General features: G+C 74.8%; 54 protein-coding genes (1 of these 54 running past the window's edge). 42 read left to right on the forward strand and 12 right to left on the reverse strand.

Annotated features, from left to right (window positions below; translation table 11 throughout):
* A partial coding sequence (locus MHY85_RS00005; RefSeq protein ID WP_239191497.1) for a hypothetical protein occupies nt 1–181 on the forward strand: 181 nt, incomplete at its 5' end.
* Between the two features lie 302 nt (nt 182–483).
* Here MHY85_RS00005 and MHY85_RS00010 read toward each other — a convergent pair.
* A complete protein-coding gene (locus MHY85_RS00010) occupies nt 484–822 on the reverse strand; it encodes a hypothetical protein (RefSeq protein WP_239191500.1) in 339 nt (112 codons plus the stop codon).
* Nucleotides 823–886: 64 nt separating this feature from the next.
* Between MHY85_RS00010 and MHY85_RS21685 the strand changes: the two genes are divergently transcribed.
* From MHY85_RS21685 to MHY85_RS00030, 3 genes are all read left to right on the forward strand, one after another.
* Complete coding sequence (locus tag MHY85_RS21685) at nt 887–1741, forward strand: DUF664 domain-containing protein (RefSeq protein ID WP_308191280.1); 855 nt, start codon at nt 887–889, stop codon at nt 1739–1741.
* A gap of 128 nt (nt 1742–1869) precedes the next feature.
* Entirely contained in the window at nt 1870–2565 is a 696-nt protein-coding gene (locus MHY85_RS00025) for an HAD family phosphatase (RefSeq protein WP_239191503.1), read from the forward strand.
* A gap of 67 nt (nt 2566–2632) precedes the next feature.
* Nucleotides 2633–3595, forward strand: coding sequence for an arginase family protein (locus tag MHY85_RS00030; protein ID WP_239191506.1), 963 nt, complete (start codon nt 2633–2635; stop codon nt 3593–3595).
* Between the two features lie 3 nt (nt 3596–3598).
* Here MHY85_RS00030 and MHY85_RS00035 read toward each other — a convergent pair whose 3' ends face one another.
* Complete coding sequence (locus tag MHY85_RS00035; protein ID WP_374232456.1) at nt 3599–4513, reverse strand: RecB family exonuclease; 915 nt, start codon at nt 4511–4513, stop codon at nt 3599–3601.
* A gap of 129 nt (nt 4514–4642) precedes the next feature.
* Between MHY85_RS00035 and MHY85_RS00040 the strand changes: the two genes are divergently transcribed.
* The 16 genes from MHY85_RS00040 (at nt 4643) to pcp (ending at nt 20704) form a co-directional block, all read left to right on the forward strand.
* Nucleotides 4643–5758, forward strand: a complete 1116-nt coding sequence (locus MHY85_RS00040; protein WP_239191510.1) for a site-2 protease family protein — start codon at nt 4643–4645, stop codon at nt 5756–5758.
* A gap of 11 nt (nt 5759–5769) precedes the next feature.
* The gene (locus MHY85_RS00045) at nt 5770–6894 is read left to right on the forward strand and encodes a tRNA (adenine-N1)-methyltransferase (RefSeq protein WP_239191513.1); all 1125 of its coding nucleotides are present in this window, start codon (nt 5770–5772) and stop codon (nt 6892–6894) included.
* 179 nt (nt 6895–7073) lie between these two features.
* Entirely contained in the window at nt 7074–8702 is a 1629-nt protein-coding gene (arc, locus tag MHY85_RS00050) for a proteasome ATPase (protein WP_239191516.1), read from the forward strand.
* 153 nt (nt 8703–8855) lie between these two features.
* Nucleotides 8856–9542, forward strand: a complete 687-nt coding sequence (locus MHY85_RS00055; protein ID WP_239191519.1) for a DUF4956 domain-containing protein — start codon at nt 8856–8858, stop codon at nt 9540–9542.
* Complete coding sequence (locus MHY85_RS00060; protein WP_239191522.1) at nt 9539–10324, forward strand: polyphosphate polymerase domain-containing protein; 786 nt, start codon at nt 9539–9541, stop codon at nt 10322–10324. The genes MHY85_RS00055 and MHY85_RS00060 overlap by 4 nt, the downstream gene beginning before the upstream one ends.
* Nucleotides 10325–10375: 51 nt before the next feature.
* A complete protein-coding gene (locus MHY85_RS00065; protein WP_239191525.1) occupies nt 10376–12238 on the forward strand; it encodes a carbohydrate-binding domain-containing protein in 1863 nt (620 codons plus the stop codon).
* An 86-nt stretch (nt 12239–12324) separates the two neighbouring features.
* On the forward strand, nt 12325–13959 hold the full coding sequence (gene dop / locus MHY85_RS00070; protein ID WP_308191282.1) for a depupylase/deamidase Dop: 1635 nt from the start codon (nt 12325–12327) through the stop codon (nt 13957–13959).
* Nucleotides 13960–14081: 122 nt separating this feature from the next.
* Nucleotides 14082–14276, forward strand: a complete 195-nt coding sequence (locus MHY85_RS00075) for a ubiquitin-like protein Pup (protein ID WP_146837158.1) — start codon at nt 14082–14084, stop codon at nt 14274–14276.
* 3 nt (nt 14277–14279) lie between these two features.
* On the forward strand, nt 14280–15146 hold the full coding sequence (gene prcB / locus MHY85_RS00080) for a proteasome subunit beta (RefSeq protein WP_374232462.1): 867 nt from the start codon (nt 14280–14282) through the stop codon (nt 15144–15146).
* Nucleotides 15143–15868, forward strand: a complete 726-nt coding sequence (prcA, locus tag MHY85_RS00085; protein WP_158371785.1) for a proteasome subunit alpha — start codon at nt 15143–15145, stop codon at nt 15866–15868. The genes prcB and prcA overlap by 4 nt, the downstream gene beginning before the upstream one ends.
* A gap of 11 nt (nt 15869–15879) precedes the next feature.
* Nucleotides 15880–17241: a Pup--protein ligase gene (gene pafA, locus MHY85_RS00090; protein WP_239191527.1), complete on the forward strand. Its 1362-nt coding sequence runs from the start codon at nt 15880–15882 to the stop codon at nt 17239–17241.
* A 127-nt stretch (nt 17242–17368) separates the two neighbouring features.
* Nucleotides 17369–18277 (forward strand): FKBP-type peptidyl-prolyl cis-trans isomerase, encoded by a 909-nt coding sequence (locus MHY85_RS00095; RefSeq protein ID WP_239191529.1) that lies wholly within the window; start codon nt 17369–17371, stop codon nt 18275–18277.
* A gap of 2 nt (nt 18278–18279) precedes the next feature.
* On the forward strand, nt 18280–19050 hold the full coding sequence (gene hisF / locus MHY85_RS00100; RefSeq protein WP_239191537.1) for an imidazole glycerol phosphate synthase subunit HisF: 771 nt from the start codon (nt 18280–18282) through the stop codon (nt 19048–19050).
* Between the two features lie 64 nt (nt 19051–19114).
* Nucleotides 19115–19330, forward strand: coding sequence for a hypothetical protein (locus MHY85_RS00105; protein WP_239191539.1), 216 nt, complete (start codon nt 19115–19117; stop codon nt 19328–19330).
* A gap of 37 nt (nt 19331–19367) precedes the next feature.
* Nucleotides 19368–19997: a dephospho-CoA kinase gene (coaE, locus tag MHY85_RS00110; RefSeq protein ID WP_239191542.1), complete on the forward strand. Its 630-nt coding sequence runs from the start codon at nt 19368–19370 to the stop codon at nt 19995–19997.
* Nucleotides 19994–20704 carry a pyroglutamyl-peptidase I gene (pcp, locus tag MHY85_RS00115; protein ID WP_239191546.1) on the forward strand — a complete coding sequence of 237 codons (711 nt, stop codon included), beginning with the start codon at nt 19994–19996 and terminating at the stop codon, nt 20702–20704. The genes coaE and pcp overlap by 4 nt, the downstream gene beginning before the upstream one ends.
* Nucleotides 20705–20844: 140 nt before the next feature.
* Here the strand turns inward: pcp and MHY85_RS00120 are convergent, their stop codons facing one another.
* Entirely contained in the window at nt 20845–22464 is a 1620-nt protein-coding gene (locus MHY85_RS00120) for an HNH endonuclease signature motif containing protein (RefSeq protein ID WP_239191549.1), read from the reverse strand.
* 217 nt (nt 22465–22681) lie between these two features.
* On the opposite strand from MHY85_RS00120, the gene uvrB reads away from it, so the two are divergent.
* The 4 genes from uvrB to MHY85_RS00140 all read left to right on the forward strand — a co-directional run bounded on the left by uvrB (nt 22682) and on the right by MHY85_RS00140 (nt 27605).
* Nucleotides 22682–24787, forward strand: a complete 2106-nt coding sequence (gene uvrB / locus MHY85_RS00125) for an excinuclease ABC subunit UvrB (protein ID WP_239191550.1) — start codon at nt 22682–22684, stop codon at nt 24785–24787.
* Between the two features lie 47 nt (nt 24788–24834).
* Nucleotides 24835–25281, forward strand: a complete 447-nt coding sequence (locus MHY85_RS00130) for a VOC family protein (protein WP_239191551.1) — start codon at nt 24835–24837, stop codon at nt 25279–25281.
* 235 nt (nt 25282–25516) lie between these two features.
* Nucleotides 25517–26566: a TerC family protein gene (locus MHY85_RS00135; RefSeq protein ID WP_239191552.1), complete on the forward strand. Its 1050-nt coding sequence runs from the start codon at nt 25517–25519 to the stop codon at nt 26564–26566.
* A 7-nt stretch (nt 26567–26573) separates the two neighbouring features.
* Nucleotides 26574–27605: a TerC/Alx family metal homeostasis membrane protein gene (locus MHY85_RS00140; RefSeq protein ID WP_239191557.1), complete on the forward strand. Its 1032-nt coding sequence runs from the start codon at nt 26574–26576 to the stop codon at nt 27603–27605.
* Nucleotides 27606–27630: 25 nt separating this feature from the next.
* Here MHY85_RS00140 and MHY85_RS00145 read toward each other — a convergent pair whose 3' ends face one another.
* Nucleotides 27631–27921 carry a YciI family protein gene (locus tag MHY85_RS00145; protein ID WP_239191560.1) on the reverse strand — a complete coding sequence of 97 codons (291 nt, stop codon included), beginning with the start codon at nt 27919–27921 and terminating at the stop codon, nt 27631–27633.
* A gap of 111 nt (nt 27922–28032) precedes the next feature.
* On the opposite strand from MHY85_RS00145, the gene MHY85_RS00150 reads away from it, so the two are divergent.
* Entirely contained in the window at nt 28033–29205 is a 1173-nt protein-coding gene (locus tag MHY85_RS00150) for an acyl-CoA dehydrogenase family protein (protein ID WP_239191563.1), read from the forward strand.
* Between the two features lie 69 nt (nt 29206–29274).
* Here MHY85_RS00150 and MHY85_RS00155 read toward each other — a convergent pair whose 3' ends face one another.
* The 3 genes from MHY85_RS00155 to MHY85_RS00165 all read right to left on the reverse strand — a co-directional run bounded on the left by MHY85_RS00155 (nt 29275) and on the right by MHY85_RS00165 (nt 33574).
* Nucleotides 29275–30675 (reverse strand): DUF4190 domain-containing protein, encoded by a 1401-nt coding sequence (locus MHY85_RS00155; protein ID WP_239191565.1) that lies wholly within the window; start codon nt 30673–30675, stop codon nt 29275–29277.
* 161 nt (nt 30676–30836) lie between these two features.
* Entirely contained in the window at nt 30837–31703 is an 867-nt protein-coding gene (locus tag MHY85_RS00160; protein WP_239191567.1) for an MBL fold metallo-hydrolase, read from the reverse strand.
* On the reverse strand, nt 31700–33574 hold the full coding sequence (locus MHY85_RS00165; protein WP_239191569.1) for a glycoside hydrolase family 15 protein: 1875 nt from the start codon (nt 33572–33574) through the stop codon (nt 31700–31702). The genes MHY85_RS00160 and MHY85_RS00165 overlap by 4 nt, the downstream gene beginning before the upstream one ends.
* 72 nt (nt 33575–33646) lie before the next feature.
* Here MHY85_RS00165 and uvrA point away from each other — a divergent pair, with 72 nt between their 5' ends.
* Complete coding sequence (gene uvrA, locus MHY85_RS00170; RefSeq protein ID WP_374232472.1) at nt 33647–36541, forward strand: excinuclease ABC subunit UvrA; 2895 nt, start codon at nt 33647–33649, stop codon at nt 36539–36541.
* A gap of 15 nt (nt 36542–36556) precedes the next feature.
* On the opposite strand, the gene MHY85_RS00175 is transcribed toward uvrA, so the two are convergent.
* Nucleotides 36557–37078 carry an OsmC family protein gene (locus MHY85_RS00175; RefSeq protein ID WP_239191571.1) on the reverse strand — a complete coding sequence of 174 codons (522 nt, stop codon included), beginning with the start codon at nt 37076–37078 and terminating at the stop codon, nt 36557–36559.
* A 56-nt stretch (nt 37079–37134) separates the two neighbouring features.
* On the opposite strand from MHY85_RS00175, the gene uvrC reads away from it, so the two are divergent.
* From uvrC to MHY85_RS00220, 9 genes are all read left to right on the forward strand, one after another.
* On the forward strand, nt 37135–39240 hold the full coding sequence (gene uvrC / locus MHY85_RS00180; protein WP_239191574.1) for an excinuclease ABC subunit UvrC: 2106 nt from the start codon (nt 37135–37137) through the stop codon (nt 39238–39240).
* A complete protein-coding gene (gene rapZ / locus MHY85_RS00185; protein ID WP_239191577.1) occupies nt 39237–40184 on the forward strand; it encodes an RNase adapter RapZ in 948 nt (315 codons plus the stop codon). The genes uvrC and rapZ overlap by 4 nt, the downstream gene beginning before the upstream one ends.
* A complete protein-coding gene (gene yvcK / locus MHY85_RS00190) occupies nt 40181–41161 on the forward strand; it encodes a uridine diphosphate-N-acetylglucosamine-binding protein YvcK (protein WP_239191580.1) in 981 nt (326 codons plus the stop codon). The genes rapZ and yvcK overlap by 4 nt, the downstream gene beginning before the upstream one ends.
* A 4-nt stretch (nt 41162–41165) precedes the next feature.
* Entirely contained in the window at nt 41166–42146 is a 981-nt protein-coding gene (gene whiA / locus MHY85_RS00195) for a DNA-binding protein WhiA (RefSeq protein ID WP_239191593.1), read from the forward strand.
* A gap of 232 nt (nt 42147–42378) precedes the next feature.
* The gene (gap, locus tag MHY85_RS00200) at nt 42379–43383 is read left to right on the forward strand and encodes a type I glyceraldehyde-3-phosphate dehydrogenase (protein WP_154729056.1); all 1005 of its coding nucleotides are present in this window, start codon (nt 42379–42381) and stop codon (nt 43381–43383) included.
* Nucleotides 43384–43519: 136 nt separating this feature from the next.
* Nucleotides 43520–44710 carry a phosphoglycerate kinase gene (gene pgk / locus MHY85_RS00205; RefSeq protein WP_239191595.1) on the forward strand — a complete coding sequence of 397 codons (1191 nt, stop codon included), beginning with the start codon at nt 43520–43522 and terminating at the stop codon, nt 44708–44710.
* A 5-nt stretch (nt 44711–44715) separates the two neighbouring features.
* A complete protein-coding gene (gene tpiA, locus MHY85_RS00210) occupies nt 44716–45504 on the forward strand; it encodes a triose-phosphate isomerase (protein ID WP_239191605.1) in 789 nt (262 codons plus the stop codon).
* 143 nt (nt 45505–45647) lie between these two features.
* On the forward strand, nt 45648–45890 hold the full coding sequence (secG, locus tag MHY85_RS00215; RefSeq protein WP_146837079.1) for a preprotein translocase subunit SecG: 243 nt from the start codon (nt 45648–45650) through the stop codon (nt 45888–45890).
* 13 nt (nt 45891–45903) lie between these two features.
* Entirely contained in the window at nt 45904–46260 is a 357-nt protein-coding gene (locus MHY85_RS00220; protein ID WP_239191607.1) for an RNA polymerase-binding protein RbpA, read from the forward strand.
* 369 nt (nt 46261–46629) lie between these two features.
* Here MHY85_RS00220 and pgl read toward each other — a convergent pair whose 3' ends face one another.
* The 4 genes from pgl to tal are packed head-to-tail and all read right to left on the reverse strand — an operon-like array spanning nt 46630 to nt 50997.
* Complete coding sequence (gene pgl, locus MHY85_RS00225; protein WP_239191609.1) at nt 46630–47427, reverse strand: 6-phosphogluconolactonase; 798 nt, start codon at nt 47425–47427, stop codon at nt 46630–46632.
* Nucleotides 47424–48344: a glucose-6-phosphate dehydrogenase assembly protein OpcA gene (locus MHY85_RS00230; protein ID WP_239191611.1), complete on the reverse strand. Its 921-nt coding sequence runs from the start codon at nt 48342–48344 to the stop codon at nt 47424–47426. The genes pgl and MHY85_RS00230 overlap by 4 nt, the downstream gene beginning before the upstream one ends.
* The gene (zwf, locus tag MHY85_RS00235; RefSeq protein ID WP_154729050.1) at nt 48341–49882 is read right to left on the reverse strand and encodes a glucose-6-phosphate dehydrogenase; all 1542 of its coding nucleotides are present in this window, start codon (nt 49880–49882) and stop codon (nt 48341–48343) included. Before zwf ends, MHY85_RS00230 begins: the two co-directional genes overlap by 4 nt.
* Nucleotides 49879–50997 carry a transaldolase gene (tal, locus tag MHY85_RS00240; protein WP_239191613.1) on the reverse strand — a complete coding sequence of 373 codons (1119 nt, stop codon included), beginning with the start codon at nt 50995–50997 and terminating at the stop codon, nt 49879–49881. Before tal ends, zwf begins: the two co-directional genes overlap by 4 nt.
* 330 nt (nt 50998–51327) lie before the next feature.
* Between tal and MHY85_RS00245 the strand changes: the two genes are divergently transcribed.
* The 7 genes from MHY85_RS00245 to MHY85_RS00275 form a co-directional block, all read left to right on the forward strand.
* Nucleotides 51328–52281 carry a heme o synthase gene (locus MHY85_RS00245; RefSeq protein WP_239191616.1) on the forward strand — a complete coding sequence of 318 codons (954 nt, stop codon included), beginning with the start codon at nt 51328–51330 and terminating at the stop codon, nt 52279–52281.
* A 31-nt stretch (nt 52282–52312) separates the two neighbouring features.
* The gene (gene xerD / locus MHY85_RS00250; RefSeq protein WP_239191638.1) at nt 52313–53323 is read left to right on the forward strand and encodes a site-specific tyrosine recombinase XerD; all 1011 of its coding nucleotides are present in this window, start codon (nt 52313–52315) and stop codon (nt 53321–53323) included.
* 29 nt (nt 53324–53352) lie between these two features.
* Nucleotides 53353–54219 (forward strand): ParA family protein, encoded by an 867-nt coding sequence (locus MHY85_RS00255; protein WP_158371711.1) that lies wholly within the window; start codon nt 53353–53355, stop codon nt 54217–54219.
* Nucleotides 54203–55171 (forward strand): ScpA family protein, encoded by a 969-nt coding sequence (locus MHY85_RS00260; protein ID WP_374232487.1) that lies wholly within the window; start codon nt 54203–54205, stop codon nt 55169–55171. Before MHY85_RS00255 ends, MHY85_RS00260 begins: the two co-directional genes overlap by 17 nt.
* The gene (gene scpB / locus MHY85_RS00265) at nt 55168–55839 is read left to right on the forward strand and encodes an SMC-Scp complex subunit ScpB (protein ID WP_239191642.1); all 672 of its coding nucleotides are present in this window, start codon (nt 55168–55170) and stop codon (nt 55837–55839) included. The genes MHY85_RS00260 and scpB overlap by 4 nt, the downstream gene beginning before the upstream one ends.
* Nucleotides 55840–56348: 509 nt before the next feature.
* Nucleotides 56349–57083 carry a pseudouridine synthase gene (locus MHY85_RS00270; protein ID WP_239191645.1) on the forward strand — a complete coding sequence of 245 codons (735 nt, stop codon included), beginning with the start codon at nt 56349–56351 and terminating at the stop codon, nt 57081–57083.
* A protein-coding gene (locus MHY85_RS00275) for a prephenate dehydrogenase (protein ID WP_239191647.1) crosses the window boundary here: on the forward strand, nt 57080–57671 show its 5' portion. 536 nt of this gene lie beyond the right edge of the window; 592 of the gene's 1128 nt are visible here — the first part of the coding sequence; the start codon lies at nt 57080–57082; the stop codon falls past the right edge of the window. The genes MHY85_RS00270 and MHY85_RS00275 overlap by 4 nt, the downstream gene beginning before the upstream one ends.

Consider the following 57671-nt stretch of genomic DNA (forward strand, 5'->3'; position numbering starts at 1 on the left):
GGAGGTGCCGGACGTCATCGCCCCCAGGGTCGCCCGCGGCGCGCACGGCCGCACCCGGGGCGCCGTGGGCACGGATCCCGGCGACGCGGCCCCGGCGACGTCGCGCAGGGGCGTCCGGCGGTGGCGTGACGCGCCGACGCGACCCGTCGGCGACGCCGCGTGGCGTGACGCGTCGGCGTGACCGGCCGGCACCACCGGCCGGCGACACCGCTTGGCGTGACGCGTCGGCGACACCGCTTGGCGTGACGCGTCTGCGTGACCGCCCGGCACGACCGGCCGGCGTGACCGCCCGGCACGACCGGCCGGCGTGACCGGCCGGCACGACCGGCCGGCGTGGCCGCCCGGCACGCCCGGTCGGCGTGACCGCCCGACGTGACCCTCCGGAGTGGCCGGCCTACGTGACCTCGCCGACGTGGCCGCCCGACGCGGCCCCCGTCGGCGTCACCCCGTCGGGCTCACCCCGCTGGGCTCACCCCGCTGGGGTCACGCCGCGGCCGCCCGGCCCGTCGTCGCCCCGGCGGCGCGGGCGTCGGCCCGCCGGCGCAGGTGCAGCCGGAGCAGCGCGTGCAGCCCGACGTTCAGCCAGGCGCACCCGATCGCGACGGCGACGACGGCGGCGGTCGGCCAGGTCGCGGGCGCGAGGAGCAGCGCGAGCGTCCACGGCAGGCCGAACGGGAGCGTCGCGAGCAGCGCGAGCCCGGCCCCGATGTTCGCGTCGTCGGTGGGCTGCGCGGCGAGCACGACGAGCAGCACCGTGACGAGGGCGGCGGCCACGGCGTGGGCGACGAGCAGGCGGGAGGGGCGGCGTCCGGCGGAGGGCACGGGGCCATGCTCCCCGGTCGCCGGCCTGGGTGCACCGGCGACGCGCCCGGCTACCGTGAGCCGCATGGGCGAGCGGATCACGGCGGAGCGGTTCCGGGCGGGCGACGGGGTCGCGGACTGGCGGGTCGGGCCGGACGGCGCGCACGCGAGGTTCCGGACGGGGTCGTTCGCGGTCGGCGTCGAGCTCGTCGACGCGATCGGCGAGCTCGCCGACGCCGCCGGCCACCACCCGGACGTCGACCTGCGGTACGCCGCCGTCGCCGTGCGGCTCGTCTCCCACGACGTCGCCGGGCTGAGCGAGCGCGACCTCGACCTCGCCCGCCTGATCTCGGCCGCGGCCCGGGAGCTCGACATCCCGGCGGACCCGGTCGCCGACGCCGCGCCCGCCCTCGACGAGCAGGGCCGCCCCGAGCCCGCGCCGGACGGCGACGAGGTGCAGACCCTGCTCGGCTTCCTCGAGTTCCACCGGGCGACGCTCGAGTGGAAGACGCGCGGGCTGGACGGCGCGGGCCTGGCGGCCACGGTCGGGGCCTCGACCATGACCCTCGGGGGCCTGCTCAAGCACCTCGCGTACGTCGAGGACGACTGGTTCTCCCGCGTCGTGCACGGCCGGGACCGGGCCGAGCCGTGGGCGTCCGTCGACTGGGCCGCCGACCGGGACTGGGAGTGGCACTCCGCCGCGGACGACGCCCCGGACGACCTGCGCGCGCTGTGGCTCTCGGCCGTCGAGCGCTCGCGCGCCGACGTCGCGGTCGCCCTGGCCGCGGGTGGACCGGACGCCCCGGCCCGGCGGGCGTGGCCCGACGGGCGCACCCCCACCCTGCGGTGGGTCCTCACCCACATGATCGAGGAGTACGCCCGGCACAACGGGCACGCCGACCTGTTGCGCGAGGCCGTGGACGGCGCGGTCGGCGAGTAGCGCCGCCGCGCCGTCGGGGACGCGTCCCCGGCGGCACCCCGGCCGCCGGGTCGGGCGCGCGACACCCCGCGTTCACCCTCGTTCACCCGCGCCGGGTACCGTCGAGGGCAGACCCGACCGACCGATCCGTGGAGCCGCACGCCGTGAACGACGCCCGACCCGCCCTGCCCGCCGCCGTCCTCTGGGACATGGACGGCACCCTCGTCAACACCGAGCCGCTCTGGATGGCGGCCGAGACCGAGCTCGTCGAGTCCTGGGGTGGCACCTGGACCCACGAGGACGGCCTCACCCTCGTCGGCAACCCGATGACGGTCTCGGGCGAGATCCTGCAGGGCCGCGGTGTGGGTCTGCCCGTGGACGAGATCGTCGACTTCCTGAACACGCGCGTCGCCGCGGCGGTCGCGCAGACCACGCCGTGGCAGCCGGGCGGCCGGGAGCTGCTCTCCGCGCTGGCGGAGGCCGGCGTGCCGCAGGCGCTCGTGACGTCGTCCTACCGGGAGCTCGCCGAGCCGTTCGCGCGGGTCGCCGGGGTGTTCGCGACCGTCGTCGCGGGCGACGAGGTCGAGCGCCCCAAGCCGGACCCGCAGCCCTACCTGCTCGCCGCCGAGCGGCTGGGCGTCGACATCGCCGACTGCGTCGTGGTCGAGGACTCGCCGACGGGCATCACGTCCGGCGTCGCGTCCGGCGCACGCGTCCTGGCCGTCGAGGTGTTCCGCGAGCTGCCCGACATCGAGGGGCTGAACCGGACCGGGTCGCTCGCCGACGTGTCCCTGGCGGACTTCGGGCGCATCCGCTCGGGCGCGGTGCTCGACCTGCTCGGCTGACCGCCGTCCCGGCGGACGCGTCGCCGCAGGCGGCGCGCCCCGGGACCCGGGGCCCTACCGTCGTGCCATGACGCGGGGGCGGGACCGGCACTGGGGCGTGCTGGGCGTGCCCTCGAGCCGGGCGGCGCACTGGCCGGGGCTGGAGCAGGGGCCCGCCGCGCTCCGGGGCGCGGGGCTGGTCGAGGCGCTGGCGGCCGCGGGCGCCTCGGTGGTCGACCACGGCGACCGCGCGGTGGAGCGGTGGCGGCCCCGCGGGGCGGCCGGCGCCGCCGCGGCGACCGTGCCGCACGACGCCGCGGGGGTGGCGGCGGTGCTCCGGGACGCCCGCGACGCGCTGGGGGGCGTGCTGGCGACGGGGGAGACGCCGCTGGTGCTCGGGGGCGAGTGCACGCTCGTGATCCCGCTCGTCGCCGCGGCCGTGGCCGTGCACGGCGACGTGGGCCTGGTCTACGTCGACGGCGGGCAGGACCTGCAGCTGCCGCCCGACCACCCGGAGGAGCCGATCCTCGACTCGATGGGCGTGGCCCACCTGCTGGACCTGCCCGGGACCGTGGGCGCGCTCGCCGCCCTGGGCCCGCGTCGGCCGCTGCTCGACCCCGGGGCACTGTGCTTCCTGGGATTCGGGGACGCCGACGAGGACGTCCGCGGCCTGGTGCCGAGCCTCCGGGTGCCCGCCGCCGAGGTCACCGCCGACCCCGAGGGCGCAGCGTCCCGCGCGCTCGCCGCGGTGACCGGTCGCCGCTCCCGCGAGCCCGGTGCGGCCGGCGCGGCGGCGGGCCGCCCGTTCCTCGTGCACGTCGACGTGGACGTCCTCGACGCGCTGCTGCTGCCCGGGGCGGACGTGCCGCAGTACGGCCGCGGTCTCACCCTCGACGTCCTCGTGGCGGTCCTGGAGCCGCTCGTCGCGGACGACCGGTTCGCCGGCCTGACCCTGGTCGAGTACAACCCGGACCACGACCCGGACGGCACCTCGGCGCGGCGGCTGGTCGCCGCCCTCGCCCCGGTGCTCGCCGCGCGCCGTGAGCCCTGACCGTCAGGAGGCCCGCGCCACCGGGACGACCCCGATCGCCCGCTCGACCGCGCCGTCCGGCACCTCCGGCGGCGTGCCGCCCCAGGCGGGGCACACGGCCCGGTGCGCGCACCAGTCGCACAGCCGGGACTTCCGCGGACGCCACTCGCCGGTGCGCGCGGCCTCCTCGACCTGCGCCCACAGGGACCGCAGCCGCAGCTCGAGCGTCCGCATCTCCGCCTCCGAGGGCGCGTGCCGCAGGATCTGCCCGTCGCCCAGGTAGACGAGCTGCAGGAGCTTGGGGAGCACGCCCCGCTCGCGCCACAGCACGTACGCGTAGAACCGCATCTGGAACAGCGCGGACCCCTCGAACCCGGGGTTCGGCGACTTCCCGGTCTTGTAGTCGACGACCCGCAGGGCCCCGTCCGGCGCCACGTCGATGCGGTCGACGATCCCGCGGAGCTGCGGTCCGTCCTCCATGAGGGTCTTCACCGCCAGCTCCCGGTCGCCCGGCTGCAGCCGGTTCGGGTCCTCCAGGGTGAAGTAGGTGTCGAGCAGCAGCCGCGCGCTGCCGAGCCACGCCTCGCGCTCGTCGTCCGTGGCGAACATCGTCACGACCTCGGGCGACCGCTCCAGCAGCGCGTCCCACGCGGCCGGCACCAGCTGGTGCGCGGCGGCGGGCGTGCGCTCGCCGAGGGGCAGGTCGTACAGCCGCTCCAGCACGGTGTGCACGAGCGTGCCGCGGGCGGCCGCCAGGCTGGGCGGCTCGGGCAGCTTGTCGACCACGCGGAACCGGAAGAGCAGCGGGCACTGCTGGAAGTCGTTGGCGCGCGAGGGCGACAGACCCGGGACCCGCGGCTCGGGCGCGGCCTCGACGTCGCCGGCGTCGGCGCCGTCGGCGGACACGGGGGCGAGCAGCTGCGGGTCGGTGGTCGTCACGGTGACGAGCGTAGGCGCCACCACCGACACGCCCGCTCTCCCCACGCCCGCGCCCGGGCCGGCCCCGCGCCGCCGGCCCGCGCCGCCCCGCGCCCGCTCCGCACGGTCCGGGCACGTAGCCTTCCACCCGTGGCAGAGAGAACGCGGGGCTGGGTCGTCGGGCGCGTGGCGGGGACGCCGGTCGTCCTGAGCCCGAGCAGCCTGCTGGTCGTGGCGGTCATCGCCCTGGTGTTCGCCCCGTCGGTCCGCTACCGCGCTCCCGGTCTGGGCACCGGGTCCACCTACGTCGTGGCGCTCGTCGTCGGCCTGCTCCTGCTGCTCTCGGTCCTGGTGCACGAGCTCGCCCACGGGCTCACCGCCCGCGCGCGCGGGCTGCAGGTGCGCGAGTACGCCTTGACCCTGATCGGCGGCCACACCGCGTTCCACGGCCGGATCACCCCGGTCACCGAGGGGCTGGTCGCGGTCGTCGGTCCGATCGCGAACCTGCTGCTCGCGGGTGCCTTCTGGCTCGTGGCCCGCGGCGTCGACCCGCTCGGCCTGCCGGCCCTCGTGCTCTTCGCCGCGGCGTACAGCAACGCGTTCGTCGGCCTGTTCAACCTCGTGCCCGGCCTGCCGCTGGACGGCGGCATGGTGCTGGAGTCCATCGTGTGGGGCGCGACGGGGGACCGGCGGCGGGGCGCCCTCGTCGCCGGCTGGGTCGGGCGGGTGTTCGCGGTGGGCTTCGCCGCGTGGGTGGTGCTGGTGCCCATGCTGCGCGGCGGCCGCCCCGACCTGTGGGCGGTCGCGTGGGCGGCGATCGTCGGCGCGTTCCTGTGGTCCGGCGCGTCCGAGGCGATCCGGGGCGCCCGCGCGTCCCGCGCCGTCGACGCGCTGCACGTCGGTGCCGTCGGGACCCCCGCGGTGGGCGTCCCGGCCACCGCGGTGCTCGCCCAGGCCGACGCCGCCCGCGGCCGGTCCGGGGCCGACGCCGTCGTGCTGCTCGCCCCGGACGGCCGTCCGGCGGCGTACGTCGACCCGCAGGCGGCCAACGCCGTGCCGGCCGCCGACCGCGCGCACGTCCCGCTCACCGCCGTCGCCGTGACGCTGCCCGCGGGCGCGGTCGTCGACGCCGCCCTGCGCGGCCCCGCGCTCGTCCAGGCGGTCGCGGCGGTGTCCCGGTTCTCCCCGGTGCTGGCCGCCGTCCGCGACGGCCAGGTCGTCGCGCTGGTGCGCAGCGCGGACGTGGCCGCGGCCCTGCGCCCCTAGGATCGACCCCCGTGACCGAGCAGACCCCCGCCGAGCAGCCCTCCGCGCCCGCGCCCGCCGCCGCCCCCACGCCGACGGGAGCCGACCAGCGCCGCGGCCTGCTGCGCGTGGGGGAGCGGGTCCAGCTGACCGACCCCCGGGGCCGGCTGCACACCATCACGCTCGCGCCCGGCGCGACGTTCCACACGCACAAGGGGTACTTCCGGCACGAGGAGCTCATCGGCGCGCCCGAGGGCACGACGGTGACGAGCACCGGCGGCGTCGAGTACCTCGCGCTGCGGCCGCTGCTGAGCGACTACACGCTGTCCATGCCCCGCGGCGCCGCGGTGGTCTACCCGAAGGACGCCGGCCAGATCGTCGCGATGGCCGACATCTACCCGGGCGCCCGGGTGGTCGAGGCCGGCGTCGGCTCGGGCGCGCTGACGATGTCGCTGCTGCGCGCCGTCGGCGACGGCGGCCGGCTGCACTCGATCGAGCGCCGCGAGGACTTCGCGGCCATCGCGCGCGGCAACGTCGAGACGTTCTTCGGCGGCCCGCACCCGGCCTGGCGGCTCTCGGTCGGCGACCTGTCCGACGTCCTGCCGGTCGCCGAGGCCCCGGGCGAGGTCGACCGGGTCGTGCTGGACATGCTCGCCCCGTGGGAGAACCTGGACGCCGTCGCGAGCGCGCTCGCCCCCGGCGGCGTGCTGATCGCGTACGTGGCGACCGCGACGCAGCTCTCGCGCCTCGCCGAGGACCTCCGCGCGGACGGCCGGTACACCGAGCCGCAGGCCTGGGAGTCGATGGTCCGCGGCTGGCACCTCGAGGGCCTGGCCGTGCGCCCGCAGCACCGGATGATCGGGCACACCGGCTTCCTGCTGACCACCCGCCGGCTCGCCGACGGCGTCCTGCCGCCGCTGCGCAAGCGGCGCCCGGCCAAGGGCTCCCGTCCCGGCGAGGCCGACGGCGCGGCCGGGTCGCCCGGCGCCGCCGAGGCGGCCCTCGTCGACGAGACGGGCGACGTCGTGACCAGCAGGTCCTTCCAGGAGGTGCCCGACGCCGAGTGGACCCCCGAGGCCCTCGGGGAGCGCGCGGTGTCCGACAAGAAGGTGCGCCGCGTGCGCCGCGACGTGGGCCGGGCCCCCGAGGCGGACTGACCCGCGACCGGCCCGGCGAGCCGCCCCGGGCCGCGGCGCGGCAGGTCCCGGCGACGCCCGGGCGACGCCCCCGCCGCGCCCCGGCGAGGCGCCGCCGCTGCGATTGACACGTGTGGTTAGGGTTCCCCCACGACAGCCCCACAGCGCCGTGAGGTCGACCCGCGATCGGAGGTACCGCGATGACGGAACCGACAGCACGCGACCTGCAGCGCGAGCTCGCGCTCCTGGCCGCCAAGAACGAGCGCATGTCCGACGCGCTCGTGGCCGCGCGCGACCAGATCATCGAGCTCAAGCGCCAGATCGACGACCTCGCGAAGCCGCCGGGCACGTTCGCGACCTTCCTGACCGCGCGCGAGGACGGCACGGTGGACGTGGTGTCCTCCGGCCGCAAGATGCACGTCGGCGCGAGCCCGGCGATCGACGTGCACCGGCTGCGGCCCGGCCAGGAGGTCATGCTCAACGAGGCGCTCACGGTCGTCGAGGCGGGCGGCTACGAGCAGGTCGGCGAGCTGGTCACGGTCAAGGAGCTGATCGGCCGGGACCGCGCCCTGGTCGTGGGCCGCGGCGACGAGGAGCGGGTCGTGCGCCTCGCCGGCCAGGTGCTGGACGGCTCGGTGCGCGTCGGGGACGCCCTGACCGTCGAGGCGCGCAGCGGCTTCGTCTTCGAGCGGGTGCCGCGGGCGGAGGTCGAGGACCTCGTGCTCGAGGAGGTGCCGGACATCGACTACACCGACATCGGCGGCCTGGGCCCGCAGATCGAGCAGATCCGCGACGCCGTCGAGCTGCCGTTCCTGCACCCGGACCTGTTCCGGGAGCACGGCCTCAAGCCGCCCAAGGGCGTCCTGCTGTACGGCCCGCCGGGGTGCGGCAAGACGCTCATCGCCAAGGCCGTCGCGCACTCGCTCGCCGCGACCTCCGCCCGCGCGCGCGGCGAGGAGGTCACGGAGGCCAAGTCCTACTTCCTCAACGTCAAGGGCCCCGAGCTGCTCAACAAGTACGTCGGCGAGACCGAGCGGCACATCCGGCTGATCTTCGCCCGCGCCCGGGAGAAGGCGTCGCAGGGTCACCCCGTCGTCGTCTTCTTCGACGAGATGGAGTCGCTGTTCCGTACCCGCGGGACCGGCGTGTCGAGCGACGTGGAGACGACGATCGTCCCGCAGCTCCTCGCCGAGATCGACGGCGTGGAGCGGCTGGAGAACGTCATCGTCATCGGCGCCTCCAACCGCGAGGACATGATCGACCCGGCGATCCTGCGGCCCGGCCGGCTCGACGTGAAGATCAAGATCGAGCGCCCCGACGCCGAGGGCGCCCGCGAGATCTTCGCCAAGTACCTGACGCCGGACCTGCCGATCCACGCCGACGACCTCGCCGAGCACCACGGCTCCACCGCCGCGGCGGTGGACGCGATGATCGCGCGGGCCGTCGAGCGGATGTACTCCGAGAACGAGGAGAACCGGTTCCTCGAGGTGACCTACGCCAGCGGAGACAAGGAGGTCCTGTACTTCAAGGACTTCAACTCCGGCGCGATGATCCAGAACGTCGTCGACCGCGCGAAGAAGTCGGCGATCAAGGACCTCCTCGCGACCGGCCAGCGCGGCCTGCGCGTCGAGCACGTGCTCACGGCGTGCGTCGACGAGTTCAAGGAGAACGAGGACCTGCCGAACACCACCAACCCCGACGACTGGGCGCGCATCTCCGGCAAGAAGGGGGAGCGCATCGTGTTCATCCGCACGATCGTCCAGGACAAGAAGGGCGAGGAGGCCTCGCGCCGGATCGAGAACATCACGAGCACGGGGCAGTACCTGTAGCGGCCCGCCGCCGCACCTCGCGCACGCACCGACCCGGGCCCGCCGTCGACTCAGACGGCGGGCCTGGCTCGTGCACAGGGACCCCACAGCGCCGCGCGGCTTGATGGACGGACCCGGTTCACCGGGCGTTCATCCCCGACCCGCGAGGTGCCCATGCCTGCCGCCGTCCTGTTCGCCGCCGATCTCGTCGCGATCGCCGTCCTGACCTTCGCCCTGTACTTCCCCCGGCACCGCCGGCGCGACCTCGTCGTCGCGTTCCTCGGCGTCAACGTCGGCGTCCTGGCCGTCGCGGGCGCCCTGTCGACCAGCACGGTCGGCGCGGGCCTCGGCCTGGGGCTGTTCGGCGTGCTGTCGATCATCCGGCTGCGGTCGTCCGAGATCGACCAGCGCGAGGTGGCGTACTACTTCGCGGCCCTGGCGCTGGGGCTCATCGGCGGGCTCGGCTCGTCGCTCGGCGCGCTGGCCCTCGCGCTCATGGCGATGGTCCTCGCGGCCCTGTACGTCGGCGACCACCCGCGGCTGCTGCGCGGCTACCGGCAGCAGGTCGTCGTGGTCGACCGCGCCTTCGGCGACCACGCCGCGCTCGTCGCGCACCTCGAGCAGCTGCTCGGCGCCCGGGTGCACGGCGCGACCGTGCAGCGGCTCGACCTGGTGGACGACACGACCGTCGTGGACGTGCGGTACGCCGCCGCGCCTGCGGGGTCGCGAGTCGGGCCGGACCCGCGGCTGGTCGTGCCCGGCGAGCGTGCCGCCTCGGCCGCGGTGGCCGCCGCGCCCACCGGCCCCGCCCACCCGGCCGGCCCCGCCGCCGCACCGACCCTCTCCGGGGTCGCGCGATGACCGCCGTCGCCGCCGCGCCGCACCTCGCCGACGTCGGTCACCTGCCCGCGATCGGCCTCGACGAGCTCCAGGAGACCGCCGCCCTGCAGACCCGCGTCGACCGCAAGTACGTCCTGCCGCTCGCAGCCGTGCCCGACCTCGTCGCCGCCCTGCCCGCCGGTGCCCGCCGCCTGGTCATCGGCGACCGGGACGCCTTCGGGTACGAGTCGGTGTACTTCGACACCCCGGGCCTCGACGCGTTCCACCTCGCCGCCGGGCGCCGGCGCCGGCGGTACAAGGTCCGCACCCGCACCTACACCGACACCGGCGGCTGCTGGCTCGAGGTGAAGACCCGCGGCCCGCGCGGCACCACCGTCAAGGACCGGCGCGAGCACGACGTCCGAGAGCGGGCCGAGGTCGGCGACGCGCTCGGCTTCGTCGTGGACACCCTGCGCGCCCACGGTGTGCACCTGCCGGACGCGGCAGCCGGCGACGAGCTGCTGCTGGCCCCGACCCTGACCACGCAGTACCACCGCAGGACCCTGTACCTGCCGGACGGCGCGCGCCTCACCGTCGACACCGGGCTGGAGTGGATCGGCGCCCGGTCCGCTGCCGCCGTCCCCGAGCACGCCGTGGTCGAGACCAAGAGCGTCGGCGGGGCGTCCGTCGCCGACCGCGCGCTCTGGGCCCTCGGCCACCGGCCCAGCCGCATCTCCAAGTACGCCACCGGCCTGGTCGTCCTCGACCCGGCCCTCGGCGGCCGGCCGTGGCGGCGCACCCTGCGCCGCTCGCTCGCCGTCTGATCCCGCGGCGCGCACCCCGCGCCGATCCCCACCCCACGAAGGGCTCCCACCATGCGCCGACCCCGCCGCGTCATCGCCGTCCCCGCCGTCCTGCTCAGCCTGCTGCTCGCCGGCTGCACCGCCGACGCGGTCGCCGGCACCGGCTCCTCCGACACCTCCGGCACCACCGGCGCCGTCGTCACCGACGTCGCCGCGGGGGCCACCGCCGAGGAGGTGCTCGCCGCGAACGCCGAGGTGCACGAGGCCGAGGACGCCGGCACCGCCACCGGCACGATCACCCTCGACGGCGACACCGCCACCTCGGACGCCGACGGGGTCACCGTCGACGGCTCCGTCGTCACCATCACCACCGGCGGCACCTACACGATCACCGGCACCCTGGACGACGGCCAGGTCGTCGTCGACGCCGGGGACGCCGTCGTGCACCTGGTGCTCGACGGCGCGGACATCACCTCGTCCACGAGCGCCCCGCTGGTCATCAGCACCGCGGGGTCCGCGGTGGTCGAGCTGGCCGACGGTTCCGTCAACACCCTCGCCGACGCCGCGACGTCCACGGACGCGGACGGCGAGGACGAGCCGAACGCCGCCCTCTTCAGCGCGGCCGACCTCACGATCACCGGGGAGGGCGCGCTGACCGTCACGGGCAGCGCGAACGACGGCATCACCTCCAAGGACGGCCTCGTCATCGAGGCCGGGGACATCACCGTCGTCGCCGCGGACGACGGCATCCGGGGCAAGGACTACCTGGTGGTCCGGGGCGGGACGCTCGACGTCACCGCGGGCGGCGACGGCCTGAGGGCGGACGACGCCGACGACACCACGAAGGGCTTCGTCGTCCTCGAGGGCGGCGCGGTCTCCGTGGCGGCCGACGGGGACGGCGTCGACGCGGCGACCGACGTCGTGGTCACCGGCGGCACCCTCGACGTGACCGCGGGCGGCGGCAGCGCGCAGGAGCCGACGGACGAGACCTCGACCAAGGGCGTGAAGGGCACCGCGAGCGTCGTCGTCGGCGGGGGCTCCCTCACCGTCGACTCCTCCGACGACGCGGTGCACTCGAACGGCATCGTGTCCGTCACCGACGGGGAGCTGACCCTGTCCAGCGGCGACGACGGCGTGCACGCCGACGCTGCCCTCGACGTCACCGCCGGCACCGTGGACGTGCTGACCTCCGACGAGGGGCTGGAGGCCGAGGCCATCACCCTCGCCGGGGGCGACCTCGGCGTCGTGGCCACCGACGACGGCGTCAACGCCGCGAGCAGCGCCTCGGGATCGACCGAGGACGCCCAGGGCGACTGGGCCGGCCCGCAGGGCGGGTCGAGCGGCACCGCCAGCCTCACCATCACCGGCGGCACCCTCGCCGTCGACGCCGGCGGCGACGGCCTCGACGCCAACGGCACGCTCACCATGTCCGGGGGCACCGTTGTCGTGAACGGCCCCACCGACGACGGCAACGGCGCGATCGACGCCGACAGCTCCCCGTCGGTCACCGGCGGCACCCTCGTCGCCGCCGGGTCCTCCGGCATGGCCACGGCCCCGGCCACCGACGGGCAGGGCTGGGTCTCCGCGACCTTCGACACCGCCCAGGCCGCCGGCACCACGCTGGCGGTGGTCGACGCGGACGGCTCCGTCGTCGCGACCTTCACGCCGACCGAGGAGATCACCTCCCTGGTGGTCTCCGCCGCGGGCATCACGGCGGGGGAGTCGTACACCGTCGTGTCCGACGCCACCGCGTCCGGCGAGGCGTTCGACGGGTACACCGCCGACGGCGACGCCGCCGGCGCGACCGAGGTCCTCACCGTGACGGCGGGGGAGCACACCGGCGGCACGGGCGGCGGCACGGGTGGCGGCCAGCCCGGTGGCGGCCAGCCGGGCGGCGGCGGTCAGGCCCCGGGGCGTCCGGGTGCGCAGGGCTGATCGGGCCGGCGGGCCGAGCCTGCCCGGCCGGGTCGGCTCGGCCCGCGCACCCGGGCCGGCCGGGCGGGCGACATAGGGTGGGCCGCGTGACCGTGCGCCGCGTGATGGGGATCGAGACCGAGTACGGCGTGCTGCAGCCCGGCCGCCCGACCGCCAACCCGATGCTCCTGTCCAGCCACGTGGTGGCCGTGCACGCCGTGGCCCGCCAGGGCGGCCGGGTGAAGGCCCGCTGGGACTACGACGACGAGGACCCGCTGCAGGACGCCCGGGGCTTCCACCTCCAGCGGGCCGCGGCCCATCCGTCCCTGCTCACCGACGACCCGGCGCGCCCGGCGCCGTCCGGCGACGCGGCCGCGGGCGACGGCCCCCAGGAGGTCGCCCGCTCGCTCGCGGAGGAGTACGAGGACCCGGGCGCCGCGAACGTCATCCTCACCAACGGCGCCCGGCTGTACGTCGACCACGCGCACCCGGAGTACTCCTCGCCCGAGGTCACCAACCCCCTCGACGCCGTCCGGTGGGACCGCGCGGGTGAGCTGGTCATGCTGGCCTCGGTCCGGGCCCTGGCGTCCACCCCGGCCCTGCCCGACGTCGCGCTGTACAAGAACAACGTCGACGGCAAGGGCGCCACCTACGGCACGCACGAGAACTTCCTCGTCGAGCGGTCGGTGCCGTTCGTCGACCTGGCCGCGCGCCTGACGCCGTTCCTCGTCACCCGGCAGGTCTTCACCGGCGCCGGACGCGTCGGGATCGGCCAGCGCGGCGAGGAGGCCGGCTTCCAGCTGTCCCAGCGCGCCGACTACATGGAGGCGGAGGTCGGCCTCGAGACCACCCTGCGCCGGCCCATCGTCAACACCCGCGACGAGCCGCACGCCGACCCCGACAAGTGGCGCCGGCTGCACGTCATCATCGGCGACGCCAACCAGCTCGAGGTCGCGACCTACCTCAAGCTCGGCACCACCTCCCTCGTCCTGTGGCTGATCGAGCGCATCGCCGACGGCTCCGCCTCCGACCTCGGCCCGGCCCTCGACCGGCTCGCGCTGGCCGACCCGGTCGGCTCGGTGCACGCCGTGAGCCACGACGTCGCCCTCACGCGGAAGCTCCACCTGGCCGACGGCCGGCTGCTCACGGCGATCGAGGTGCAGCAGGAGTACCTGGCCGCCGTCCGCACCGCGATCGGCCGGTCCGTCGGCGCGGGCACCGGCGACGGGCCCGACGCCCAGACCGCGGACGTCCTCGCCCGCTGGGGCTCCCTGCTCGACCGACTGGCGACCGACCCCGCGTCCTGCGCCCGCGAGGTCGAGTGGCTCGCCAAGATGCGGCTCCTCGAGGGCCTGCGCCGTCGCGACCACCTCGACTGGGACCACCCCCGCCTGGCCGCGGTCGACCTCCAGTGGTCCGACGTCCGCCCCGAGCGCGGCCTGTACCACCGGCTCCTCGAGGCCGGCGCGGTCGAGCGGCTCGTCGCCGACGAGGACGTGCGCGCCGCCGTCACCGACCCGCCCGAGGACACCCGCGCGTACTTCCGCGGGCGGACCATCGCCCGGTTCGGCGCCCACGTCTCCGCGGCCAGCTGGGACTCCGTCGTCTTCGACGTGCCCGGCGCACCCACCCTCCAGCGCGTGCCCATGCGCGACCCCCTGCGCGGGACCCGGGCGCACGTGGAGGCCCTGCTCGAGTCCTCGCCGGACGTCGGCAGCCTGCTGGACGCCCTCGGCTCCTGACCTCGGGCGGCGGCGCGCCCCGGCCCCACGGGAACCCGCGCCGACCAGGGCCTAGGGTGGTGGCACTGCGGGTCGCACGCCCAGCGCGCGCGGCCCGTGCCCGACTACCGCCGGAGGTGGACATGGCTGGTCAGGAGCGCGCTCGGGACCGTCGCGAGGACGACGAGCCGGTCGACGGGCCCGACGTCGAGCAGGCCACGGCCGCCGCGCAGCAGCGCGACGCCGAGGTCGACGCCCTCCTCGAGGAGATCGACGACGTCCTGGAGACCAACGCGGAGCAGTTCGTGCGCGGGTTCGTGCAGAAGGGCGGGCAGTGACGCGTGCCGACGGACCCGCTGATCCCGGCGGGGCGGCTGCCCGGGGCGTTCACCACCCCCGGGTCGTCGTCCTTCGTCGACTTCCTCGCCCAGCACGCCCCGGACCTGCTGCCCGGGCGGCGCGCCCCGCTCCCGGTCGGTGACGTGACCACCGGCGGCGCCGCACCGCACGCGACCACCATCGTGGCGCTGTCCTTCGCCGGCGGCGTCGTCATGGCCGGCGACCGGCGCGCCACCATGGGCTCGCAGATCGCGTCCCGGGACATCGAGAAGGTGTTCCCGGCCGACGAGTACTCCGCGGTCGGCATCGCCGGCACCGCGGGGCTCGCCGTCGAGCTCGTCCGGCTCTTCCAGCTCGAGCTCGAGCACTACGAGAAGATCGAGGGCGCCCTGCTGTCCCTCGACGGCAAGGCCAACCGGCTCGCGACCATGATCCGCGGCAACCTCGGCCTCGCCCTGCAGGGCCTCGCCGTCGTCCCGCTGTTCGCGGGCTTCGACCTCGACCGGGGCACCGGGCGGATCTTCTCCTACGACGTCACCGGCGGGCGGTACGAGGAGCACCAGCACCACAGCGTCGGCTCGGGGTCCGTGTTCGCCCGCGGCTCCCTCAAGAAGCTCTGGCGGCCGGGGCTCGACGCCGCCGACGCCGTCCGCGTCGCCGTCGAGGCCCTCGTCGACGCCGCCGACGACGACTCCGCCACCGGCGGGCCCGACACGTCCCGGCGGATCTGGCCCGTCGTCGCGACCGTCACCGCGGCCGGCTACCTGCGGGTGCCCCAGGACGACCTCGGCGAGGTCGTGGCCCGCGTGCTCGCCGACCGCGCCGAGCAGCACGCCCGCGCCCGCGCGCAGGAGGAGGCCGACCGATGAGCATGCCGTTCTACGTCTCGCCCGAGCAGCTCATGAAGGACCGGGCGGACTACGCGCGCAAGGGCATCGCCCGCGGGCGCTCCGTCGTCGTCCTCGCCTACGAGGACGGCATCGCCTTCGCCACCGAGAACCCGTCCCGCGCGCTGCACAAGGTCTCGGAGATCTACGACCGCATCGCGTTCGCGGCCGTCGGCAAGTACAACGAGTTCGAGAACCTGCGCGTCGCGGGCGTCCGGTACGCCGACCTGCGCGGCTACTCCTACGACCGCCGGGACGTCAACGCGCGCGGCCTCGCCAACGCCTACGCCCAGACCCTCGGCACCGTCTTCACCACCGAGTCCAAGCCCCTCGAGGTCGAGATCGTCGTCGCCGAGGTCGGCGAGGACGCCGCGACCGACCAGATCTACCGGCTGTCCTACGACGGCTCCGTCGCCGACGAGCGCGGCTTCGTCGTCATGGGTGGCCAGGCCGAGCGGCTGCGCGAGGAGGTCGCCGGCGCCTGGACGCCCGGCATGCCGCTCGCCGACGTCCTGCAGCTCGCCGTCCGGGTGCTCGGCACCCCCGCCGACGGGGCCGACGAGGACGACCGCCGCGTCATCCCCGCCGCCCAGCTCGAGGTCGCGGTCCTGGACCGCACGCGCCCGCGCCGCGCGTTCCGGCGCCTGTCCGGCGTGGTCCTGGAGGACCTGCTGGGCTCGGCCGCAGCACCCGACCTGCCCTGAGGAGCCACCCCATGGACCGACGCATCTTCGGCCTGGAGACCGAGTACGGCGTCACCTGCGCCGCCGAGGACGGGCGCGGCCTGTCCGCCGACGAGGTCGCGCGCTACCTGTTCCGCAAGGTCGTCGCGTGGGGGCGCTCGTCCAACGTCTTCCTGCGCAACGGCTCCCGGCTCTACCTCGACGTCGGCTCCCACCCCGAGTACGCCACCGCCGAGTGCGACGACTGGCGGCAGCTGGTCACCCACGACCGCGCGGGGGAGCGGATCCTCGAGGGTCTCGTCGCCGACGCCCAGCAGCGCCTCGAGCACGAGGGCCTCTCCGGGCGGATCCACCTGTTCAAGAACAACACCGACTCCGCCGGGAACTCCTACGGCTGCCACGAGAACTACCTCGTGCGGCGGCAGGGCGACTTCGCCCGGCTGTCCGACGTCCTCGTGCCGTTCCTCATCACCCGGCAGATCCTCACCGGCGCCGGCAAGGTCCTCGCCACCCCGCGCGGCGCCGTCTTCTGCCTGTCCCAGCGCGCCGACCACATCTGGGAGTCCGTGTCCTCGGCCACCACCCGGTCGCGGCCGATCATCAACACCCGCGACGAGCCGCACGCCGACGCCGAGCACTACCGGCGGCTGCACGTCATCGTCGGCGACTCCTCGATGTCCGAGACCACCACCATGCTCAAGGTCGGCTCCACCGACCTCGTGCTGCGGCTCGTCGAGGCCGGCCTGCCCATGCGCGACCTCACCCTGGAGAACCCCATCCGGGCCATCCGGGAGATCAGCCACGACCTCACCGGCATGCACCCCGTCACCCTCGTCAGCGGGCGGACCGTCACCGCGGTCGACCTCCAGGAGGAGTACCTCGGCCGCGTCCAGGACTGGGTGGCCGCCGAGACCGACGCCGGCCCGGAGGTCAAGCAGGTCCTCGACCTCTGGGAGCGCGGCCTGCGCGCCCTGCGCACCGGCGACCTGTCGCTCGTCGAGCGCGAGCTCGACTGGGTCATCAAGTACCGGCTCATCGAGCGGTACCGCGCCAAGCACGGCCTCGACCTGTCCGACGTCCGCGTCGCCCGCATGGATCTCGCGTACCACGACATCTCCCGCACCGAGGGCCTGTACAACCTGCTGGCCCAGCGGGGACTCGTCGAGCGCGTCACCACCGACGTCGAGGTCTTCGAGGCCACCTCCGTGCCCCCGCAGACCACCCGCGCCAAGCTCCGGGGCGAGTTCGTCCAGGCCGCCCAGGAGGCCCGGCGGGACTACACCGTCGACTGGGTGCACCTCAAGCTCAACGACCAGGCCCAGCGGACCGTGCTCTGCAAGGACCCGTTCCGCAACGTCGACGACCGGGTGGAGCGGCTCATCGAGTCCATGTGACCCGACCGGCCGCGCGCGCCGGGTGCGCCCGGGGTCTTCACCGGACCCGACCGAGGGGTCGGCCGGAGGGGCCCGCGCGGACCCGTACAGTGGGCGCGCACCTTGCAGGACCCTCGGAAGGAACGACGTGCGACGACTCGTGGCCGCCTGCGCCGCCGCGGCGATGCTGCTGCTCGCGGCCTGCACCTCGCAGGACCCGGCACCCCCGGAGGTCGTCGTCACCGGCGACGCCGGCAGCGCCCCGACCGTCACCTACCGCACGCCCCTGAACGTCACCGAGGCCATGCACGAGGTCGTCTGGCCCGGCACCGGTCCCGACCTCGTCGAGGGGCGGCCCGTGCTCCTGGACTTCTGGCTCGAGGACGCCTCCGACGCCTCGCTGGTCAAGGAGTCCTACAGCTCCAGCCCGACCCCGCGGCTCCTCACCGAGGAGGACCTCGGCAAGGACCTGTACGCCACCCTCTCCGGCCAGAAGGTCGGCGCGCGGCTGCTCCAGATCAGCCCCGCCTCCGACGCCAGCGCCTCGTCCTACCCGACCGTCACCGTCCTCGACGTCCTGCCCATCCGCGCGTCCGGCGAGCCCGTCACCCCGCGCGAGGGCATGCCCGCCGTCACCCTCGACGACGACGGCGCCCCGTCCCTCGCGCCCACCGGCACCGAACCGCCGTCCGACCTCGTCGTCCAGCCGCTCATCCGCGGCACCGGCGCCCAGGTCGCCGAGGGCGACGTCATCACCGTCCAGTTCACCGGGTTCGTCTGGTCCACCGGCGAGGCCTTCGACTCGACCTGGACCAACGGCAGCCCGAACACGTTCACGCTCGAGGACGTCCCCGCGTGGTCCGAGGCCCTGGTCGAGCAGACCGTCGGCAGCCAGGTCATGGTCGTCGTCCCGCCGTCCTACGGCCTCGGCGCCACCCAGAGCGAAGAGCTCCAGGGCCAGACCATCGTCTTCGTCATCGACCTGCTCGCCACCCGCGCCCCCGCCGCGGCCGAGGGCAGCGACCCGGGCGCCACCGCCGCGCCGGAAGGGGAGTGAGCGTGTCCGTCGCCCTCCGGGTGATCCCGTGCCTCGACGTCGACGCCGGCCGCGTCGTCAAGGGCGTGAACTTCGCGAACCTGCGCGACGCCGGCGACCCCGTCGAGCTCGCGCGCCGGTACGACGCCGAGGGCGCCGACGAGGTCACCTTCCTCGACGTCTCCGCCTCGTCCGGCGACCGCGAGACCACCTACGACGTCGTCCGGCGCACCGCCGAGGAGGTCTTCGTCCCGCTCACCGTCGGCGGCGGCGTCCGGTCCGCCGACGACGTCGACCGGCTCCTGCGCGCCGGCGCCGACAAGGTCGGCGTCAACACCGCCGCCATCGCGCGACCCGAGCTCATCGCCGAGATCGCCCAGCGCTTCGGCAGCCAGGTGCTCACCCTGTCCGTCGACGCCCGTCGCGTCACCGGGGACACCCGCACCGACTCCGGCTACGAGGTCACCACCCACGGCGGGCGGCAGGGCACCGGCATCGACGCCGTCGCGTGGGCCGTCCGCGCCGCCGAGCTCGGCGCGGGGGAGATCCTGCTCAACTCCATGGACGCCGACGGCACCGAGGCCGGCTTCGACCTGGAGATGCTGCGCGACGTCCGGCGCGAGGTCCGCATCCCGCTCATCGCCTCCGGCGGCGCCGGTACGGTCGAGCATTTCGCCGCCGCCGCCGACGCGGGCGCCGACGCCGTCCTCGCGGCCAGCGTGTTCCACTTCGGGCAGCTCACCGTCGGGCAGGTCAAGGACCACCTGCGCGCCACGGGGCACACCGTCCGGTGACTCGCGGCTGACCCCCGCCGCCGAAGGGCTGCGGCGGGGCGGGCGGGTCTGGCAGGGTCGGGGCATGCGGAGCGCCGACGCCTCGACCAGCCGACTCCGGACCTCCCTCGCGGCCGCGGCGACCCTCGCCGCCTGCGGGGTGGTGCTGGCCGTCCTCGCCGCGCAGGACGGGAGGACCCTGGCCCTGGTCATCGCGTGCCTCCAGGTCGTCGCGGCGGGCTGGATCCTCGTGGACCACACCCGGGAGCTCCGCCGGCGAGGGGCCGCGCGCGACCGGTGAGGTGCGGCCCTGCGCCCCGGCACGGCACGATGGGGCGATGCAGCGCATCGGACTGACCGGGGGGATCGCGGCCGGCAAGTCGGTCGCGGCCGAGCGCCTCGCCGCGCGGGGTGCCGTCCTCATCGACTACGACCTGCTGTCCCGGGACGCCGTCGCGGCGGGCTCCGCCGGGCTGGCGAGCGTCGTCGAGGCCTTCGGCGAGGGCGTCCTCCTGGCCGACGGCACCCTCGACCGGGCTGCGCTCGGTGCGGTGGTCTTCGCCGACGCCGGTGCGCGCGAGAGACTCAACGGCATCGTGCACCCCGTCGTGCGCCGGCTCGCCGCCGAGCGGGAGGCCGCCGCAGCGACCGCCGATCCCGGAGCCGTCGTCGTGCACGATGTGCCGTTGCTCGTCGAGACCGGCCGCGCCGACGCGTTCCACCTCGTCGTCCTCGTGCACACCCCGGCTGTCCTGCGCGTCGAGCGCCTCGTCCGGATCCGCGGACTCGACCGCGGCGAGGCCGAGCGGCGCATCGCCGCCCAGGCCACCGACGACGAGCGGCTCGCCGTCGCCGACGTCGTCCTCGACGGCTCCGGCGCGCCGGAGGACCTGCAGCAGCAGGTCGACCAGCTGTGGGACCGGCTCGCCGCCGAGCGGCACGACGAGCAGGAGGTGGACGCCCCGTGAGCGGAGGCGCCGGGCCGACCGACGAGGGGACGACGACCGGGGGCGGCAAGGCCGTGCCGACGGTGCTGCTCACCGGGTTCGAGCCGTTCGAGCAGCAAGAGGTTAACGCCTCCTGGGCCGCCGTCCGGGCGGTGGCGGAGTCCTGGGACGAGGCCGCCGAGGGTGCGGCCCTCGTCACGGCCCTCCTGCCCGTCTCGTTCGCCCGTGCCCCGCGGCGGCTCGCCGAGCTCCTGCTCGACGTCCGGCCGTCTCTGGTCGTCGCCGTCGGTGAGGCGGGGGGACGCTCGGCGGTCTCCGTCGAGCGCGTCGCCGTCAACGTGCAGGACGCCCGCATCCCCGACGAGGACGGAGCCCAACCCGTCGACGAGCCCGTGATCCCCGGTGGTGACGCCGCGTACTTCTCCACCCTGCCGGTGAAGGCGTGCCTGACCGCGCTGCGGGACGCCGGCGTCCCGGGCGAGGTGTCCAACACCGCCGGCACCTTCGTCTGCAACACCGTCGCGTACGCCCTCGCCGACCAGCTCGCCGCGGGGCACGCGCCGGGCGCCCGCGGAGGGTTCGTCCACGTGCCACGGCTGCCCGAGCAGGTGCCCGCGGGCGCGGCGTCGCTCGGCGTCGCGGCGGCGGCCGAGGGGCTCCGGGCCGTGCTGCGGGTCGCGCTGCGCACCACGGAGGACGTGCGGCTAGCGGCGGGCACGCTGGCCTGACGCTCGGCATGTCCTGACCGCGACCGGCGACACGGAGACGAACCCGCCCGGGCGGGGCTCAGCGTCGACACGATCGGCTTGGTGCTCATGCCCTCGTCGGCCGTCACGGTTCCGACACGCGTCGCCGCCGGGTGGGTCCTCTAGAAGGGAGGCGGCTGCTCGGACGGCTCGGGTGAGCTGGTTCGCCCGGTGAGGTGGAGGGTCGGCTGGTCGGTGCCGGGCCGGACGCGGAAGGCGTGGCCGGTGGGGGTGCGCCAGACGAACTCGCCGGCGGTGGGTTGGCGCACGCGCAGGATGCCGGCGGTCTTGAGCCGGTGGTGGGTGCGGCACAGCGGGCCGAGGTTGTGGGCGCAGGTGGTCCCGAGCGGTCGGGGCGGTGACCCGTCGGGTGGTGGGTCGTACGCGACGGTGTGGTCGAGGTCGCAGCGCGCGGCGGGCACGGGGCAGCCGGGGGCGGTGCAGTACTTGTCGCGGTGCCGGACGTGGTCGGCCAGGGCGGCCGGTGGCCGGTAGGTGGTGCGCCCGACGTCCAGGACGGTCCCGGACAGCGGGTCGGTGACGAGCCGCTGCCAGGTCGACCCGAGGTCCAGGGCGAGGGCGCGGGTCTGCTGGGCGTCGATCGGGCCGTACCCGGCGAGGTCACCGGGTTCGTCGTCGGCGCCCATCAGGGTCGCCAGCGACACCGTGACGTGGACGACGGTCCGGAGGGTGGCCTCCTCGACGTCCCCAGAGCGCGACCGCGCGGCCTCCGCTGACGCGGGAGTCTCGACCGGTGCGGAATCCGCCCCCGCGCGCCCCGGGGCGCAGCCGACGGCCGGCCCGAAGGCGCCGTGGTCCTCGTGGGCCCCGTCGCGCCGTGAGGGCAGCACGGTGCCGTCGGCGGCGATCAGGTGCTGGGAGCACCCGAGCACCCGGTCGAGGAGCTCGTCGGCGCGCAGCTGGTCGAGGGTGCGCGCGTCACCGGCCTGCCGGGACCGGCGGGCCAGGGCGTCGAGCAGGCCGTCGAGCCGCACGGCGTCAGCGGCGGGCAGCACGGTCCACAGCCCCGCCATCCCGTCCTGCAAGATCTTCGGCCGGGACACCGTCCGCCCCGCGCGGGCGGTGCGGTGCCGGTCGGCGGCCCCCTCCGGGTCCACCCGGTTCAACGCCCGAGCGACGTCGGCCCGGACCTGCTTGACCGACCGCCCGGCCGTCCGCGGCAGGACCTCGGCCTCCACCACGGCCGCCACGCCCGCCGGCTCGTCGCCGGCGGCGAGCACGATCGCCCGTGCCTTGGCCGGCTCGATCCGCCCGTCGGCCAGCGCGGCGCCGGTGTCGGCGAGCGAGCCGGCGTACGCGCGACCTTCCCGGATGAGCACCATGGCCTCGCCCGGCGGCACCAGCAGCCGCGCGGACAGGTCGGCTGCCGCCAGGTCGGCGTGCACGAAGGCGGTGCCCTCGGGCAGCGACCGGCACACCGCGGCCAGATCCGGGTGGCGCAGGTCAGGGTGCCTGGCGAGCGCCGCGGCCGCGGCGGCCTCGAGGGCGTGGGCGCGGGCGGCGATCCGCCGGGCCTGCACGGCGACCTCGGGCAGGTCGTAGGAGGGCAGCGCGTCCAGGTCCAGGGCCTCCAGCTCGGCGAGCAGACCCGCCCCGGCCGGCATCGCATCCAGCCGCTCACCGAGCGCGTCGCCGGGGAACGGCGCACCTGCGACCACGGCAGCACGAGGGCCGCGGTCGTCGGGGTCGGGTGCGGTGCGTTCGAGCACGTCATCGGGCATGCGACCACGCTACGGACGAGCACGGACCCGCGACCGCGCCACCCGGACCGCCCTGGGGACGACGCACGGCCGCACGCCTGTGGAGGACTCGGCGCCCGCCCGTGGACCGGCCGCGCACCGCCTGCCGAGTGCCCACGGCACGCACCTCCGCCACGCCCTCGGCGAACCCGGGCCCCCGCCCGGCGCGTGTGTCAGACCCGCGTCGTACGGTGGACGCATGCGTCCCGTGACCGACCTGCAGCGCACCGTCGCCCCGTTCGAGGTGGTGTCCGAGTACCAGCCCTCCGGCGACCAGCCGCAGGCGATCGCGGAGCTCGCCCAGCGCATCCAGGCGGGGGAGAAGGACGTCACGCTCCTGGGCGCGACCGGGACGGGCAAGTCGGCGACGACGGCCTGGCTGATCGAGAAGCTGCAGCGGCCCACGCTGGTCATGGCGCCGAACAAGACGCTCGCCGCGCAGCTGGCCAACGAGTTCCGCGAGCTGCTGCCCAACAACGCCGTCGAGTACTTCGTCTCGTACTACGACTACTACCAGCCCGAGGCGTACATCGCGCAGACGGACACCTACATCGAGAAGGACTCGTCGATCAACGACGAGGTGGAGCGCCTCCGGCACTCCGCGACGTCCTCGCTGCTGACCCGCCGGGACGTGGTGGTGGTCGCGTCGGTGTCCTGCATCTACGGCCTCGGCACGCCGCAGGAGTACGTCGACCGCATGGTGACGCTCGACGTGGGCGACCAGGTCGACCGCGACGCGCTGCTGCGCCAGTTCGTCTCGATGCAGTACTCCCGCAACGACATGGCGTTCACCCGGGGCACGTTCCGGGTGCGCGGCGACACCGTGGAGATCATCCCGGTGTACGAGGAGCTGGCGATCCGCATCGAGTTCTTCGGCGACGAGATCGAGGCGATCCAGACGCTGCACCCGCTGACGGGCGAGGTCGTCCGCAACGAGAAGCAGGTGCACGTGTTCCCGGCGACGCACTACGTGGCCGGGCCGGAGCGCATGGAGCGCGCGATCAACGGCATCGAGCACGAGCTCGAGGAGCGCCTCAAGGACCTGGAGCGCGCGAACAAGCTGCTCGAGGCCCAGCGGCTGCGCATGCGCACGACCTACGACATCGAGATGATGCGGCAGATCGGCTCGTGCTCGGGCATCGAGAACTACTCCCGGCACATCGACGGCCGCGCGCCCGGGACGGCGCCGAACACGCTGCTCGACTACTTCCCGGAGGACTTCCTGCTCGTCATCGACGAGTCGCACGTGACGGTGCCGCAGATCGGGGCGATGTTCGAGGGCGACATGTCCCGCAAGCGGAACCTCGTCGACTTCGGGTTCCGGCTGCCGAGCGCGATGGACAACCGCCCGCTGCGCTGGGAGGAGTTCGTCGAGCGCATCGGCCAGACGGTGTACCTGTCGGCGACGCCCGGCGACTACGAGCTCGCGATGTCGGACGGCGTGGTCGAGCAGATCATCCGCCCGACCGGCCTGGTCGACCCGCAGGTGGTCGTGAAGCCCACCAAGGGCCAGATCGACGACCTGCTGGAGGAGATCCGGCTGCGCGTGGAGAAGGACGAGCGCGTCCTCGTCACGACGCTCACCAAGAAGATGGCCGAGGACCTCACGGACTACTTCCTCGAGAAGGGCGTCCGGGTCCGCTACCTGCACTCCGAAGTGGACACGCTGCGCCGCGTGGAGCTGCTCCGCGAGCTGCGCATGGGCGAGTACGACGTGCTGGTCGGCATCAACCTGCTGCGCGAGGGCCTCGACCTGCCCGAGGTGTCGCTGGTCGCGATCCTCGACGCGGACAAGGAGGGCTTCCTCCGCTCGGGCAAGTCGCTGATCCAGACGATCGGCCGCGCGGCCCGCAACGTGTCGGGCGAGGTGCACATGTACGCGGACAAGATCACGCCTGCGATGCAGCTCGCGCTGGACGAGACGGACCGCCGGCGCGAGAAGCAGATCGCCTACAACACCGAGCACGGCATCGACCCGCAGCCGCTGCGCAAGAAGATCGGCGACATCACCGACCTGCTGGCGCGCGAGGACGCGGACACGGCGGATCTGCTGGGTGGCGCAGGGCGGCAGGCCAGCCGCGGCAAGGCACCCGTGCCGGGGCTCAGCTCGAAGGCCCAGCCGGCGACGGAGCGGACGAAGCTCGCGGGTGCGGCGGCGGGCGAGCTCGCCGGGCTGATCCAGGACCTGTCCGACCAGATGCACGCGGCGGCGGCGGAGCTCCAGTTCGAGCTGGCCGCGCGGCTCCGCGACGAGATCTCCGGCCTGAAGAAGGAGCTCCGTCAGATGCACGCCGCGACGGCCTGACCCTCGTCGCGACGCCGGAGGACCCACGACGACGATCGGAGACACGGGTGGCGCTCGAGGTGCAGGTCGTGATGGACGCGCGGTCGCCGCGCGCGCTGGGCGCGTTCTGGGCGGTCGCGCTGGGGTACGTGGAGGAGCCCCCGCCGGCGGGCTTCGACTCGTGGGACGCGGCGCTCGACGCCTGGGGGATCGGGCCGGAGGACCACGACATGGCCTACGCCCTCGTCGACCCCGACGGCGAGGGTCCTCGGGTGTTCTTCCAGCGTGTGCCCGAGGGCAAGACCGTGAAGAACCGGGTGCACCTGGACGTCCGCTTCTCCGCGGCGCGGGGGGTGGACCGCGAGGACAGGGCGGCGCGGCTCGCCGCGGCGCGGGAGCACGCCGCAGCCCTGGTGGCGGCCGGCGGTTCCGTGCTCCGCGAGGTGGACGACCCGCGGGAGGGCGCCTGGGTCGTCATGGCCGACCCGGAGGGCAACGAGTTCTGCGTGACCTGACGGGTCCGCGGACCGAACGGGACGCGCGTCACACGTCCAGAACGCGAGGTCGTGCGGTGCGCATGGGACCGATGACCTATGCTGGCGCACGCAGTGGAGGGGAGTATCCCGACACGACGCCCCCGTCATCACGGTCGTCGACGACGCCGACCCGGGACGTCGGCCCGGTCGACGGGTGGGAGAGACCTCCGGTACTCAGCCGTATCTTCAGCCGTCTGTACCGGAGGAAAGCTCTATGTCCGTCGACCTGTGGGTCTGGATCGCGACCGCCGTCGCGATCGTCGGCATGATCCTGTTCGACTTCTTCGCGCACGTCCGCACGCCGCACGCGCCCTCGTTCCGCGAGGCCGCCACGTGGTCGGCGATCTACATCGTGCTCGCCATCGTGTTCGGCATCGGCCTCGGCATGGTCTGGGGCTGGGACCACGGCACGGAGTACTTCGCGGGGTACGTCACCGAGAAGAGCCTGTCCGTCGACAACCTCTTCGTCTTCCTCATCATCATGACGAAGTTCGCGGTGCCACGGGAGTTCCAGCAGAAGGTCCTGCTGGTCGGCGTCGTCATCGCGCTGGTGCTGCGCACGGTGTTCATCCTGGCCGGCGCCGCCGCGATCGAGCGGTGGTCCTGGGTCTTCTACATCTTCGGCGCGTTCCTGGTCTACACGGGCATCAAGCTGGCCCGGGAGAAGCACGAGGCCGAGGAGCTGGAGCACGCCGGCGAGCAGAAGGACGGCCTGGCGGTCCGGCTGCTGAAGAAGGCCGTCCCGACGGTGGACGAGTACCACGGCGACCGCCTGACCACGAGGATCGACGGCAAGCGGTTCATCACCCCGATGCTCGTCGTCATGGTCGCGATCGGCGCCACGGACATCCTGTTCGCGCTCGACTCGATCCCCGCGATCTACGGCCTGACGGAGGAGCCGTACATCGTGTTCACCGCCAACGCGTTCGCGCTGCTCGGCCTGCGCCAGCTGTACTTCCTCATCGGCGGGCTGCTGGAGCGCCTGGTGTACCTGAACAAGGGTCTGGCGTTCATCCTCGCGTTCATCGGCGTGAAGCTCGTGCTGCACGCGATGCACGAGAACGAGCTGCCGTTCATCAACGGCGGCGAGCACATCGAGTGGGCCCCGGAGATCCCGACGTGGCTGTCGCTGCTCGTGATCCTCGGTACCCTCACCGTCGCGACCGTCGCGAGCCTGGCGAAGACCCGGCGCGACGCCGCGACGACCACCACGGACCCCGCCGCCGTCGAGGCGCAGGAGCCCGTCACGCACAAGGAGAGCTGACCCCCGCATGGATGTCTCGCCGCTCGTCTGGGCGGTCTCGCTGGGGCTCGCCGCCGCCGTCCTGATCGTGGACGTCGCGGTGGTGGGCCGGAGACCGCACATCCCGACGACGGCGGAGTGCCTCCGCTACCTGGGGGTGTACATCGGGCTCGCGCTCGCGTTCGCCGTGGTCGTCGCCCTCGTGTGGGGCGGCGACCCGGCGGGCGAGTTCGTCGCCGGGTGGCTGACCGAGTACTCGCTCTCGGTCGACAACCTCTTCGTGTTCCTGCTGATCATGAGCCGGTTCGCGGTGCCGCGGCAGTACCAGCAGACGGCGCTGCTCATCGGCATCATCCTCGCGCTGGTGTTCCGCGGGATCTTCATCGGGATCGGTGCCGCGGCCATCGCGTCGTTCTCCTGGGTGTTCTACCTGTTCGGGGCGTTCCTGGTGTGGACGGCCGTGAAGGTGGCCCGCGAGGGGGTCGGCGAGGACGCGGACGAGGCGGCGGAGGACTACAAGGCCCCCGCGCTCGTCCGGGTGGTGCAGCGGTTCCTGCCGACGACGGACGGCTACGACGGCGTGCGGCTCACCGCGAAGGTGGACGGCCGCCGGCACGTGACGCCGATGCTGCTCGTGCTGGTCGCGATCGGCGCGACGGACCTGCTGTTCGCCTTCGACTCGATCCCCGCCGTGTTCGGGCTGACGCAGGAGCCGTACCTGGTCCTGATGGCGAACGTGTTCGCGCTGATGGGCCTGCGCCAGCTCTACTTCCTGCTCGGTGGCCTGCTGACCCGGCTGCGCTACCTCAACGTGGGCCTGGGCGTGCTGCTGGGGTTCATCGGTGTGAAGCTCGTGCTGCAGGCCCTGCACGAGAACACGCTGCCGTTCGTCAACGGCGGCGAGCCCGTGGGGTGGGCGCCGGAGCTGCCGTCGTGGGTCTCGCTGGCGGTCATCGTGGTGACGCTCGGCGTCACAGCGGTGACGAGCATCGCGGCGTCGCGCCGTGACGAGCGCCGGGCCGCGGCGGTGCCGAGCGGGGACGCCGAGCGCGGCGCCTGAGCCGCCCGCCGGGAGCGCCGGCGCGTCAGCCGCCGGCCGCCCAGGGCCCGAGGACGAGGTTCCAGGCCCGGATCTCCACCTCGGCGATGACGCCCGCCCGCGCGAACGGGTCGTCCGCGAGGAGAACCTCGAGCGCCGCCGCGTCGGCCGTCTCGAACACGAGCAGGGCGCCCGGGGCGCCGTCCGTGAACGGGCCGGAGCCGCGGAGCAGCCCGCGGTCGGCCAGGCCGCCCAGGTAGGCGCGGTGCTCGGGGCGGACCTCGTCCTGCAGGTCGGCGCGCTGGTCGTACGTGTACCGGACGGCGAAGGTGGCCATGCCGCCATCCTGCCGCACGGGGGGTGGCGCCGCGCCACCCCGGGGCCGACCCGCCGGCCGGACCGGATCCGCGGGTCGGGCGGCCCGGGCGGCGGTGGCAGAGTGAGCGGCATGACCTCTGGCTCCGCCGCCCCGCGCACCCTGCTCACCGACGACCTGCTGGCCCGGGTGGCGCAGCGGGCGCCGGTGCACGACCGGGAGAACACCTTCCCCCACGCCGATCTGGACGAGCTGCGTGCGGCCGGCTACCTGCGGGCGTTCGTGCCGGAGCCGCTGGGCGGAGCGGGGCTGACGCTGGAGGAGGTGGCCCGGGAGCAGGTGCGGCTCGCCGGTGCGGCGCCCGCGACGGCGCTGTCGGTGAACATGCACCTGGTGGTCACCGGGATGGCGGCGGTGCTGGCGTCCCGCGGCGACGACTCGCTGGGGTTCGTGCTGCGCGACGCGGCCGCGGGGGAGGTGTTCGCGTTCGGGAACTCGGAGGCGGGCAACGACCTCGTGATGTTCGGCTCCCGCACCCGCGCGGAGTCCCAGCCCGACGGGGGCTACCGGTACCACGGCACGAAGATCTTCACGTCGCTGTCCCCGGTGTGGACCCGGCTGGCGACGTTCGGGCTGGACGCGGACCACCCCGACGGCCCGCGGCTGGTGCACGGCGTGGTGGCGCGCGCGGACGGGGGGATCGAGACGAAGGACGACTGGGACACGCTCGGGATGCGGGCGACGCAGAGCTGCACCACGGTGCTCGACGGCGCGTACGCGGCGCCGGAGCGGGTGTTCCGGGCGCTGCCGCCGGGACCGAGCGCGGACCCGTACGTGCTCGCGCTGTTCCAGGTGTTCGAGATCCTGCTGGCGGCGGTCTACACGGGGATCGGGCGCCGCGCGCTGGAGCTGGCGGTGGCGGCGGCGCACCGGCGGACGTCGATGAAGAACGACGGCCGGACCTACGCGCAGGACCCGGACATCCGGTGGCGGATCGCGGACGCCGCGATCGCGCAGGACGGCATCGAGCCGCAGGTATGGGCGCTCGCGCGGGACGTGGACGAGGCGGTGGACCACGGCGCGATGTGGTTCGCCAAGGTGGTGGGGCTGAAGGTCCGGGCCACGGAGACCGCCCGCGAGGTGGTGGACCGTGCGATCCGGGTGTCGGGGGGCGGGTCGTACTTCTCGCGCTCCGAGCTGGGCCGGCTGTACCGCGACGTGCTGGCGGGGTTGTTCCACCCGTCCGACGACGAGTCGGCGCACAGCACCGTCGCCAGCGCCTGGCTCGGTCCTGTCGAGCGCTGACGCCGCCCCGCGGACGCACGACGGCCCCGGGGCGGTTCGCCCCGGGGCCGTCGCGCGTCGTGCGTCGGGTCAGCCGCCGATCTCGGACTCGCAGCTCGCCGCGTACTCGACGCGGTTGCCGCAGGTGGAGCCGAAGTCCTCGTAGGCGCTGCCGAACTCAGACTCCCAGTACAGGCTGTCGCAGGCGGCGCCGCTGCCGGCCTCGCAGGCGTCCCACAGGGCGTCGAGCTCGGGGTCGTCGCCGTAGTTCTGCGCGCTAGTGCCGGTGCCGAGGTCGGTGCCCTCGTCGGTGCCGTCGTCGGTCGGGCCGGCGTCGCAGTACGTGCTGCCGTCGGTGGTGCCGCCGCAGGTGCTGCCGAACTCCTCGTACTCGGAGCCGGACGGGGCGCTGGTGTACAGGCTGTCGCAGGCGGCGAGGTCGCCGGCCGCGCAGGCGTCCCACAGGCCGTCGAGCTCGGCGTCGTCGCCGTAGGCCCACCGGGTCGGGTCGACGGAGGTGCAGAGCGTGCTCCCGTCCGTGCGCCCGCCGCAGGTGTCGCCGAACTCCTCGTCGTCGGAGCCGGACGGCGCCGCGTAGAAGAGGTCGTCGCACGCCTGCATGTCGCCGGACTCGCAGGACGAGCGCAGGTCCGCCATCTCGTTGTTGTGCGCGACGACCGCGGTGCCGATGAGGACGCCGACGACGATCCAGCTGAGCACGCCCAGGCCGCCGAGCACGACGCCGGCGATCGCGAACCCGCGGCCCTGCGTGCCGTTCTTCTTCGTCCGCCGCAGGCCGATGATGCCCAGGACCAGGGCGACGACGCCGGTGCCGAGGATGCCGGTGACCAGCGCCGCGATGGACACGCCGTCGGTGCGCGGGGCGGCCTGGTACTGGTTCGGGCTGTACGGGGCCTGCGGGTAGCCGCCGCCCGGGTAGCCGCCGCCGGGGTACCCGCCGCCCGGGTACCCGCCGCCGGGGTAGCCGGCACCGGGCTGCGGGGAGGACGAGCCGGGCTGCGGGTAGGACGTCCCGTACGAGCCGTCCGGACCGGACGGGGCGCCGTACGGCGCCGCGCCGGGCTGCTCACCCGTCGCGCCGGCGCCGGGCGCCGCGTACGGGGAGGAGGTCGGGTAGGCCGCGGTCGGCGCGTCGCCGCCGGGCGCCCCGTAGGGCGACGACGTGGGGTGGGCGGCGGTCGGCGCGTCGGAGCCGGGGGCGCCGTACGGCGAGGACGTCGGGTACGCCGCGGTCGGCGTCGTCGGGTACGCGGCGGTCGGCGCGTCCGAGCCCGACGCGGGCGGGGTCGGCCAGGACGGCGCCTCGTAGCCGGAGGGTGCGGGGCCGGAGGCCGACGAGGCCTCGTAGCCCGACGGCGCCGGCGCCGCCGGGCGCTCGGTGCCGGAGCCCGGGGTGGGCCAGGCGCTGCTGCCGGGCTGCTGCTCGGGCTGCTGCCCGGGTTCCGGCGTGGCGCTGCCGTCGTTCGACATGGACGTCCTCTCGCTTCCTGTGGCGGTCCTGTGCGCCACTATGGCAGACGGGGTGCGACCTGCGACGACGCCGTCCACGCCCGTCATGCCCCGTTCACCCGACGGCGGGTGACGGGTGGTCGACCGCACCGGTGGGTGCCCGGACGTCGGGGTGGCCGGCCTCACCAGCCCCGGGCGCGCCACGCGGGCAGGTGCGGCCGCTCCGACCCGAGCGTGGTGTCGCGGCCGTGCCCCGGGTACACCCAGGTGTCGTCGGGGAACCGCTGGAACACGCGCGTCTCCAGGTCGGCCATCAGCGAGGCGAAGGCGGCCGGGTCGGTGGTGCGGCCGGGGCCGCCGGGGAACAGCGAGTCGCCGGTCAGCAGGTGGACCCGGCCGGGAACGGCCCCCGGGGCGTGGGCGTCGTCGGGCTCCCGGTAGGCGAGCGCGACCGCGCCCGGGGTGTGGCCGCGCAGGGCGACGACGTCCAGCCGCAGCGCCCCGACCGTGACGACGTCGCCGTGGGCCAGCGCGCGAGGCTCCGTGGTCCCCGCGGCCTCGGCCACCGCCGCGGCGTCGTCGGCGCCGGCCGCGTGCGGGGCGCCGGTGGCGGCGAGCACGGCCGCGAGCGCGCCGAGGTGGTCGCGGTGCCGGTGGGTGGTGACGACGAGGGCCAGGCGGCCGGGCGGCACCGCGTCGGAGACCGCGCCCGCCGCGCCGAAGGGCGACCCCGCGCCGCCGGGCGACCCCGCGCCGCCGGGCGACCCTGCGCCGCCGGGCGACCCTGCGCCGCCGGGCGACCCCGCGCCGCCGGGCGACCCTGCGCCCACCAGGGCCAGCAGCCGGTCGGGCTCCGCCGCGGCGTCGACGAGCAGCCGCTCCCCGGTGCGCCGGCAGGCCAGCACGTAGGCCGCGTTGTCCATCGGCCCGACGGACACCTTGCGGAGCACCACCTCGTCGAGCACGCGCACCCCGGCCGGCCCGCCCGGCTCGACGTCGCCGGTGTAGCCGGCCGCCGCGGTCGCGCCGGAGCCGCCGTCCCGGCTCACGGCCGCCCCACCGCCTCGCGCCGGGGCTCCGGCGCGCCGCCGCGCGCGAGCGCCTCGTCGTGGCTGTGCACCGCCCGCACCAGCGCGAGGTGCGACAGCGCCTGCGGGACGTTGCCGATCATCCGGCCGGACGTCGGGTCGTACTCCTCGGCGAGCAGCCCGACGTCGGTCCGCACGCGGTCGAGGACGTCGAGGACGGCGGTCGCCCCCGCGACGTCGCCCTGCCGAGCGAGCGCGTCCGCGAGCCAGCCGGAGCAGGCGAGGAACGGGTGCTCGGACCCGCGCAGGCCGTCGTCGGTGCGCTCGGTCCGGTACCGGAGCAGCAGGCCGGGCGCGACCTCCAGCTCGGCGCGGATCGCCGCGACCGTCCCGAGCAGCCGCGGGTCGTCGGGCGGCAGGAAGCCGACGAGGACCAGCTGGAGCAGGGCGGCGTCGGTGTGCGTGGCACCGTAGTGCTGCACGAAGGTGCCGCGCTCGGCGTCCCAGGCGTGGGCGAGGACGTCGGCGTGCACGGCGTCCCGCTCGCGCCGCCACCGGTCGACCGGCCCGGGCAGGCCGTGCTCCTCGACGCCGCGCACGGCCCGGTCGAGGGCGACCCACGCCATGACCTTGGAGTGCGTGAAGTGCCGCGGCTCGCCGCGGACCTCCCAGATGCCGTTGTCGGGCCGGCGCCAGGTCCGGCACAGGTGGTCCACGAGGTGGGTCTGCAGGGACCACGAGTCGTCGCCCTCGGCCACGCCGGACGCCCGCGCGAGGTGCAGCGCCGCCATCACCTCGCCGAGCACGTCGTTCTGGACCTGGCCGACGGCCGCGTTGCCGACCCGCACGGGCCGGGACCCGGCGTAGCCCGGCAGGTGGTCGAGGGTGCGCTCGGGCAGCTCGCGGGAGCCGTCCACGCCGTACATGATCTGCACCTGGGCGGGGTCGCCGGCGACGGCGCGCAGCAGCCACTGCCGCCAGGCCTGCGCCTCGTGCCGGTAGCCGTGCTCGAGCAGGGCCTCGAGCGTCATGGCGGCGTCCCGCAGCCAGCAGTACCGGTAGTCCCAGTTCCGCTCGCCGCCGGGGTCCTCGGGGAGCGAGGTCGTCGCGGCCGCGACGATCCCGCCGGTCTCGGAGTCGGTGAGCAGCCGCAGCACGAGCAGCGACCGGACGACGGCGTCCCGGTAGGTGCCGCGGTACCGGGCGGACCGGGCCCAGCGCGCCCACTGGTGCTCGGTGGCCTCGACGCGGTGCGCGAGCCGCGGCGCCCGGGGCACCGGCCGCCAGGAGGGCACCCACGTCAGGGACAGCGTGACGCTCTCCCCCTCGGGGAGGACGAAATCGTCGGCGTGCCCGCGGTGCGGGCCGCCGCCGGGTCGCGGGAGCCGGTCGCCCCGCAGCACGAGGCTGTCCGGTCCGGCGACGGCGCGGATCACGTCGCCGTCCCCGTCGGCGTCGGGCACGCGGTGGACCCAGGGCACGACCGCGCCGTAGCCGAACCGCACGACCCACTCGTGCCGGAGCCGCACCGGGCCGCGCACGGCGGTCACCCGCCGGACGAGGTCGCAGCGGCCGTCCCCGAGCGGCATCGCGTCGAGGAGCACGGCGGTGCCGGTCGGCGTCTCGAAGGTCGTCTCGAGCACGAACGAGTCGTCGAGGTAGCGGCGCGTCACCCGGGTCGCGTCCGGCGCGGTCAGCAGCCAGCGGCCGTGCTCCGGCCCGCCGAGCAGCGCCGCGAAGCAGGCGGGGGAGTCGAACCGCGGCGGGCAGAGCCAGTCGACGGACCCGGCGCGGGACACGAGGGCGGCGGTGCGGCCGTCGCCCAGCACGGCGTAGTCGCCGATCGCGGTCGGCGCGGGGGTGGGGTCGGTCACGGCGACGGGATCGGGCACCCTCCCATCATGCGCCCGGCCTGCCACGACACCGCAGGTCGACCCGCCTTTACGGTTCGAACACATGTGCGCATGTCGGTGGTCCGCCGTAGCATGCTGCGCGTGAATGATCGTCTGGTGGTCCAGGGGGCCCGCGAGCACAACCTGCGCAACGTCGACCTGGACCTCCCGCGCGACAGGCTCATCGTCTTCACGGGCCTGTCCGGGTCGGGGAAGTCGTCGCTGGCCTTCGACACCATCTTCGCGGAGGGCCAGCGCCGCTACGTCGAGTCGCTGTCCGCGTACGCGCGGCAGTTCCTCGGGCAGATGGACAAGCCCGACGTCGACTTCATCGAGGGCCTGTCGCCCGCGGTGTCGATCGACCAGAAGTCGACCAACCGGAACCCGCGGTCGACCGTCGGCACAATCACCGAGGTCTACGACTACCTGCGCCTGCTGTTCGCCCGCGCGGGCACGCAGCACTGCCCGGTGTGCGGGGAGCGCGTGACCGCGCAGACCCCGCAGCAGATCGTCGACCGGCTGCTCGAGCTGCCGGAGGGCACCCGCTACCAGGTGCTCGCGCCGGTGGTCCGCGGCCGCAAGGGCGAGTACGCCGACCTGTTCAAGGAGCTGCAGGCCAAGGGCTTCGCCCGCGCCCGCGTGGACGGCGAGGTGGTGCAGCTGTCCGAGCCGCCGACGCTGGAGAAGAAGCTCAAGCACGACATCGAGGTCGTGGTCGACCGCCTGGTGTCCCGCGAGGGCGTGCAGCGCCGCCTGACCGACTCGGTGGAGACCGCGCTCGGCCTGGCCGGCGGGCTCCTGGTGGTCGACATGGTCGACCTGGACGCCGACGACCCCGAGCGCGAGCGCCGGTTCTCCGAGAACCGCGCGTGCCCGAACGACCACCAGCTCACGCTGGACGAGATCGAGCCCCGCACGTTCTCGTTCAACGCCCCGTACGGCGCCTGCCCGGAGTGCACCGGCATCGGCTCCCGCCTCGAGGTGGACCCCGAGCTGGTCGTCCCCGACGACGACCTGTCGCTGCGCGACGGCGCGGTGGCCCCGTGGGCCCAGATCTCCTCCGAGTACTTCGAGCGGGTGCTGACCGCCCTCGCCGACGACCTCGGGTTCTCGATGGACGCCCCGTGGCGGGCGCTGCCGGAGCGCGCGAAGAAGGCCGTGCTGTACGGCGAGAACCACAAGGTGCACGTCAAGTACAAGAACCGCTGGGGCCGCGAGCGGCAGTACTCCACCGGCTTCGAGGGCGTGGTGACGTTCCTGGAGCGCCGCCACTCCGAGACCGAGTCCGAGTGGAGCAAGGAGAAGTACGAGGCGTACATGCGGGAGGTCCCGTGCCCCGTGTGCGAGGGCACCCGCCTCAAGCCCGAGGTGCTGGCCGTGCGGGTCGGGGGCAGGTCGATCGCCGAGGTCTGCGCGCTGCCCATCCGCGAGGCCAAGGAGTTCCTCGACACCCTCGAGCTCGGCGTGCGCGAGCGGCAGATCGCCGAGCAGGTGCTCAAGGAGATCCAGGCCCGCCTCGGCTTCCTGCTGGACGTCGGCCTCGACTACCTGTCGCTCATGCGCGCCGCGGCCACGCTGTCCGGCGGCGAGGCCCAGCGCATCCGCCTGGCGACGCAGATCGGCTCCGGCCTGGTCGGCGTGCTCTACGTCCTGGACGAGCCGTCCATCGGCCTGCACCAGCGGGACAACCGCCGGCTGATCGACACGCTCACCCGGCTGCGGGACCTCGGCAACACGCTCATCGTGGTCGAGCACGACGAGGACACCATCCGCACGGCGGACTGGATCGTCGACGTCGGCCCGGGCGCGGGGGAGCACGGTGGCAAGGTCGTGCACTCCGGCGACCTGGCGGGCCTGCTCGCCTCGCGCGAGTCGATGACCGGCGCGTACCTGTCCGGCCGCCGCTCCATCCCGATGCCGGCGCAGCGCCGCAAGGTCGACAAGAAGCGCCAGGTCACCGTGCACGGGGCCCGCGAGCACAACCTGCAGAACGTCGACGTGTCGTTCCCGCTCGGGACGTTCACGGCCGTCACCGGCGTGTCCGGGTCCGGCAAGTCGACGCTGGTCAACTCGATCCTCTACACCGTCATGGCCAACGAGCTGAACGGCGCCCGCCGGGTCGCGGGCCGGCACAAGCGGGTCAGCGGCCTCGAGCACCTGGACAAGGTGGTGCACGTCGACCAGGGCCCGATCGGCCGCACCCCGCGGTCCAACCCGGCGACCTACACCGGCGTCTGGGACCGGATCCGCAAGCTGTTCGCCGAGACGACCGAGGCGAAGGTCCGCGGGTACACCGCCGGGCGGTTCTCGTTCAACGTCAAGGGCGGCCGCTGCGAGGCCTGCTCGGGCGACGGCACGCTGAAGATCGAGATGAACTTCCTGCCGGACGTCTACGTGCCCTGCGAGGTGTGCCACGGCGCGCGGTACAACCGCGAGACGCTCGAGGTGCACTTCAAGGGCAAGACCGTCGCGGACGTGCTGGACATGCCGATCGAGGAGGCCGCCGAGTTCTTCGCCGCGGTGCCCGCGATCGCCCGGCACCTGACCACGCTCGTGGACGTCGGGCTCGGCTACGTCCGGCTCGGTCAGCCCGCGCCGACGCTCTCCGGCGGCGAGGCGCAGCGCGTGAAGCTCGCGACCGAGCTGCAGCGCCGGTCCACCGGCCGCACGGTCTACGTGCTGGACGAGCCGACGACGGGCCTGCACTTCGAGGACATCCGCAAGCTCCTCGGCGTCCTGCAGGGCCTGGTCGACAAGGGCAACAGCGTGATCGTCATCGAGCACAACCTGGACGTGATCAAGAACGCGGACTGGGTCGTGGACATGGGTCCGGAGGGCGGCTCCGGCGGCGGCACGGTCGTCGCGCAGGGCACCCCGGAGCAGGTCGCGCGGGTCGCGGCCAGCCACACCGGGCGGTTCCTCGCGGAGGTGCTGGACGAGCCCGCCGCGGTGCGCGCGAGCGCCTGAGGCGCCGGCCGGCCGTCATCCGACCGGGCGGGCCCCCGCGGACTCCAGCACCGCGGGGGCCGGCTCGGTCAGCACCGGGAAGGTCACCGACCGGGCGATGAAGCAGTGCTCGTGCGCCCGGCGGTGCAGGTCGGCGAGCTGGGCGTCCAGCCCGGCGCCGTCCCCCGCCGCGGAGCCGCCCGGTCGCACGGTGACCTGCGGCCTCAGCACGACCTCGGTGAACTGCCCGTGGCCGGCCGCCTCGACCCGCATGGTCCCGGTGGCCCGGTCCGTGTACCCGACGACCGCCACGCCCGACGTGGCGGCGAAGTGGAGGAACCAGAGCATGTGGCACTCGGCCAGCGCGGCGACGAGCAGCTCCTCGGGGTTGTGCCGCGCGGGGTCGCCCCGGAACGCGGGGTCGGCCGACGCGAGCAGGGTCGCCTTGCCGGCGACCCGCACCTCGTGGTCCCGGCTGTACGCCGCGTACCCGGTGGTCCCCGTGGCGCCCGCGCCCGTCCAGACGACGTCGGCGGCGTACTCGTGCAGCAGTCCCATGCGGCCGACCGTACCGGCGCGCCCGGCCGTCGGCGCCGCGAACTACGGTGGTCGGCATGGCTGACCCCGCCACCTACCGACCCGCGCCGGGGGAGATCCCGGACCAGCCCGGCGTCTACCGGTTCCGCGACAAGGACGGCCGGGTCATCTACGTCGGCAAGGCCAAGAGCCTGCGGTCCCGGCTGAACTCGTACTTCCAGGACGTCGCCGGCCTGCACCCCCGCACGCAGCAGATGGTGACGACGGCCGCGTCCGTGCAGTGGACCGTGGTCGGCACCGAGGTCGAGGCGCTGGCGCTGGAGTACTCCTGGATCAAGGAGTTCGACCCGCGGTTCAACGTGAAGTACCGCGACGACAAGTCCTACCCGTACCTGGCCGTGACGCTCGCCGACCAGTTCCCGCGGGTGCAGGTCATGCGCGGCGCCAAGCGGCCCGGCACCCGGTACTTCGGGCCGTACGCGCACGCCTGGGCGATCCGGGAGACCGTCGACCTGCTGCTCCGGGTGTTCCCGGTGCGGACCTGCTCGGCGGGCGTGTTCAAGCGCGCGAAGCAGCAGGGCCGGCCGTGCCTGCTCGGCTACATCGACAAGTGCTCCGCCCCGTGCGTCGGCAAGATCTCGCAGGAGGACCACCACGTCCTCGCGGAGGAGTTCGCCGACTTCATGGCGGGCGACACCGCGCGGTTCACCAAGCGGCTCACGGCGCGGATGCAGGAGGCCGCGGCGGAGATGGACTACGAGCGCGCGGCCCGGCTGCGCGACGACATCGGGGCCCTCAAGCGCGCGACCGAGAAGAACGCCGTGGTGCTGTCCGACGGCACCGACGCGGACATCTTCGCGCTGGCCGGGGACGAGCTCGAGGCCGCGGTGCAGGTGTTCCACGTCCGGGACGGCCGGATCCGCGGCCAGCGCGGCTGGGTGGTCGAGAAGGTCGAGGACGTCACCGACGCCCAGCTCGTCGAGCACCTGCTCCAGCAGGTCTACGGCGACGCGCCGGGCGGTGACGCCGGTGCAGCAGCGGCCGGCGCGGCGGCGGGCTCGGTCCCGCGCGAGGTCCTGGTCCCGGTGCTGCCGGACGACCTGGAGCAGGTGCAGGCCTGGCTGTCCGGGCTGCGCGGCAGCCGGGTGCACGTCCGGGTGCCGCAGCGCGGCGAGAAGCACGAGCTGGCGGAGACGGTCCGGAAGAACGCGGAGCACGCGCTCGCGCTGCACCGGACCCGCCGTGCCGGGGACCTCACCACCCGCAGCCAGGCGCTGCAGGAGATCCAGGAGGCGCTGGGGCTGGACTCCGCGCCGCTGCGGATCGAGTGCTACGACGTGTCGCACAACCAGGGCACGTTCCAGGTGGCGTCGATGGTGGTGTTCGAGGACGGGCTGCCCCGCAAGAGCGAGTACCGGACGTTCGGCATCCGCGGCCCGGAGGGCACCGGCGCGCGCGACGACACCGCGGCGATGCACGAGGTGATCACCCGCCGGTTCCGCCGCTACCTCGCCGAGCGCGAGCAGGCGGGGGACCTGGAGCTCGGGCTGGGGGAGGACCAGGTCGCCGAGGCGCTGGCGGACGCCGACGCCGGACCGGTGCGGTCGGGCCCGATCGACGAGACGACCGGCCGCCCGCAGCGGTTCGCGTACCCGCCGAACCTGGTCGTGGTCGACGGCGGTCCGCCGCAGGTCGCCGCCGCCGCGGCCGCCCTGGCGGAGCTCGGCATCGACGACGTCGCGCTGTGCGGCCTGGCCAAGCGGCTGGAGGAGGTGTGGCTGCCGGGGGAGGACTACCCGGTGATCCTGCAGCGGTCGTCGGAGGGGCTGTACCTGCTGCAGCGCGTCCGCGACGAGGCGCACCGGTTCGCGATCACCGCGCACCGCAAGAAGCGCAGCAAGGGCATGACCGTGTCGGCGCTGGACACCGTGCCCGGGCTCGGCCCCGCGCGGTCGGCGGCGCTGCTGAAGCACTTCGGCTCGCTCAAGCGGCTCAGGGCGGCGACGGCGGAGGAGATCGCCACCGTGCCCGGCATGGGCGCGCGCACGGCGGCGGCCGTGGTGGCGGCTCTCGCCGGCGCCGCCGAGCCCACGGGCGTCCCCGGCCCGGCCGCCGACCCGGCGACCCCGGCCGCCGACCCGGCGACCCCGACCGGCGGTGCGCCTGGCATGCTGGGCGCATGAGCGACGAGACCTCGCCGATCACCGTCCCGCACGGCATCCCCGCGATCGAGGCGGCGACCGAGGCGCCCCGCGTCGGGCAGCCGCACGTCCTGATCATCACCGGCATGTCCGGCGCCGGCCGCACCCGCGCCGGCGCGGTCCTGGAGGACATGGGCTGGTACGTCGTGGACAACCTGCCGGCGCAGATGCTCACGCACCTGGTCGGCATGCTGACCCACGGCGGGCCGCCGAGCGCGGACCTGCGGATCGCGGCCGTGGTGGACGTACGGGGCCGGGAGTTCTTCGCCGACCTGCTCGCCGTGCTCGCCCAGCTCCGCGAGTCCGGCATCGACTACCGGATCCTGTTCCTCGACGCCTCGGACGAGGTGCTCGTGCGCCGGTACGAGCAGGTGCGCCGCCCGCACCCGCTGCAGGGCGAGGGCCGGATCCTCGACGGCATCACCGCCGAGCGCAGCCTGCTGCAGGACATCCGGGAGCGCGCGGACGTGCTGATCGACTCCTCGGAGACGAACGTGCACGAGCTCGGCCGCATCGTGCGCGGCGCGGTGTCCTCGGAGCAGGAGGAGGACGCGCTGCGGGTCAACGTCCTGTCCTTCGGCTTCAAGTACGGCATCCCGCTGGACGCGGACCACGTCGTCGACGTCCGGTTCCTGGCCAACCCGTACTGGATCACCGAGCTGCGGCACATGTCCGGCCGGGACGCCCCCGTGCGCGACTACGTGCTCGGCCTGCCGGGCGCGGTCGACTTCGTGGACCGGTACGTCGACGCACTGGAGCCGGTGCTCGCCGGGTACCTGGCGGAGGAGAAGCGCTACGTGACGATCGCGGTGGGCTGCACGGGCGGCAAGCACCGCTCGGTCGCGATCAGCGAGGCCATCGCCGAGCGGCTGCGCCACCGGGGCCAGCGCGTCACCGTGGCCGCGCGCGACCTCGGCAAGGAATGAGCCCGTCCCGCGACGGGCACCCCGCGTTCGTCGCCCTGGGCGGCGGGCACGGGCTGTCCGCGTCCCTGTCGGCGCTGCGTCGCGTCACGGACCGGCTGACGGCGGTCGTGACGGTCGCGGACGACGGCGGCTCCTCCGGGCGGCTGCGCGACGAGCTCGACGTGCTGCCGCCCGGCGACCTGCGCATGGCGCTGTCCGCGCTGTGCGACGACTCCGACTGGGGCCGCACCTGGCGCGACGTCCTGCAGCACCGGTTCACCTCGGCCGGCGACCTGGACAAGCACGCGGTCGGCAACCTGCTGATCGTGGCGCTCTGGGAGCTGCTCGGCGACACCGTGGACGGCCTCGACTGGGTCGGCCGGCTGCTGGGCGCGCGCGGCCGCGTGCTGCCCATGGCCGCGGTGCCGCTGGCGATCGAGGCGGACGTGCGCCGCGCGGACGGCTCCGTCGAGCTGGTCCGCGGGCAGAGCCACGTGGCCGTCGCCCGGGACCCGATCGAGGCGGTGCGGCTGCTGCCGGACCGCCCGCCGGCGCTGCCCGAGGCCGTGGCGGCCGTCGAGGAGGCCGACTGGGTCGTCCTCGGGCCCGGGTCCTGGTACACCTCCGTGATCCCGCACCTGCTCGTGCCGGACCTGGCGGCCGCGCTGCACCGGACCCGGGCCCGCAAGATCGTGCTGCTCAACCTCAGCCCGGACGCGGAGACCGCGGGCATGGGCCCGTGCGAGCACCTCGACGCGCTGCGGCAGCACGCGCCGGAGCTCCGGCTGGACGCGGTCATCGCGGACCCCGGGTCGGTGGAGGACGTCGACGAGCTCGAGGAGCGCACCCGCGCGCAGGGCGGCCGGCTCCTGCTGCGGCAGGTCCGGCGCGGCGACGGCACGCCCCGGCACGACGCGCTGCGGCTGGCCGCGGCGATCAGCGACGTGGTCGAGGGCTACCTCGGCGACGTCGGCGCACCCCAGGGAATGGCAGGATGACCGCATGGCTCTGACGGCACAGGTGAAGGACGAGCTTGCGCGGCTCCAGGTCGACAAGACGTCGTGCCGGAAGGCGGAGGTGTCGGCGACGCTCCGGTTCGCGGGCGGGCTGCACATCATCTCGGGACGGATCGTCATCGAGGCGGAGCTGGACACGGGCATGGCGGCCCGCCGGCTGCGCACCGCGATCGCCGAGGTGTACGGCCACCAGTCCGACGTCGTCGTGGTGTCCGGCGGCGGCCTCCGTCGCGGCAACCGGTACGTCGTGCGGGTGGTGAAGGACGGCGAGTCCCTCGCCCGGCAGACCGGCCTGCTGGACAACCGCGGGCGCCCGGTGCGCGGGCTGCCGCCCCAGATCGTGTCCGCGGGCGTGCAGGAGGCCGAGGCGGCGTGGCGCGGGGCGTTCCTCGCGCACGGCTCGCTGACCGAGCCCGGCCGGTCCTCGGCGCTGGAGGTCACGTGCCCCGGCCCGGAGGCCGCGCTGGCGCTCGTCGGTGCGGCGCGCCGGCTGCAGATCCCGGCGAAGGCCCGCGAGGTCCGGGGCGTGGACCGGGTGGTCATCCGGGACGGCGACGCGATCGCCGCGATGCTGGCCCGGCTCGGGGCGCACGACACGCTGCTGGTCTGGGAGGAGCGCCGGGTGCGCCGCGAGGTCCGCGGCACGGCGAACCGCCTGGCGAACTTCGACGACGCGAACCTGCGCCGCTCGGCGCGGGCCGCGGTCGCGGCGGGCGCGCGCGTGGAGCGGGCGTTCGAGATCCTGGGCGCCGACGTGCCCGAGCACCTGCGCGAGGCGGGGGAGCTGCGGCTCGCCCACAAGGAGGCCTCGCTGGAGGAGCTCGGCAAGCTCGCCGACCCCGTGCTCACCAAGGACGCGGTGGCGGGCCGGATCCGCCGCCTGCTGGCGACGGCCGACAAGCGCGCGGCCGACCTCGGCATCCCGGACACCGAGTCCGGGCTGAGCCCCGACCTGCTGGACCTCTAGCGGGCCACGGGGCAGCGGGTGAAAGGCCGTCCGCACCACGGACGGCCGTCCCGCCGGCCAGACCTAGGTCCCTGCGCCACCTCGCGTGCGGGTATAGGCTCTAGGCCATCCGGAGATGTTCTGAGGGTCAAGATCGTGTGACCGCGGCGTTTCCGGAGCGCACACCGGCGTGCGCAGTCCATCACCGCAACAGTGTGCGCTGGCCTGTGCCGGCGCGTGCCGAGGAGGGCAAGTGACCATCAAGGTCGGCATCAACGGCTTCGGCCGCATCGGGCGCAACTTCTACCGGGCCATCGTGGCGTCGGGCGCCGACATCGAGATCGTCGGCGTCAACGACCTGACGGACAACAAGACGCTGGCTCACCTGCTCAAGTACGACACCGTGCTGGGCCGCTTCCCGCTGAGCGTCGACTTCGACGACGACAACATCATCGTCGACGGCAAGAACATCCGCGCCCTCGCGGAGCGCGACCCGGCCAACCTCCCCTGGGCCGAGCTGGGCGCCGACATCGTGATCGAGTCGACCGGCTTCTTCACGGACGCCGAGAAGGCCAAGGCGCACATCGCCGCCGGTGCCAAGAAGGTCATCATCTCCGCCCCGGCGAAGAACGAGGACGGCACCTTCGTCGTCGGCGTGAACCACGAGTCGTACGACCCGGCCACGCAGCACATCATCTCGAACGCGTCGTGCACCACGAACTGCCTCGCCCCGCTGGCGAAGGCGCTCAACGACTCGATCGGCATCGAGCGTGGCCTCATGACCACGATCCACGCCTACACGGGTGACCAGAACCTGCAGGACGGCCCGCACCGCGACCTGCGTCGCGCCCGCGCCGCCGCGCAGAACATCGTCCCGACCTCGACCGGCGCCGCCAAGGCCGTCGCGCTCGTGCTGCCGGAGCTGAAGGGCAAGCTGGACGGCTACGCCCTGCGCGTCCCGACCATCACCGGCTCGGCGACCGACCTCACCTTCACCGCCTCGCGCGAGGTCACGGTGGACGAGGTCAACGCCGCGGTGAAGGCCGCCGCCGAGGGCCCGCTCAAGGGCGTCCTGGCGTACGTCGAGGACGAGATCGTGTCCTCCGACATCGTCACCGACCCGCACCAGAGCATCTTCGACTCGAAGCTGACCAAGGTGTCGGGCGACCTGGTGAAGGTCGTGTCCTGGTACGACAACGAGTGGGGCTACTCCAACTCCCTCGTCACCCTCACCTCCTACGTCGGCGAGCGTCTCTGACCCTCAGCCGTCGGTAGCGACGCACATGCGCCCGCGCACGCCGGGGTCGGCCTTCCGACCCCGGCGTGTCGCGGGCGCCGTCATGGACAGCCCCGGTCGTCGGTCCCGACGGCCCCGCGGAGCAAGGTAGGCAAGCATGAAGACCATCGAGGACCTCGGCGACCTGCGCGGCAAGCGCGTGCTCGTCCGTTCCGACTTCAACGTGCCGCTCGACGGCACGACCATCACCGACGACGGCCGCATCCGCGCCGCGCTGCCCACGCTGAAGGGCCTGCTCGACGCCGGCGCCCGCGTGGTCGTCACCGCGCACCTCGGCCGCCCGAAGGGCGAGCCCGACGCGAAGTACTCGCTGGCCCCCGTCGCCGCCCGCCTCGGCGAGCTGCTCGGCCAGCCGGTCGCCCTCGCGCAGGACGTCGTCGGCGACTCCGCCAAGGCGACCGTCGCGGCGCTCGAGGACGGCCAGATCGCGCTGCTCGAGAACATCCGGTTCGACGCGCGCGAGACGTCCAAGGACGACGCCGTGCGCGGCGAGCTCGCGGACGAGCTGGCCCAGCTGGCCGACGCGTTCGTCTCCGACGGCTTCGGCGTCGTGCACCGCAAGCAGGCGTCCGTCTACGACGTCGCGCTGCGCCTGCCGCACGCGGCCGGCACGCTCGTCCTGACCGAGGTCGAGGCGCTGCGCAAGGCCGTCGAGGACCCGGAGCGCCCGTACGTCGTCGTGCTCGGCGGCTCGAAGGTCTCCGACAAGCTCGGCGTCATCGCGAACCTGCTGACCAAGGCCGACAAGCTGCTCATCGGCGGCGGCATGATGTTCACCTTCCTCAAGGCCCAGGGCCTCGAGGTCGGCTCCTCGCTGCTCGAGGAGGACCAGGTCGAGACGGTCAAGGGCTACCTCGCGCAGGCGCAGGAGTCCGGCGTCGAGATCGTCCTCCCGGTCGACGTCGTCGCGGCCGACGGCTTCGCGGCCGACGCCCCGCACGAGACCGTCGACGCGGACAAGATCCCCGCCGGCAAGATGGGCCTGGACATCGGCCCGAAGTCGGGCGAGCTGTTCCGCGCGGCCATCCTCGACGCGAAGACCATCGCCTGGAACGGCCCCATGGGCGTGTTCGAGTTCCCGGCGTTCGCCGAGGGCACCAAGGCCGTCGCGCAGGCGCTCGTCGACACCGACGGCTTCTCCATCGTCGGCGGCGGCGACTCGGCCGCGGCCGTGCGCCGGCTCGGCTTCGACGAGGCGGGCTTCGGCCACATCTCCACCGGCGGCGGCGCGTCGCTGGAGCTCCTCGAGGGCAAGACCCTCCCCGGCATCGCGGTCCTGGAGGACTGATCCACATGGCACGTACCCCCCTGATCGCGGGCAACTGGAAGCTCAACCTCGACCACCACGAGGCCGTGCACCTGGTGCAGAAGCTCGCGTGGACCCTGAAGGACGCCAAGCACGACTTCGGCACCGCCGAGGTCGTCGTCCTGCCGTCGTTCACCAACATCCGCTCCGTGCAGACCCTGGTCGACGCGGACAAGCTGGAGATCGGCTACGGCGCGCAGGACGTGTCGCAGCACGCGTCCGGCGCGTACACCGGCGAGGTCTCCGCCGCGCAGCTCGCGAAGCTCGGCGTGACCTACGTGGCCACCGGCCACTCGGAGCGCCGCGAGTACCACGGCGAGTCGGACGCGGTCGTGGCGGCCAAGACGGTCGCCGCGCTCGGCGCCGGCATCACCCCGATCGTGTGCGTCGGAGAGGGCCTGGAGATCCGCAAGGCGGGCACCCACGTCGAGTACACGCTGACGCAGCTCGAGGGCTCGCTCGCGGGCGTCACCGAGGAGCAGGCGAAGACCGTCGTCATCGCCTACGAGCCCGTCTGGGCCATCGGCACCGGCGAGGTCGCCACCCCCGAGGACGCCCAGGAGGTCTGCGAGGCCATCCGCGGCAAGCTCGCCGAGCTGTACTCGGCCGAGGTCGCCGACGCCGTCCGCGTGCTCTACGGCGGCTCGGTCAAGTCCGGCAACGCCGCGCAGATCATCGGCAAGCCCGACGTCGACGGCGCGCTCGTCGGCGGCGCGTCGCTCGACGCGGAGGAGTTCGCCAAGATCGCGCGCTTCTCCGAGCACGTCGGCGCCTGAGCCACCCCGGCCACCCGGGCGACGCGCCCCCGGTCCGGCCTGTCGTGCTGGATTCCCCGGGGCTGCGTCGCCTACCCTGGACCGCGGTCCACCCGACCGACCCCGCCCGGGGGTCCCCGACAGCGAGAAGAGCCAGACCCGCCGTGACAGCCCTCACCATCGCCCTCCAGGTCCTCCTGGTGGTCACGAGCCTGCTGCTCGTCCCGCTCGTCCTGCTGCACAAGGGCAAGGGCGGTGGTCTGTCCGACATGTTCGGCGGCGGCATCACCAGCAGCGCCGGGTCCTCCGGCGTGGCCGAGCGCAACCTCAACCGCATCACCGTGGGCGTCAGCCTGGTGTGGGCGGTCGTGATCGTGCTGCTCGGTCTCATCGAGCGCGTGAGCTGAGGGAGACGACCCAATGGCGAGCGGAAGTGCGATCCGCGGGTCCCGCGTCGGTGCGGGCCCCATGGGCGAGGCCGAGCGCGGCGACGCCGCCCCCCGCATCTGGATCTCCTACTGGTGCGCGAACGGCCACGAGACCCGCCCGTCCTTCGCGGAGGAGGCGGCGGCCGAGGCCCCCGAGATGTGGGACTGCCCGCGCTGCGGGTTCCCCGCCGGCCAGGACGAGGCGAACCCGCCGTCCCCCGTGCGCAACGAGCCCTACAAGACCCACCTGGCCTACGTGAAGGAGCGCCGGTCCGCCGAGGACGGCGAGGCGATCCTCGACGAGGCGCTGGCCGCGCTCCGCGCGCGCCGTCGCGGCGGGGTGCGCTGACCCAGCGCCCGCACGCAGCACCCGGCCGAGGGCCCCGCAGCACGAGCTGCGGGGCCCTCGGCGCGTCCGGGCTCGCCTCCAGGCCGTCGCCTCTCCCCGCGAGGTCGGGGGTTCCGCCCGAGGTCGTCGGTTGCGCCACCGCCGGAGCGGCCGGAACCGACGACCTCGACCAGGGGGCGGGCGTGAGGCCGGGCCGGGCGCGGACATCCGCCGGTCCGGACGACCCGGCGCGGCATGCCGAGGTCGATGGTTCCGGGCGAGGTCGCCGATCGCGCCGGCGCCCGGGTGGCGGAGCCGGCGCGGGACGGCCGAGGGCCCCGCAGCCACCCGGCTGCGGGGCCCTCGTGCCGTGCGGGGGAGTGCCGGCGGCTACGCGGCGCCCTGCGACGCGCCGACCTCGGCGACCGCGGCCGCGTCGACCAGCCACAGGGTCGCCTCCGTGCCGCGGGCGCCCGCGGCCGGGGTCGTCGCCACCGGCGCGTCGGACAGCGCCGACGCGACGGCCGCCGCCTTCTCGGCGCCCGCCGCGACGACCCACACCTCGCGTGCCGCGCGGATGGACTCGAACGTCAGCGAGACCCGCTCGGGCGGCGGCTTGGGGGAGCCGTGGACCCCCACGGTCGGGACGCCGGTGACGTCGACGCCCTCATGCCCCGGGAACAGCGACGCCACGTGGCCGTCGGGGCCCATGCCGAGCATGAGCACGTCGAACGTCGGCACGTCGGCGCCCTCGGGCGCGAACGCCGCGAGCTCGGCGGCGTAGGCCGCGGCCGAGTCCTCCGGGGTCGCGATGCCGGCTCCCGCGTCGAGCGGTCGCATCGGGTGCACGTTCGCCGCCGGCAGGGCGTCGCCGAGCCCGTCGATCAGCGCGGAGCGCGCCTGGGTCTCGTTCCGGTCGGCGTCGCCGTCGGCGAGGAACCGCTCGTCGCCCCACCACAGGTGCACGCCCGACCAGTCGACGGCCGCGCGGGCCGGCGAGGCGGCCACCGCGGCGAGCGTCTTGATCCCGACGGTGCCGCCGGTGAGCACGACGTGCACGGGCGCGGCGGCCGACTGCAGGTCGACGAGCCGCGTGATGAGCCGCGCGGCGGTCGCCTCGGCCAGGGTGTCCGCGTCCGGGTGCACGAGCACCGTGCGCGGGGCGCCCGTCCCCGTGGCGGCCGTCACGCGCCCACCTTCGTCAGGCCCTTGCGCAGCACCTCGCCGTAGACCTCGTCGGCGTCGAGCCGGCGGAGCTCCTCGGCCAGGCACTCGCGCAGCTGCCGGATCGGCAGGGCGATCCGGTGCTCCGGCTGGTCCGGCTGGCGCAGGGCGGCGGTCTTGCCGTCGGGCCGGTCGAGCACGATGGGGCCGGACTTCCGCTCGAGCCGCACCTGGGTGATCGCCGGGGCGTCGGCCTGGCGCTCGATGTCGACCGGGCAGTTCAGCGCCCAGCCCAGCCACGCCGCCATGAGGTCGACGGACGGGTGGGTGCTCTCGCCCGACACGACGGCGCGGGTGACGGGCTCGAACGGCGGCTGGTCCAGCGTCGCCGCGATCAGCCCGCGCCACAGGGTGGTGCGGGTCCACGCGAGGTCGGTGTCGCCCTCGGCGTAGCCGCCGGCGAGCCGGTGCAGCGCGTCCGAGGGGTCGGTGCACTCGGTGCTGTCGGTGATCCGGCGCCGGGCGAGCTGGCCCAGCGGGTGCTGGGACGGGTCGTCGGGCACCCGGTACGGCCACCAGGCGACGATCGGGGCGTCGGGCAGCAGCAGGGGGAGCACGAGGGTGTCCAGGTGCCGTGCCTGCGCGGCGGACGGGTGCAGCAGCACGACCTCGGAGGCGCCGGCGTCGCCGCCGAGCCGGATCTGGGCGTCGAGCTCGGAGTCGTCGCCCTCGGGGCCGGACTCGGTGAGCACGATGACGCGGCAGGGGTGCTCGCGGCTCGCGTCGTTGGCGGCCGCGATGGCGGCCTCGGGGTCGTTCGCGCCGACGTCGATGAGGAGCGTCAGCACGCGCCCGAGGGCGACGGCGCCGCCCTCCTCGCGCTCCTGCACCAGCCGCTTGTTGATGTCCCGGGTGGTCGTCTTGGGCAGGTCGATGATCACGGTCGCCTCCAGGTCCGTCCGTCGCGCTCCATCATGCGGTCGGCCGACTCCGGCCCCCAGGTGCCGGCGCGGTACGGCTCCGGCTTGCCCTTGCTCGCCCAGTACTGGGTGATGGGGTCGAGGATCTTCCAGGAGAGCTCGACCTCCTCGTGCCGCGGGAACAGCGGCGGGTCGCCCAGCAGGACGTCGAGGATGAGGCGCTCGTAGGCCTCGGGGGACGACTCGGTGAACGCGTGGCCGTAGCCGAAGTCCATCGTGACGTCGCGGACCTCCATCGCGGTGCCCGGCACCTTGGCGCCGAACCGCAGCGTGACGCCCTCGTCGGGCTGCACGCGGATGACCAGCGCGTTCTTGCCGAGCTCCTCGGTCGCGGTGGACTCGAAGGGCAGGTGCGGCGCCTTCTTGAACACGACGGCGATCTCGGTGACGCGGCGGCCGAGGCGCTTGCCGGTGCGCAGGTAGAACGGGACGCCGGCCCAGCGGCGGGTGTCCACGTCGACGCGGATGGCGGCGAAGGTCTCGGTGGTCGAGTTCGGGTCGAAGCCGCCCTCGTCCAGGTAGCCGACGACCTTCTCGCCGCCCTGCCAGCCCTCGGCGTACTGCCCGCGGGCGGTGTGCTTGCCGATGTCCTTGGGCACGCGCACCGCGGACAGGACCTTGATCTTCTCGGCCGTCAGGTCGTGCGCGTCGAACGTGACCGGCTCCTCCATCGCCGTGAGGGCGAGGAGCTGCAGCAGGTGGTTCTGGATGACGTCGCGCGCGGCGCCGATGCCGTCGTAGTACCCGGCGCGGCCGCCGACGCCGATGTCCTCGGCCATCGTGATCTGCACGTGGTCGACGTAGTTGGCGTTCCAGATCGGCTCGAACAGCTGGTTGGCGAACCGCAGCGCCAGCAGGTTCTGCACCGTCTCCTTGCCGAGGTAGTGGTCGATGCGGAACACGTCGTCCGGGTGGAACACCGAGGACACGACGTCGTTGAGCTCGCGGGCCGACTGCAGGTCGTGGCCGAACGGCTTCTCGATGACGACGCGGCGCCAGGCGTCCTCGACGGACTCCGAGAGGCCGGAGCGGGCCAGCTGCTTGCAGACCACGGGGAACGCGCTCGGCGGCACCGACAGGTAGAACGCGTGGTTGCCGCCGGTGCCGCGGGTGACGTCGAGGTCCTCGACGGTCTTGCGCAGCCGGTCGAACGCGTCGTCGTCGTCGAAGGTGCCCTGGACGAACCGGATGCCCTCGGACAGCTGGCGCCAGGTCGACTCCCGGAACGGGGTGCGGGCGTGCTCCTTCACGGAGTCGTGCACGATCTGCGCGAAGTCCTGGTCCTCCCAGTCGCGCCGGGCGAACCCCGTGAGCGCGAAGCCGGGCGGGAGCAGGCCGCGGTTGGTGAGGTCGTAGACCGCGGGCATGAGCTTCTTGCGGGCGAGGTCGCCGGTCACCCCGAAGATCACCAGGCCCGAGGGCCCGGCGATCCGGGGGAGCCGGCGGTCGCGCGGGTCGCGGAGCGGGTTGTGCTCCGCGGTGACCTTCGCGGGCCTCACTCGGCCACCTGCTCCAGGCCGCCGCGGACGGTGTCGAGCAGCTCGGCCCAGGACTTCTCGAACTTGTCGACGCCCTCGCGCTCGAGCTGGTCGGTGACCTCGTCGATCGCGATGCCGAGGCCGGCGAGCCGGTCGATGACGTCCTGCGCCTCGGCCTGGGTGCCGGTGACGGTGTCGCCGCGGAAGTCGCCGTGGTCGGCGACGGCCTGCAGCGTGGCCTCGGGCATGGTGTTGACGACGCCGGCGACGACCAGCTCGTCGACGTACCGGGTGTCGGGGTACGCCTTGTCCTTGACGCCCGTGGACGCCCACAGCGGACGCTGCGGCTTCGCGCCGGCCGCGGCGAGGGCCTGCCAGCGGTCGCCGGCGACGACCTCCTCGTAGACGCCGTAGGCGAGGCGGGCGTTGGCGATGGCGGCCTTGCCGCGCAGCTCCGCGGCCTCGGGGGAGCCGAGCTCGTCCAGCCTCGGGTCGATCGCCGCGTCCACGCGGGACACGAAGAACGACGCGACCGAGGCGATGGGGGCGAGGTCGTGCCCGTTGGCCTTCGCCCGCTCCAGGCCCTCGAGGAACGCGTCGAGCACGGCGCGGTACCGCTCGAGGGAGAAGATCAGCGTGACGTTGACGCTGATGCCGTCGGCGAGCACCTCGGTGATCGCGCGCAGGCCGTCGAGCGTCGCGGGGATCTTGATGAACAGGTTCGGCCGGTCGACGGTCGACCACAGCGCGCGGGCCGAGTCGACGGTCGCCTGGGCGTCGTGCGCGAGCCGGGGGTCGACCTCGATCGACACGCGGCCGTCCACGCCGTCCGTGGCGTCGTAGACGGGGCGCAGCACGTCGGCGGCCTCGCGCACGTCGTCGGTCGTGATCGCGAAGACGGCGCCGTCCACGTCGGTGCCCTGCGCCCGCAGCTGCTTCAGCTGCTCGTCGTAGGACTCGCCCTTGGCCAGCGCGCTCGCGAAGATCGTCGGGTTCGTCGTGACCCCGACGACGCGGCGCCCGGCCACGAGGTCCTTCAGGTTCCCGGTGCGCAGCCGCTCCCGGGACAGGTCGTCCAGCCAGACCGCGACGCCCGCGTCGGCCACCCGGTCGAGCGGCGTGATGCCCTCTGTCATCGTCGTGCCACCTCACTTCTCGCCCCGGACTCCGGGCCGGGGCGTCGACGGTCGGGCCCGTCCTGACCAGGCCGGGCGCCGCTCACGCCCGGTCCTGATTCCCCCGGGGCCGGGCGTGCGTTTCGAGCCTAGACCCGCCGGGCGGGGGTCCGCCGTCCGGTCCGCCACCGCGAGGGCCCGGGGCGACGGACGTCACACGGCCGGGACCCTGGTCCCAGGCGGTTCACGGCCGCATCTGCTGCCCGGGGGGCCGTACGATGGTCGGGATCATCCGCGGGGCCGTCGGCCGGCGCGGTCCAGCGACGGGCGGAGGACCGGAGCGTGCGCACGATGAGCCCAGCCGCTCCCGCCGGGGCCTCGTCGCGGGCCCCCGGTGCCCGGGCCCAGGACGGCCGGAGCGCGCTGCGGCGCCGCGTGGCGGCCTACGTGGCCCTCACCAAGCCGCGGGTCATCGAGCTGCTGCTCGTCACCACGCTGCCGACGATGATCCTGGCGCAGGGCGGGTTCCCGCCGATCGGGCTGGTGCTCGCCACGCTGGTCGGCGGGGCCGCCGCGGCGGGCGCGGCGAACGTGCTCAACTGCTACCTCGACCGCGACATCGACCAGGTGATGAACCGCACCAAGCGTCGTCCGCTGGTCACGGGGGAGATCACCCCGCGCGCCGCGCTGGTGTTCGGTCTGGCCCTGGGCGTCGGCTCGCTGCTGTGGCTCGCGCTGCTGGTCAACGTGCCGTCCGCGCTGCTCACCGGCGGCGCGATCCTCATCTACGTCGTCGGCTACACGATGATCCTCAAGCGGCGCACGCCGCAGAACATCGTCTGGGGCGGCGCCGCCGGCTGCATGCCGGTGCTGATCGGCTGGTCCTCGGTGACCGGCGGGCTGTCCTGGGCCGCGGTGCTGCTGTTCGGCGTGATCTTCTTCTGGACGCCGCCGCACTACTGGCCGCTGTCGATGAAGTTCCGCAAGGACTACGCCGCCGCCGGGGTGCCGATGCTGCCGGTCGTCGCGGCCGAGTCGAAGGTCGCGAAGGAGATGATCGCGTACACCGTCGCGATGATCGCCTGCTCGCTGCTGCTGGTGCCGGTCGCCGGGATGACCTGGGTGTACGCGGTCGTCGCGACCGTGCTCGGCGTGTGGTTCCTCTGGTCGAACGTCGCGCTGTACCGTCGCGCCCAGGACCCGAGCCGCGGCAAGCTCCGCGCGATGTCGGTGTTCCACGGGTCGATCACGTACCTGTCGCTGCTGTCGGTCGCGGTGGCGGTCGACGTGTTCCTCCCGCTCTGACCCACCGAGACGGCCGCGGGGAGGCACCGGCATGACGGACGAGCAGCCGGCGGCCCCCGCCCTGCGCGCCGCCCTCGACGGCTACCTCGCCCACCTCACCGTCGAGCGCGGGCTGTCGGCCAACACGCTGGCCGCGTACCGGCGCGACCTCAGCCGGTACGTGGACCACCTGGCCGCCGCGGGCCGCGCGTCGGTCGCGGACGTGGCGGAGTCCGACGTCGAGGACTTCCTCACCGCCGTGCGGACCGGCTCCGACGGCCGGGCCGTGCTGTCGGCGTCGTCCGCGAAGCGCGCCGTGGTGGCCGTGCGGGGCTGGCACCGGTTCGCGGTCCTGGAGGGGCTGACCTCCGCGGACCCCGCGCGGGCCGTGCGCCCGCCGAAGCAGTCGCAGGTGCTCCCGAAGGCGATCGGCACCCACGAGGTGGAGCGGCTGCTGGAGGCCGCATCGCTCGGCGACGGGCCGGTCCCGCTGCGGGACCGCGCGCTGCTGGAGCTCGTGTACTCGACCGGGGCCCGGATCTCCGAGGCGGTCGGGCTCGACGTCGACGACCTCGACCTGACCGAGGGCCGCGCCGCCGTGCGCCTGTTCGGCAAGGGCAGCAAGGAGCGGGTGGTCCCGGTCGGGGCGTACGCCGTGGAGGCGCTGGAGGCGTACCTGGTGCGCGCCCGTCCCGCGCTGGCCGCCGCGGGCCGCGGGGGAGCGGCGGTGTTCCTCAACACCCGCGGCGCCCGGCTGTCCCGGCAGAGCGCGTGGGCGGTGCTGCGCACGGCCGCCGAGCGCGCCGGGCTGCCGGGGGCCGAGCACGTGTCCCCGCACACGCTGCGGCACTCGTTCGCGACCCACCTGCTCGCCGGCGGGGCCGACGTCCGGGTGGTCCAGGAGCTGCTGGGGCACGCCTCGGTGACGACGACGCAGATCTACACGAAGGTGACGCCGGACACGCTGCGCGAGGTGTACGCGACCAGCCACCCGCGCGCCAGGCGGGACAGCGCCGCGCGGGTCGCGGCGGGCGCCGCGCGCACCGGCGCGGGAGACGGCTGACCGGCCCGGTGCTCCGGTAGGTTGTGCGGGTGGCACGCGAGGAGACGACCGAGATCGCAACCGACCCGGTGGGCAGGCCCCTGCCCGACTTCCCCGTCCCCGCGCCGCTCGCCGCCCACGGTCCCGCCCGCGTCATCGCGATGTGCAACCAGAAGGGCGGCGTCGGCAAGACGACCACCACGATCAACCTCGCCGCGGCGCTGGCCGAGTACGGGCGCCGGGTGCTCATCGTCGACTTCGACCCGCAGGGCGCGGCCTCGGTCGGCCTGGGCGCGAACCCGCACGAGCTCGACCGCACGGTCTACGACCTGCTGGTGGACCGGCACGCGCGCGTCCAGGACCTGATCCGGCCCACGGAGATCCCGGGCCTGGACCTGCTGCCGGCCAACATCGACCTGTCGGCCGCCGAGGTGCAGCTGGTCAGCGAGGTGGCCCGCGAGTCGATCCTGTCCCGCGTGCTGCGGCCCGTGCTGGACGACTACGACGTGGTGCTGGTCGACTGCCAGCCGTCGCTCGGCCTGCTGACCGTGAACGCCCTCACCGCGGCGCACGGCGTGCTGATCCCGCTCGAGTGCGAGTTCTTCGCGCTGCGCGGCGTGGCGCTGCTGGTCGAGACGATCGAGAAGGTCCGCGACCGGCTCAACCCGCGCCTCGAGGTCGACGGCATCCTCGCCACCATGTACGACCCGCGCACGCTGCACGCCCGCGAGGTCGTCGCCCGGGTGTACGAGGCGTTCGGCGACACGCTCCTGCACACCGTCATCGGCCGCACGGTGAAGTTCCCGGACGCGTCGGTCGCGGCGGAGCCGATCACGACCTACGCGCCGACGCACGCCGGGGCGCACGCGTACCGGCAGCTCGCGCGGGAGCTCGTCGCCCGTGGCGACGCCGCCTGAGACGGCGCCGACCGCCGAGGCCGACGCCGCCGCCCCCGGTGCCCCCGACGACGCGTCGCGGCCCGGGTCCGGCGCCTTCGAGGTGCACCTGGAGAACTTCTCCGGGCCGTTCGACCTGCTGCTGGGGCTGATCTCCAAGCACAAGCTCGACATCACCGAGGTCGCGCTCGCCGCGGTCACGGACGAGTTCATCGCCCACATCCGGGCGGCCGAGCGGGCCGAGGCGGACGGTGGGCGCCCGTGGGACCTGGGGCAGGCGTCCGAGTTCCTGCTGGTGGCCGCGACGCTGCTCGACCTCAAGGCGGCGCGCCTGCTGCCCGCGGGCGAGGTCGAGGACGCCGAGGACCTCGAGCTGCTGGAGGCGCGGGACCTGCTGTTCGCCCGGCTGCTGCAGTACCGGGCGTACAAGGTGGTCGCCGCCGACATCGGCGCCCGGCTCACGGAGCAGGGCCGGCGGCTGCCGCGGACGGTGCAGCTGGAGCCGCACCTGGCCGCGATGCTGCCGGAGCTGATCTGGCAGATCGGGCCGGAGGAGCTCGCGGCGCTGGCCGCGAAGGCGCTGGCGCCCGCGCCCCCGCCGCCCGGCGTGGACCTCAGCCACCTGCACGCCCCCGCGGTGAGCGTCCGGGAGCAGGCGGCGGTGCTCGCCGACCGGCTGCGGCACGGCGGCGCGGCGTCGTTCCGTGCGCTCACCGCCGACGCCGACACGACCCTGCTGGTGGTCGCGCGGTTCCTCGCGCTGCTGGAGCTGTTCCGGGAGGGCGCCGTGGCGTTCGACCAGGTGACGCCGCTGGGGGAGCTGACCGTGCGCTGGACCGGGGCCGAGGACGGCGACGTGGCCGTGGCGTCGGACTTCGACGACGCGGACGACGGGGTGCTCGACGTGCCGGGCGACGCGGTGGTGCCGGGTGCGCCGGACGAGGTGCCGGACCGGGTGGGGGAGGACGCATGACGGACGACGTGACGGCGGTGCCGGCGGACGGGCTGGGCGAGGGCGAGCTGCCCCCGGAGCCCGTGCCGGCGGCGCCCGACGTGCACGACCTGCCCGGCGGCGCCCTCGCGGCGCTGGAGGCGGTGCTGATGGTCGCCGACGAGCCGATCCCGGCTGTGCGCCTCGCCACGGTGCTCGGCCTGCCCACGGGTGAGGTCGTCGACCTGCTGCGCACCCTCGCCGAGGAGTACCGCGGCGAGCACGGCGGCCGCCCGCGCGGGTACGAGCTGCGCCAGGCCGGTGAGGGCTGGCGGATCTACTCGGCGCCGGCGTTCCACCAGGTCGTCGGCCAGTTCGTCCTGGACGGGCAGACCGCCCGGCTGACCCAGGCCGCGCTGGAGACCCTGGCCGTGATCGCCTACCGGCAGCCCGTCACGCGCGGGCAGGTCTCGGGGGTGCGCGGGGTCAACGTGGACGGCGTCGTGCGGACGCTGACCGCCCGCGGGCTGGTCGCCGAGGCGGGCACCGACCCGGGGTCGGGTGCGCTGCTGTACCGGACCACGGGATACTTCCTCGAGCGGATGGGCCTCACGAGCCTCGACGAGCTGCCCCCGCTCGCCCCGTACCTGCCCGACATCGACGCGTTCGACGGGCTGGACGGGGCCGCAGTGACGACAGGAGACGTGTGATGAGTGCAGCAGGACAGGGCGGTCGCGGCCGCGGTGGCGCGGGCGGCGGTGCCCGCGGGGCCGGTGGGTCCGGCGGTCGGTCCGGAGGAGCAGGGCGCGGCGGCGCGGGCGGCGCCGGCCGCTCGGGCGGTGCTGGCCGCTCGGGTGGCGGCGCGGGCCAGGGCGGCGGCCGCTCCGGCGGCGGCGCCGGGTACGGCGGCGGGCGGTCCGGCTCGGGCGGCCAGGGCGGCGGCGCGGGCCGTCCGTCCTCGGGCGGCGGCTACGGCGGCGGCTCCGGGCGTCCCGGCGCCGGTCGCCCGGGCGCGTCGTCCTCGGGTCGCCCCGGCGGCGCCTCGTCCGGTCGCGTCGGGGGTGCGTCGCGTCCGGGCGCCGCGCGCTCCGGCACCGGCGGTCCCCGCTCCGGCGCCCCCCGCGGTGCCGACACCGGCCGCCCGGGCTCGGCCTGGCCGTCCCGCCCGCCGCAGCCGCGCCGGACGCCCCCCCGCGGCCCGCGGCCGACGGACATCGACGTGCACGACCCCGAGGGCGTGCGCCTGCAGAAGGTGCTGGCGCAGGCCGGCCTCGGCTCGCGCCGCGCGTGCGAGGAGCTGATCGCGGCCGGACGCGTGACGGTCGACGAGCAGGTGGTGCTGGAGCTCGGCGTGCGCGTCGACCCGCGCACCGCGGTGATCCACGTCGACGGCCTGCGGCTGCAGCTCGACAAGGACGTCATCACCCTGGCGCTGAACAAGCCGCTGGGCGTCGTGTCGACCATGCACGACCCCGAGGGGCGCCCGTCGCTCGAGCAGTTCGTGCAGAACCGCGAGGAGCGCCTGTTCCACGTCGGCCGGCTGGACGCCGACTCCGAGGGGCTGCTGCTGCTGACCAACGACGGCGAGCTGGCCAACCGGCTGTCGCACCCGTCGCACGGCGTCTCCAAGACGTACCTGGCGACCGTCGAGGGCCGGGTCCCGGCCGGCGTCGGCGCGCGGCTGAAGAAGGGCGTCGAGCTCGAGGACGGGGTCGTGGCGGTCGACGCGTTCCGGGTCGTGGACGCCACGCCGCAGGCGAGCATGGTCGAGATCGTGATCCACGAGGGCCGCAACCGCGTCGTCCGCCGGCTGCTGGAGGAGGTGGGCCACCCGGTGACCCGCCTGCTGCGGACCCAGATCGGCCCGATCAAGCTCGGCGACCTGCGCCCGGGCCGCACCCGCGTGCTCGGGAAGGCGGAGGTCGGCTCGCTGATGACGTCGGTGGGCATGTGAGCACGAACGGCACGGCCGCGGTGGTGACCCGCGGCCCCGTCCGCGTGGTCGGCACGGGGCTGCTGGGCGCCTCCGTGGGCCTGGCGCTGACCGCGCGCGGCGTCGACGTGACGCTGCACGACCCGTCCCGGACGGCGCTGGCCCTGGCCCGCGACGTCGGGGCGGGGCGGCCCGCTGCGGAGGGCGATCCGGAGCCCGCGCTGGTCGTGGTCGCCGCGCCGCCCGACGTGACGGCGGACGTCGTGCGGGCCGAGCTCGCCGCGCACCCCGGGGCGGTCGTCACCGACGTGGCGAGCGTCAAGGGGTACGTGCTGAACGAGCTGCGCGCCGCCGGCGCGGACCTGACCCGGTACGTCGGGTCGCACCCGATGGCCGGTCGGGAGCGCTCCGGGCCTGCCGCCGCGGTGCCGGACCTGTTCGTCGGGCGGCCCTGGGTCGTCGTCGACTCCGGTGAGTCCCGGCCGGACGCGCTGCTCGCGGTGCGCGCGCTGGCGACGGACCTCGGCAGCCTGCCCGTGACGATGGACGCCGCCGAGCACGACGCCGCGGTGGCCGTGGTGTCGCACGTGCCGCAGGTCGCCGCCAGCC

The sequence above is a fragment of the Cellulomonas sp. ACRRI genome (genome assembly GCF_022346185.1).
Classification (GTDB): domain Bacteria; phylum Actinomycetota; class Actinomycetes; order Actinomycetales; family Cellulomonadaceae; genus Cellulomonas.

Bases quoted from the DNA above. Each gene is read 5' to 3' on its own strand.
- MHY85_RS00030 (WP_239191506.1), top strand. From the start codon at position 2,633: ATGACGCGGGGGCGGGACCGGCACTGGGGCGTGCTGGGCGTGCCCTCG.
- rapZ (WP_239191577.1), top strand. From the start codon at position 39,237: ATGAGCGACGAGACCTCGCCGATCACCGTCCCGCACGGCATCCCCGCG.
- MHY85_RS00055 (WP_239191519.1), top strand. From the start codon at position 8,856: ATGCCTGCCGCCGTCCTGTTCGCCGCCGATCTCGTCGCGATCGCCGTC.
- pgk (WP_239191595.1), top strand. From the start codon at position 43,520: ATGAAGACCATCGAGGACCTCGGCGACCTGCGCGGCAAGCGCGTGCTC.
- MHY85_RS00175 (WP_239191571.1), bottom strand. From the start codon at position 37,078: ATGGGACTGCTGCACGAGTACGCCGCCGACGTCGTCTGGACGGGCGCG.
- prcA (WP_158371785.1), top strand. From the start codon at position 15,143: ATGAGCATGCCGTTCTACGTCTCGCCCGAGCAGCTCATGAAGGACCGG.
- whiA (WP_239191593.1), top strand. From the start codon at position 41,166: ATGGCTCTGACGGCACAGGTGAAGGACGAGCTTGCGCGGCTCCAGGTC.
- MHY85_RS00065 (WP_239191525.1), top strand. From the start codon at position 10,376: ATGCGCCGACCCCGCCGCGTCATCGCCGTCCCCGCCGTCCTGCTCAGC.
- MHY85_RS00060 (WP_239191522.1), top strand. From the start codon at position 9,539: ATGACCGCCGTCGCCGCCGCGCCGCACCTCGCCGACGTCGGTCACCTG.
- tpiA (WP_239191605.1), top strand. From the start codon at position 44,716: ATGGCACGTACCCCCCTGATCGCGGGCAACTGGAAGCTCAACCTCGAC.
- MHY85_RS00245 (WP_239191616.1), top strand. From the start codon at position 51,328: ATGAGCCCAGCCGCTCCCGCCGGGGCCTCGTCGCGGGCCCCCGGTGCC.
- scpB (WP_239191642.1), top strand. From the start codon at position 55,168: ATGACGGACGACGTGACGGCGGTGCCGGCGGACGGGCTGGGCGAGGGC.
- MHY85_RS00145 (WP_239191560.1), bottom strand. From the start codon at position 27,921: ATGGCCACCTTCGCCGTCCGGTACACGTACGACCAGCGCGCCGACCTG.
- MHY85_RS00150 (WP_239191563.1), top strand. From the start codon at position 28,033: ATGACCTCTGGCTCCGCCGCCCCGCGCACCCTGCTCACCGACGACCTG.
- MHY85_RS00075 (WP_146837158.1), top strand. From the start codon at position 14,082: ATGGCTGGTCAGGAGCGCGCTCGGGACCGTCGCGAGGACGACGAGCCG.
- MHY85_RS00220 (WP_239191607.1), top strand. From the start codon at position 45,904: ATGGCGAGCGGAAGTGCGATCCGCGGGTCCCGCGTCGGTGCGGGCCCC.
- uvrC (WP_239191574.1), top strand. From the start codon at position 37,135: ATGGCTGACCCCGCCACCTACCGACCCGCGCCGGGGGAGATCCCGGAC.
- yvcK (WP_239191580.1), top strand. From the start codon at position 40,181: ATGAGCCCGTCCCGCGACGGGCACCCCGCGTTCGTCGCCCTGGGCGGC.
- MHY85_RS00155 (WP_239191565.1), bottom strand. From the start codon at position 30,675: ATGTCGAACGACGGCAGCGCCACGCCGGAACCCGGGCAGCAGCCCGAG.
- MHY85_RS00120 (WP_239191549.1), bottom strand. From the start codon at position 22,464: ATGCCCGATGACGTGCTCGAACGCACCGCACCCGACCCCGACGACCGC.
- MHY85_RS00140 (WP_239191557.1), top strand. From the start codon at position 26,574: ATGGATGTCTCGCCGCTCGTCTGGGCGGTCTCGCTGGGGCTCGCCGCC.
- MHY85_RS00105 (WP_239191539.1), top strand. From the start codon at position 19,115: ATGCGGAGCGCCGACGCCTCGACCAGCCGACTCCGGACCTCCCTCGCG.
- arc (WP_239191516.1), top strand. From the start codon at position 7,074: ATGACGGAACCGACAGCACGCGACCTGCAGCGCGAGCTCGCGCTCCTG.
- coaE (WP_239191542.1), top strand. From the start codon at position 19,368: ATGCAGCGCATCGGACTGACCGGGGGGATCGCGGCCGGCAAGTCGGTC.
- uvrB (WP_239191550.1), top strand. From the start codon at position 22,682: ATGCGTCCCGTGACCGACCTGCAGCGCACCGTCGCCCCGTTCGAGGTG.
- uvrA (WP_374232472.1), top strand. From the start codon at position 33,647: ATGTCGGTGGTCCGCCGTAGCATGCTGCGCGTGAATGATCGTCTGGTG.
- tal (WP_239191613.1), bottom strand. From the start codon at position 50,997: ATGACAGAGGGCATCACGCCGCTCGACCGGGTGGCCGACGCGGGCGTC.
- pafA (WP_239191527.1), top strand. From the start codon at position 15,880: ATGGACCGACGCATCTTCGGCCTGGAGACCGAGTACGGCGTCACCTGC.
- xerD (WP_239191638.1), top strand. From the start codon at position 52,313: ATGACGGACGAGCAGCCGGCGGCCCCCGCCCTGCGCGCCGCCCTCGAC.
- MHY85_RS21685 (WP_308191280.1), top strand. From the start codon at position 887: ATGGGCGAGCGGATCACGGCGGAGCGGTTCCGGGCGGGCGACGGGGTC.
- MHY85_RS00135 (WP_239191552.1), top strand. From the start codon at position 25,517: ATGTCCGTCGACCTGTGGGTCTGGATCGCGACCGCCGTCGCGATCGTC.